The organism is Verrucomicrobiaceae bacterium (genome assembly GCA_016713035.1).
GTDB lineage: Bacteria > Verrucomicrobiota > Verrucomicrobiia > Verrucomicrobiales > Verrucomicrobiaceae > Prosthecobacter.
The window spans coordinates 57,672-113,823 of record JADJPW010000004.1 but is presented as its reverse complement, the minus strand read 5'-3'; the positions used below and the strand labels follow the sequence as shown (position 1 = coordinate 113,823).

Sequence of the window (56,152 nt, the reverse complement as noted above, 5' to 3'; positions counted from 1 at the left end):
TCGATACCCGCCTCATGGACTTTCAGACCACCCAATGGACCCGCGTCATCCGCTCGGCCAATAGCAGCACTCCAGAAGGAGCGGCTGCTTTGGAAAAGCTCTGTCGCGACTATTGGCCACCGCTTTTCGAGTATGTGCGCAGCTTCGGCGTCCCCCATGCCGACGCAGAAGACCTGACACAGTCCTTCTTCACCAAACTCCTCACCAGCGGGCTGCAAGCCCAGGCCGACCGTGAGCGCGGTCGTTTTCGCACCTTTTTACTCACCGCCATCAAGCGATTCATGATGAACGAGCACCGTCGTGACACTCGGCAGAAGCGCGGCGGCCCGGACAAAGAAGTACTCACTCTCGATGCCATCCCTGAGCCCCCAGGTGCCGATGATAGCCCTGATCGTGCCTTTGATCGCAAATGGGCGCACACCCTCCTCGCACATGTCATGGATCACCTGCGACAAGAGTGTGAAAGCTCCGGCCATGGCACCCGCTTTGCCGTGCTCTCACCCATGATTTTCGGTTCCTCCCGCGGCGACGGGGCCGAGGAAGCCGACGCGGAAAAACTCGGCCTCAGTGTTGCCTCCACGCGTGTCGCCCTCAGTCGCTTGCGCCAACGCTACCGCGACCTCCTCCGCGCTGAAGTCGCCCGCCTCGTCGATTCCCCCGATGAAGTGGACGACGAACTCGCCCACCTCATGCTGGCGCTTTCCTAGCGGCCCTCTTCACCTCGCAACGCACCGAGGGAGATCAAGGCTATCGAGACATGGCAGATCGCATGTTGGAACGAGCGTATGGAAAAACGCAGCTGACCTCTCATGAGCAAAGTCACGGCCCAGCGTTCACTTCCACACGGTAAAAACGCCGATTCGCGGCACTGGATGAGTCGGTCCATGACTTGTTCGTGCCGTCGCCGGTAATCACGGCGGAACCGGCTGACCAAGTAGTCAGGTCGGTGCTCCAATACACGCGATAGACCCTCTCAGGCAGCGTGGGGAAGGTGACAATGACCGAGTTGCCATTGTGCGTTTTGGTCCAGCCAAAGCGATCGCTGGCGGCAGGATTGAGGCCGTAGAGATACTCCTCTACGGCGTCATTGCCATCTTTGTCGATGTCCAACGTGGCATCCGCCGCGTTGTGGCGATCCATGCCGTTGGCGATTTCAAAAACGTCCGGCACGCCGTCGCCCTCGCTGTCGGCGGCACCTTGTTTTACGATGGTGAAGGTGTCGGTGATCTCGTTGTCACTTTCGATGTAGGTGGCATTGAGTGTGTTGCCATTGATGTCGATGTTGAAGCTGCCGAGGGTGTTGTAGCTCACATACATGGCGGGATGATCTAGTGGGCCGCCATCCGCGCTTCCTGCGCTGCCAGTGAGTGCATAAACGGCCCCAAAGTGATCACGCGGTCCAGTGAGCGGCTTGATGTAGGCACCGTCGCCAGCGGGGCGACCATTGCCGGGCTGTCGCTTGTGCGCAGCGGTGAAGGTGGTGCTCAGACCATAGTGCTGATCGAGCAAAAAGCTGCGCTCGTAGCTGTGACTGTGGCCCGTGAGCACGAGATCGACGCCCCCAGCCTCCAGGATCGGAGCGAAGCGTGAACGCATCTGCACGAGCTGTGACTCCACATCGCTGTCGTGGCTGCCCTTGGAGTAGGGCGGATGGTGGAAAATGGCGATGATCCACGCCGCGGTCACAGCGGCTAGATCATTGCGCAACCAAGCCGCCATCGCGCCATCGCTACCAGTGGACTCGATCGTGGCTCTGCTGCTCGTCTGTGAGTCGAGATTGATGAAGTGGATGTTGCCATAATCGAAGCTGAAGTAGCGCTCTGTACCGCTCGTCACGCCACCGCATTCACCCGAAGTGGGAAAGGTGAACATGTCCAGGTACGGGAAGTTCGCCGTGCTGCTGGTGCTGCCGTTGTTCGCATCATGATTGCCCATGCATGACCACAGCGGCATTTTGCGCAGCATCGTCGGATACATGCCAAAAACGGCGGCCTGATACTCGCTGTCGGTGCCGCTGTTGTAGGCATTGTCACCGAGCATGAGGCATAGATCAGGCGTGCGTGTGCCAGTCCAGGTGTAGTAGGCATCACGCACAGCGGTCTGGTCAGCATTCGCACGGCCTGCATCACCCAGCACCCAGATGCGGGTGTCCGTAGCCGTGCTCGGTGCGGGCGAGGTGCGGAAAGTGTGCTCTGCATCTCCGCCCGCCAGCGTATCCAGCGCGGAGCCGACACTATAATAATACCGTGTGTAAGCCGAGAGGCCGGTGAGCTGCACCACATGCTCCGTCGTCGCCGTGGACTCATCCACGCTCTGCGTCAGGCTATCGCTCGCTGTGCCATAGCGCACACGCCCGATCACGGCCTGGCTACTGCGCCAGCGGATGACGATGCTGTTTTGATTCCCCTGGTTCAAATACGGTCCGCGTGTCAGTGTGCCGCTACCGGGCTCCGCATTCACTATCAAAGCGACTGCGCTGGAGATTACCAGGTTCGCATCATTGTCGGTGGCACGTGCAGTAAGGCTGTAGCTACCTGCCGCTGCTCCATTCCATACAAACTCAAACGGAGCACTCGTTGCCTCGCCCAGCTTGGCGCTGCTGCCGTTAAAAAATTCCACCTTTGTGATGCTGCCGTCGTCTGTGGCACTCGCAGCGAGTGGGATGGCCTCACCGACGATAACAACGCTTCCCGCAGCCGGTGAGCTGAGCGCAACGGCTGGCGGCGCTCCCGGCACCACGCCCAGGGTCACATTGTCGAGACCGTAGATTTGATCCGGCGAGGTATCGCCATTGTCATCCACCCAGCGCAGGCGCAGTTGCGAGCCGACAGCCCAAGGAGCTGCCAGCTCGATCACCGTGACCGGCGTCGTCGTCACACCCGTCGTCGCAGGTACACTGACAGCATCAGGATTCAGCGCGGCGGCATTCGTCCACGTCGCACCATTGTCCACACTGTAAAACAGCCAGTAGCCGGCTAGTTGATTGAGCGCAGCGGTGAAGCGTCGTGTGTCATAACCGATGCGGATGGCTTGAATCGCAGCCGCTGTGTTGTTTGTCAGAGCAAGTTGCAGCGCTAGACCCTGACCACCCGTCGGTGAGGTGCCCAGCGCACGATCCGCCGTCGAGGTCGGGAGGGCGTAGTTCCAGCCTGCGGTGTTGCTGCTAGTGGCAAAAGTCGTGCTCGCCGTCAGCGTATGATTCACCGTGCCACCGCCAACACCCGTGGCCGGGATGCTCGTCGTCCATGTCGTGCTGCCGCCGCCGTGAGCACCGTAAAAGCCCCAACCGGTAGGCGCAGAGGTGCCGCTGGTGCCCATGCTGTCAAAATCTTGAATGTAGTCCGCCCCGGTGAAGCTGACCTGCGCCGCGAGCTGTAGCGCGGTGATAAAAAAGAATAACAGGGCGATTTTCACGGCGTGTGCTGTTGCAGTGCCTCCAGTGCTTGATGCGCTTGCAGTGTGAGTTTTGACATGGCGTGTGAACCGCGTGCCTGTGGCGGCATGGCTGCGATGCGTTGAGTGATTTGTTTCCAAACTGTGACTGAATCAGCCTCACGGCCATTTTGAGCGAGCAACACAGCCTTCCGCGCCAGCAACGGCTCAGGCACCGCCGCGGAGGAGATGAGCGATTCGAGCCGCCGCAGAGCAGAGGCCAGTTTTTCCAACCGCATGGCCCGCTCGACGATCACTGGCAATTGCGGCGCACGATCGAGCATGGCCAGTGCATCGTCCTCCCGGCCCGCGAGGCAGAGAAACTCGGCGCTTTCGAGAAAATCATCCGGTTCAGGCCGTGGCGTGAGTTGCAGAGCTCTTTCTGCATCCACCGCTGCTTCTTCAAAATGCTGCAAGGCAGCCTGTGTTTGTGCGCGGAGCCGCAGAGCGCCTGCATGCTGCTCCAGTGGCCTCAAAACGACCAGCGCATACTCGAAACGCTTCCCCTGCACCAGCGCCCGCGCACGCAGCAGCTCCAAATTCTCCGCTCCGAGCCGCTCTGCACGCTCGAGATCGACCAAGCAGGCCTGCCAGTCCCGCATTTCCAGCCTCAATGCCGCTCGGCGGACCCACAGTGCCGCATCCTGCGGCTGCGCGGCGATAGCAGCACTCACACGGGTGAGAGTTTTAGCCTCTGCCTCATGCGCAGCCGTCCGCACGACCAGGAGGCCGAGGCAAAGGATGAGGAGGTGCGATTTCATGCCCGGTAGCTTAACTGATTTTTGCGTCGCTGAATAGCTTTCTGTCAGCTGAGCGTTTGGAATGCCGCATGAAAATCGCTCTCGTCTTCCTTCTAGCCCCTGTGGTGCTCCTCGCTGCCGAAACGCCGCCCAAGAAGCCGAAGCCTGCGTTTCAATACGAATCCGGCGACATCAAGGTGAGCATCCCCACCGCCGACGAGCCTCGCGTGAAGCAATTCGATGCGGAGTCGATCAAGGCGGCGGTGAAGTATCTCGAAGACGGTGCGGTGTGCTGGGTGCGTGAAAAAAGCTGCGTGAACTGCCACACCACGGGACCTTACCTGAGCGAGCGACCGGCTTTGATCCCGCAGCTCGGCAAACCGAGCGAGGAGATCGTGGCGGACTTCATCGAGTTCGTGCCGAAGGAGATCAAAGAGGTGAAGGAGACGGCCACGAAGAGCGGCTACAAGCACATGCCAGGCGCTTTTTCGGCCGTGTGGCGCTCGCTGGGCCTCGCGGAGTGGGACAAGCATGTCACGCGCAAAACCTCCGAGCACACCGAGCGGTCGATTCGCGACATGTTTGAGCGTCAAGCGGCCAGCGGAGCCTTCGTGAGTCATGGCGAGGTCGAAATCCCGCACATCACCACGGACTTCGAACTCTCGCTGCAAGCCGTGCGCACCATCACGGCTGCTCCGGGATGGCTTGCGGGCCTCAAGGACGAAAAACTGGTCGCGAAGGTCGAAAAGCTCAAAAAATGGCTGCGCAGCTCGGAGCCGAAAAATGACTGGGATCGCGTTTTGAGCCTACAACTCGCCTTTTACCTGCCGGAGCTCGTTTCCGCTGAAAAACGCGAGGCGGCGCTGAAGCTGCTTTCCTCCAAACAACACGCCGATGGCGGCTGGAGCACGCGTGACTTTTCCGCGCTGAACGACTGGCACTTTGAAGTGAGCGAAACCGTCCAAAAGCTCATCACCGGCCTCCCCGATGCAGCGAAGCCGGAGAGCGATGCCTACATGACCGCCTTCGCCGTCGTGCTCATGCGCCAGAGCGATGTCCCGGCGAAGGATGAACGCGTTCAGAAGGCCGTGGCTTGGTTGAAGAAGGAGCAGCGTGTCTCGGGCCGCTGGTGGATGCACTCGCTGTATCGCGGGAACTACCACTACATCACCTACATCGCGACGTGTCAGGCGCTGAAGGCGCTGGCGCTGTGTGATGAGTTGAAGGCAGGGTGAACTTCCATTACAGACACGCTTCCTCCATGAAACCCATCGTTCAGATCAGCCTCGACCTCACCAACATCGACGAAGCCCTCGAAACCGCTGCGCTAGCCATGCGAGCTGGTGTGGACTGGCTGGAAGCCGGAACGCCGCTCATTTTGGCCGAAGGTCTGCATGGTGTCCGCGCCCTGCGGAAGGCTTTTCCGACCACCCCCATCGTCGCCGACCTCAAAACCATGGATGGCGGCTATCTGGAGGCCGAAATGATGGCCAAAGCCGGTGCCACGCATGTCGTCGTCATGGCCCGAGCGCATGCGGAGACCGTGAAATGCGTCGTGAAGGCAGGGAAGGACTTCGGCTGCAAGGTGATGGGCGATAACATGATCTGCGAAGACATGGTCGCCGGTGCCAAATGGCTCGAAGACCTCGGCTGCGACTACATCATCCATCACATCGGCTACGACGAGCGTCGCGGCATCGCCGCCGCCGGCCACCGCATGCCCAGCCCGCTCGACAAGCTCCGCGAAGTCGTCCAGGCCGTGAAAGTGCCCGTGCAAGCCGTCGGCGGCCTCAGTCTCGAACAAGCCATCCAGTGCCCGAAGTATGGCGCACCTCTCGTCGTGCTCGGTGCCCCGCTCACGATTGATGCCGATGCTTTCAAAACCGCCGATGGCAACCTCGAAGCCTCGCTGCGCATGATCTGCGAGGCGGTTCATGCTCAGGATGTGGCGGCTTTTTGAGCCGAACTTCGTGTTTGGCAGACCTTTGAACCTATGACACTCTTTCCCATGACGACCGTTTACCACACCACCGCCGACGAGTTAGACGAGAGCTTCATAGCCAGTCTGAAAACTGTTTTTAAAAGCCGCCCCATCGAAATATCCGTCACTGAGACGGATGAAACGGCCTATCTGCTCCGTCATCCAGCGAATCGCGAGCGCCTTCTCCGTGCTGTGGCAGACATTGATGCCGGAAAAAACATCGTCACACCTGATCAGGCACAGTTTCGATGAGAACCGTCAGCTTTCATGCCGATGCTTGGCAAGACTTCACAGAGATGGCTCTGCATGAGCCGAAACTCTTTGAGCGGCTCGTTCGGCTCGTGAATGAATCCGCCCGCAACCCCTTCACCGGCATCGGCAAGCCTGAACCCCTGCGCCACGAACTAAAAGGTTGGTGGAGCCGCCGCATCAATGACGAACATCGCTTGGTTTATCGAGTGACCGATGAATCCATCGTCATCGCCTCATGCCACTCTCACTACGAATAATCTTCCCACCATGAAATCTGCCGCCGTCGTCAACTTCGCGCCTGAAAAAGGCTCCGTCGAAATCCGTGAGATCGAAAAGCCAACCATCGGTGCCGAGGACGTGCTTCTCGAAGTCGCCAATGTGGGCGTTTGCGGCTCCGATCTGCATCAGTGGACCTCCGATCACTCCTGGCCGGTGAATTATCCTGTCGTGCTCGGCCATGAGTTCGGCGGACACATCATTGAGGTCGGCAAGGATGTGGAAGGCTGGAAAGAAGGCGACCGCGTCGTCTCCGAGACCGCCGCGATCATTTCCAAGGATAACCCGATGACGCGTCGCGGCCTCTACAACCTCGACAGCACGCGCAAAGGCTTCGGCTACGGCGTGAACGGCGCGATGACGAAGTATGTGCGCGTGCCCAGCCGCATCCTGCACCATGTGCCGGATCATGTGCCGTTTGAGCAGGCCTGCCTCACGGAGCCCTGCTGCGTCGCCTACAACGCCGTCGTCAAAAACGCCCGCATCGAGCCCGGTGACCGCGTAGTCGTGCTCGGGCCGGGAACCATCGGCATCCTTTGCGCGGCGATGGCCAAACAATGTGGCGCTCAAGTCGCCATCGTCGGCCTCCAGCAGGATGCGCATCGCCTCGAACTAGCCCGCAAGCACTATGGCTGCGAAGTCATCATCGGCGACGCCAAGCCCTGGGCCATGGAACGTGACGGCCTCGGCTGCGACGGCGTCATCGATGCCGCTGGAGCGAGTGTCACGCTGAAGATCGCCCTCGACATCGTCCGTCCTGCCGGATGGATTTCCAAAGTCGGCTGGGGACCGCAACCACTCGGCTTCAACATGGACCCGCTCGTGCAGAAAAATATCACGCTGCAAGGCAGCTTCAGCCACAACTGGCCGATCTGGGAGCGCGTCATCGCCCTCATGAGCAGCGGTCAGTTTGATGTGAAACCCATCATCGGCGGCGTCTGGCCCGTCACCGAATGGCACGAAGCCTTCGAAAAGATGCACAAAGGCGAAGTCGTGAAGAGCGTGCTGCGGCCCGTGTGAGTTCGGTGAAGGTTTGTGCCTTCCGGGGCGTTCACATCGTCCCATGAAATCACTGCTCGCCTTTACACTGCTCGCCACTACCGCCTTCGCCGCCGATTACCCACGCGTCATTTTCTCCGACGACTTCAGTGCCGAGGGCTTCGGCAAGGCCTGGGGACACTACAAAAGCTCCAGCGTCGTCAAAGACGGCGTGCTCGTCGGCATCACGGCACCGACCTCCGACCACAGCGCGGTCGATAACATCAAGTTCACCGGAGAAAAGGACCTCCAGGTGAAGGTGAAGTTCCGCTTCGTCAGCGACAAGGCGAAGAGCTTCAACGTGTGGTTCGACGACAAGAACTACAAAGGCTCCCACGCCGGCCACATCTGCCAGGCATCCATTTCACCGACCGGGGTGAATCTGTCGGATGCAAAGACGGGAGGCTTCAACCTCGAAGGCGGCCTCTACGACCGCAAAAAGGCCAATCAACTCACGGACGACGAAAAGAAGATGCTCGCCACGAAGCAGACGCGTGTGCCTGCGAAGATCAGCCTCAGCGAGTGGCACACCCTCGTCGTCACCACCAGCGGCGACACGATCAGCGTCAGCATCGACGGCAAAGAAGTCGGCAGCTTCGCCTCCGCAGGCATCGCTCATGATACGAAATCGCTCGTCAGCCTCACGACGAATGCCGTGGACGTCGAATACGACGACTTCAGCATCAGCGGTGTGGCGAAGTGACATCATGCTGCCTGACCTGCTCATCGTCAGCACGTGGATCGTGCAGTTTTTCGTCTTGCGGGACGATGATGGGCTGTATCTCATCGACACTGGCTTCATCGGTGGCTGCGCGGCTTTGAAGGCGGCGCTGGAAGAGCGCGGGTGGTCACATCTGCCGATTCGCGGCATCTTGCTCACGCATGGGCACCTCGATCACACGCTCAATGCTCCCGCGCTTGCCAAAGAGCATGGCGCTTGGATCGCTGGACCCGCCGCAGATCTCGAACACTTCGAAAACCGAGCCGTTTATGCCGGTTGGGGCCGCGTGGCTGGCGTTTTGGAGAAAATCGGTCGCCAAGTGCTTTTGATGCCCGCTTTTCGTCCGCAGCGTCTTTTGCGCGATGGCGACGAAATCGCGGTTTGGGGCGGTTTGCGTGTCATTTCGCTCCCTGGGCACACGCATGGCCATTGCGGCTTTTACTCGGAAAAGCATCGTTTGCTCTTCAGCGGCGATTTGTTCGCCACGTTTGGCTTTGGGCCGCAAATCGCGCCTTTTTACCTCAATCAAGACAGCGCAGAAGCCCATCGCAGCATTTGTCGTGCGTTGGAGTTGCCGCTGGAAGGCGTTCTGCCGAGCCATGCGGATGAGGCGCCGCCGCAGAGGCAGTTGGAGTATTTGAGAAGGCTGGTGATGACAATGCGCCCGCTCTGATTAGAGATGGGCAGCATGCGCCTCAAAAACAAAGTTATTCTCGTCACAGGAAGTTGCACTGGCATCGGAAAAGCCATCGCGAAGCGATGTGTCGCGGAGGGGGCGCGGGTGCTCATTCATGGACTGGAGCGTGATCTGGGCGAGCAGACGGTGGCGGAGCTGGGGGCGGAGAATGCCACGCTCTTTATCCAGGACCTGGCCGAGGCTGATGCGCCGAAAAATTTGGTGCAGCATATCGTAGCGGCTTTTGGGCAGCTCGATGCCGTGGTGAATAACGCGGCGCAGGTGGGGCTGGGGAATATTCATGACACGGATGCCGCATGGTTCCGCCGCATGCTGGAGATCAACTGCGTGGTGCCCTATCTGATCACTCAGGCCGCACTACCGCATCTGCGGCAGATGCGTGGTAGTGTGATCAATATCGGCAGCGTGAACGCCTGGAGCGGCGAGCCGAATTTGATGCCTTACAGCGTTTCCAAAGGGGCGCTCATGACGCTGACGCGGAATCTGGGCGATACTCTGATGCGTGAGGATGGTGTGCGGGTGAATCAAATCAATCCTGGCTGGGTGCTGACGGAGAATGAGGCGCGGCGTAAGCGTGAGCACGGCCTGAAAGAGGACTGGTATGCGGATCTGCCGAAAGTGTATGCACCCGCTGGACGCATCCTGTGGCCGGAGGAGATCGCTGCGTGTGCGGCGTGGCTGCTGGCGGATGAATGCGGGCCGATCAGCGGCCAAGTCTTTGATTTGGAGCAGCATCCCTTCATCGGGCGGAACCCGCCCAAGGACAGCAGCACCATTCCGACGAAGTAAGCGCTGTGGCATCCCTGAAGTGAGAGGTGGGAGTGCTCTGCACGACTCTTCGCGGATAAAAGAAAGCCGGGGCCGCGCTCTCGCACCTGCCCCGGCTCCGCATTGTTGTTGGTTGCGGTAATTTATTCGATCTTGCCAGCGAAGCCTGCGTCGTTGAGCGCGGCAGTGAGATCGGCTTTGGAGAAGTCACCTTCGACGGTGAAGGAAGTGGCTTTGGATGCGATGTCGTATTTGCTGACACCTGCGACGGCTTTCACGGCCTTCGTCGCGGCATCGGCGCATTTTTGGCAGCAGAGATGCACACCCGTGACGGTGGCTTTGGCCACTTTCGATTCTGCTTTGGCTGGAGCGGCAGATTTCGCACTGGAGGATTCGTCCCCTTCGACTTTGCCGTAGTAGCCAGCTTCGATGATGGCTTCGACGGCCTTCTTTGCGGCAGATTTTTGTTTGGCGACGATGGTGACGGTTTTGCCTTCCGCCGTGATCGTCACGTCTTTGAGGCCTGCGCCAGCTTTGACGATGCCGTTGGTGCAGCTTTTGCAGCAATTGTGAACGCCCGTCATGGTGACGGTGGTTTCAGCAGCGGCGCTGAGAGTGAGAAGTGCAGAGGTGATGAAGAGTAGGGTGTGTTTCATAGGCGGTTTTGGAAACGTGCAGACATGCTGACATCTTAGCAGATATAGCGCTCAACATCGCGCATGCCTAGATAAGATATTGGATTTCGCACGTTAGGGCTTCCACGACACTTCTCCGCATCCGGCGGGGCCACTTCACATCCCTCAAGAGGTTCTCTCATGAAAGCACTTCACACGCACACAAGGCTATTCGCATTCACGCAGGGATTGGTTAAGTCAATGAGTCTGCTGATAGCGGCTTGCTGGACCGTATCTGCACAGGTGCCAGCAGTTGTCCCCGCTCCGACTGCGGCGCCAGCTCCAGCTACTCCATCGCCACCTACATCTGCGAAGCCGCGGAAGGAAGAGCCCTTCGTGCCTGCACCAGTCATTTCGACTGCGGATCTCGAATACGCTACCAGTGTGGCATTGGCTGCAGGAGTGAAAAAACTCAAAGAACTGGCCACAGCGGACCCACAGGGCTGGATCATCCCGCCCATCCAGCGTGTACGCATCACTGGTTATAAAGAAGTGCCGCGCAAATACCGCCGCATTGAAGTGGATCGGCCCATTTATGAATACACCGACCTCGTCGTCATGGTGCCGAATCCCTCCCCCGGCGAGCCCCCACTGCGCCAGGTCCGCAAGGTGCCCACTCGCCAAACCGGCACCTATAAGGAAACCATCATCCGATGGGACCCGAATGGCCCCGAGGAGATGATCGACAAACAACCCATCTGGGAACACGTCGGTGACACCTCCTGGCAGTGCAATCTCATCGGTGACTCCGCCATGGCCCTCACCGCTTTGCGCAACGCTGGCCTGCCTGAAAACGATCTCGTGGTATATAAAATGAGCGAGAACCTGCTCAACTACCTCGACACCTACGGCGCACCCGACCACACATGGAATCTCGCGCAGCTCGCCATCGCCCTCTCGCGCACTCCGGGTGCCGTCGCAGAAGAATGGACGCTCAAGCTCGCCTCTCGCCTGCTCGACGGCCAGATCACCGACGGCCCCGCACGCGGCCTCTGGGGCCCCATGAGCATCCATCCGCAAATCATCGCCGTCGTTATTCGCGACTACCTCGCTGGCGAAGCCGAGGTGGAAAAACTCAAAGAAAAACTCAAGGAGCGGCCCACCAAAGCCAATCAAATTCTCCTTTCCGCCGCTGAAGGCGGGCGCAACCGCCTCAAAGAGTATGCCGAATCGTGGTCCCGCAACGCGCTCCGCTTTGCCACCACTGAGTGGCCACTCGTGTGGGACGATCAATTGAGTGAGAAAGTCCAGTTCGGTGGCGCTACCGAGTTTTTCTACAACCAACGCGCCGCCGACATCGAAAGCACCTGGGCCGCTCTCCAGGCACTCTCCGAATGCGCCGCCGCAGGCCGCCTGCCCAAAGAATCCCACCGTCCTGAAATTTCCAAGTCCTACAGCTCCATCACCAAGATCGGCGAAGTCGCTAAACCGCAGGCCGAGGTGCAGTCCGCCCTCAATGCCAAGACCGTCCCGCCAGAAAACGCCATGGCCGTGCTCGCCCGTGCTGCCAATGCCCTGGTCACTCTCCTCGGCGATCGCACCGCCTGGACCGAGTGCAATATCCACCAGCCCGTGCACGACTTTGATGCCTTCGATAAATACCTCTCTGTCCCCGTTCTCGAAGACAGCTTCCCACCGCTCGACTCGCCCGTTACCGCTGTCAGCGCCGCACAGGGTGTCGCCGCCCTCGACAGCATCGGTCGCGTCGTCGGCATTGAAAAAATGGGCCGCTTCCTCCCGGCTTATGAAAAAGGCAATCATGGCCGCTCCCAGCTCCTCTTTGAGCACATTCCCGCCGTCTGGCGCAGACAAAACCAAAAGCCCAATGCCGCCGTCGCAGCCAAACCCGAGCTCTTTGACCTGCTGCTCACGCTTTCACGTCCGCTACGCATGCCCGCCACTGATGCTGCGGGTGAAAACGACATCGCAGACATGCGCACCCGTCTCCTCATCCTGGCCGCCGATGAAGACGGCAGTTGGGGAGCCCGCTTCAAGCGCAGATACCTCTCCAGCAGCATGCGTGAGCGCTGGCGCGTGCTGGAGCCCATCCCCGGCCGTGTCTGGCGGGACTGGCGCAACAATCAGCCCATCGACATCAATAAAGCGCACATCTCCTACTGGAGCGTCAACGGCAGTGAATACACCCTCAGCCCCGGCACGCCCTACGCCACCGCCATCGCCGTCAATTACCTCGCCTCTCGCCTCAAAGACCCCGCTGGCATGATTGGTCGCCTTCTGGATGACTCCAAGCTCGCTGATCAGCGCAAAGCCCTCGACACGCTACTCTTGCCGCCTCCACCGCCGCCCAAGCCCAAAGCACCGCCCCCCGCGCCCGTCCCTGCTGTCGCCAAAGCTCCCGAGGCCCCCAAAAAGCCCGCCATGGTCGTCCCCAAGCTCCAAGACAAACCCAAGGACACGACGCCGAAGAAGGACGAGACTTTCTGATCGCGTCGTTGCCAAAGGACAATCCAACTTTGAATTTTCATCCACAGAGTGCGCAGATTTAGGCCCATCCATCTGTGTAATCTGCGCAACCTGTGGATTCGTTCTAAAGTCACTCCTTGGTCCCCGCATCCGTCCGACGCTCCGGTGCTGAAATGAGGCTGGTTCCATCGAGGCAGATGACTTCTTGATTGCCAGCGCGGTCGGTTAGCGTTTAGCCTCACCCTCTATTTTCCTACCATGAGCAAAAAAGCCGCCTCCAAGCCAGCCAAAGCTGCCAAATCGTCCAACAAGAGCCTCCTCGTCGAAAACCGCGTTTTTAAGCCGGACGCCGCTTTTGTGAAAAAAGCCCGCATCAGCTCCATGGCGCAGTACAAGAAGATGCACGCCGAATCGCTGAAGAATCCGGCCAAGTTCTTCGGCAATGAAGCGAAGGAACTCACCTGGACGAAGCCCTTCACCAAGGTGCTCGATTGGAAGTGCCCGAACGCGAAATGGTTCACCGGCGGCAAGCTCAACGTCAGCGAAAACTGCCTCGACCGCCATTTGAACGGGCCTCGCAAGACCAAGGCCGCGCTGATCTGGGAAGGCGAACCCGGCGAGAAGCGTGTCTATACCTACCAGCAGCTCCATCGTGAAGTGTGCCGCTTTGCCAACGTGCTGAAGCGTCACAAGGTCAAGAAAGGCGACCGCGTCATCATCTACATGCCGATGATCCCAGAGGCCGCCATCGCCATGCTGGCTTGCACTCGCATCGGTGCTGTTCACAGCGTCATCTTCGGCGGTTTCAGCGCCGAATCGATCAAAGACCGCGTGCTCGACAGCGGTGCCGCGATCATCATCACCGCCGATGGTGGCTATCGCCGCGGTGCGGTGGTGCCTTTGAAGAAAAACGTCGATGACGCCCTCAAGGGCAAAGACACGCCGGTGAAGACCGTGGTGGTGTATCGTCGCACCGGCCAGGACGTGCATATCGAGGAAGGTCGCGACGTCTGGTGGCATCGCGAGCTCGAATACGTGGATGCGAAGTGCCCGCCCGTGGCGCTCGATTCCGAGGCGGATCTGTTCATTCTCTACACCAGCGGCAGCACCGGCAAGCCCAAGGGCATCCTGCACAGCACCGCAGGCTACCTCCTGCACGCGCAGATGACCTGCAAATACGTCTTCGACCTCCGCGACGACGATGTGTACTGGTGTACCGCCGACATCGGCTGGGTCACTGGCCACAGCTACATCGTCTATGGCCCGCTGGCTCTCGGAGCCACCTGTCTCATGTATGAAGGCGCTCCGAACTGGCCGGAGAACGACCGCTTCTGGAAGATCATCGAAGAATACGCCGTCACCGTCTTCTACACCGCGCCGACTGCCATCCGCGCCTTCATGAAGTGGGGCGACGAATGGCTCAAGAAGCACGATTTGAGCAGCCTCCGCCTACTTGGCACCGTCGGCGAGCCGATCAATCCAGAAGCCTGGATGTGGTATCACAACAAAGTCGGCGGCGGCAAATGCCCCATCGTCGATACCTGGTGGCAGACTGAAACCGGCGGCCACATGATCACGCCCATCCCTGGAGCCATCCCCACGAAGCCCGGCACCGCCACGCTGCCCTTCTTCGGAGTCGATGTCGGCATCGTCGATGACCTCGGCAACGAAGTCGGCGCGAATGAGCAGGGCAAGCTCGTCATCAAGAAGCCCTGGCCGTCCATGCTGCGTGGCATCTGGGGCGACAAGAAGCGCTACCAAGAAACCTACTGGAGCGACTTCAAAGGCTGGTACTTCGCTGGCGACGGAGCACGCCGCGACAAAGACGGCTACATTTGGATCATCGGCCGCATCGACGACGTGCTGAACGTCGCCGGACATCGCCTCGGCACCGCCGAAGTCGAAAGCGCCCTCGTTTCGCATCCTTCTGTCGCCGAAGCCGCCGTCGTCGGTCGTCCCGATGAGCTGAAAGGCCAAGGCGTCGTCTGCTTCGTCACCGTCAAAGAAGGCATCAAAACCAGCCGCGACCTCGGCGAAGAACTCAAGAAGCACGTCCGCAAAGTCATCGGCCCCGTTGCCACGCCCGACGAAGTCCGCTTCGCCGCCGCGCTGCCGAAAACTCGCTCCGGCAAGATCATGCGCCGCCTCCTGAAGCAGATCGCCGCTGGTGAGATCATCAAAGGCGACACCACGACCCTCGAAGATATCAACGTCATCGCCGCGCTCTCTGCCAGCAGCGAGGACTAAGCGCCTCTCTCAAACCGGTCTGATCTTCGTGGTCAGACCGGTTTTTTCTTTCCAACCCAACCACCAACCATGACCGCCCCACTCGCCGAGCTGATCGGCACCGCGCTGCTCATCCTTTTGGGTGATGGCGTGGTCGCCAATGTCGTCCTGAAACAGACCAAAGGCCACGCTGCGGGCTGGATCGTCATCACGGCGGGTTGGGCCTTCGCGGTGACGGTCGCGGTATATGCCACGAATGCCATCAGCGGGGCGCACTTGAATCCTGCCGTAACGATCGGGCTCGCCAGCATCGGCAAATTCGATTGGGCACTCGTTCCCGCCTATGTCGGCGCTCAAATCGCCGGGGCCTTTGTCGGCGCGGTGCTCGTGTGGCTGGCTTATCTGCCGCATTGGCGGGTCACCGATGCTCCGGGCGACAAGCTGGCCGTTTTCAGCACTGGCCCGGCGATTCGTCACAGCATCTCGAATCTCATCTGCGAGATCATCGGCACTGCGGTGCTCGTGCTGGGTGTGCTGAGCGTCGCATCGCCTGCGAATCTGCTTCCAGGCACCGGTTTCGACAAAGGCTTCGCGCCCGCGCTCGTCGGTGTGATCGTGTGGGCCATCGGCCTGAGCCTCGGCGGCCCCACCGGCTACGCTATCAATCCCGCTCGCGACTTCGGCCCGCGCCTCGCGCACGCGATTTTGCCCATTCACGGCAAAGGCGGCAGCGATTGGGGCTACGCGTGGATTCCGGTGCTCGGTCCCATCATCGGCGGTGTGATCGGAGCACAGATTTATGGCCTCTGGCCTGCTGCGAGCTGAAAGTGCTCTAGCAAGACTGCTGCTCCTCACGCGTAGGTTTCGCCCGTGAAGGCTCCTCTGCCAGAAATGCGCGTTTCGCGGCGAAACATCCTGCAAGCAGGCGGCATGGGCATGCTGGGCTTTGGGCTCAGTCAGCTTCGTGCGCTCGGTTCTCCGCAAATCGGCCTCGGAAAGGCCAAATCGGTCATTTTGATCTTCAATGGTGGTGCACCGAGCCACATCGACCTTTGGGACCCGAAACCCGATGCGCCTTCGGAGATTCGCGGCGAGTTCAAAACGATCAAAACCAGCGTCCCCGGCACGCACATCACCGAATTGCTGCCGCAGATGGCGAAGCGCATGCACAAGCTCGCGCTCATCCGCAGCGTGCATCACGGTCACAGTAGTCATAATGGCGGCATGCACTGGGCCACCGTCGGCAGGCCGTATCGCGTGGATAGCACGCTCATCACACCGAGCCCCACCGACCTTCCCGGCGTCGGCACGCTGTGCGGCTGGTTGGCGCAGCGGGATGGCTTTTCCAAAGGCGTGCCGCCCTATGTCATCACGCCCTTCCCGCACTGCGACAGCAAGGTGTATCTCACGCCCGGCCAGTTCGGCGGCTGTTTGGGCAATCGCTTTGATCCCTTCGTGCTCGATGACGATCCGAACGCGAAAACCTTCCGCGTGCGAAACATGGCGCTCGACTCCAGCCTCACGCCCACGCGTTTTCAGGAGCGCCTCGCGCTGCTGAATCACATGAGCGCCGCCGCGCGGCCCATCACCTCGCCGCAGACGGCTCAAATCGACATCTTCAACGAGCAGGCGACCAGCATGCTGCAAACCGGCAAAGCCGCCGAGGCCTTTGACCTCTCGAAAGAGCCCGAAAAAGTCCGCGAACGCTACGGTCGCCATAGCTGGGGCCAGTCGCACCTGCTCGCACGTCGCTTGATCGAATCCGGCACACGCTTTGTCACCACCGTGAACGGCCCGTCGATCACTTGGGACACGCACAAAGACAACTTCAACGGCCTCAAGAACCGTCTCGTGCCGCCGATGGAGCAGGCTTACGCCGCGCTGCTCGATGACCTCGAAGAACGCGGCCTGCTCGAAAGCACGCTCGTCGTCTGGATGGGCGAGTTTGGCCGCACACCAAAGATCAACAACGATGCCGGCCGCGATCACTGGCCCGGCTGCTACAGCGTCCTCCTCGCCGGCGGCGGCGTGCGCGGCGGCCAGGTCATCGGCAGCAGCGATGCCACTGGTGCCTATCCCAATGAACGCCCCATCTCCCCCTCCGACATCCACGCCAGCATCTACGCAGCCCTCGGCTACGACTACCGCGAGATCGAATACCGCTCCGCCGATGGCCGCCCCGTGCCGCTCACGGACGGCGTGATGATTCCTGAGTTGTTTTGAGGTTTAGTGACGTTTGGAAGTCATGCGCCATCTCCTTCTCGCGTTCTTTTTCATCACCACGCTTCATGCTGAACCGCTCAGAGTCGTCCTCGCGGGCGATTCGACGGTGGCGAGTGTGCCGAATCCGCCGAAGGATCGGCCTGACCTTGCGGGGTGGGGGCAGATGCTGGGGGAGTTTTTGCCTAAGGCGACGGTGGTGAATCATGCGCGGTCGGGGACGAGTACGAAGAGTTTTCGCGAGATCGGGCTGTGGGATCGGGTGCTGAAGGAGAAGGCGGATTGGGTGCTGATCCAGTTCGGGCACAATGACCAAAAGAGTGACCCGAAACGCGGCACGGATGCGGCGACGAGTTACCGCGAGAATTTGAAGGCCTTCATCCGCGAGGTGCGCGAGGGCGGGGGAAAGCCGGTGCTCGTGACTTCGGTGGCGCGGCGGGTGTTTGTGGATGGGAAACTGACGACGTCGCTCACGCCGTATGTGGAGGCGGCGAAGGAGGTGGGCGCGGAAATGAAGGCGCCGGTCATCGACCTGCATCGGGCGAGCTTTGCGCTGTTTCAGCAGCTCGGGGAGAAGTTCTGTCTGCTCTATGGGCCGGGAGAGAAGGACAAATCGCATTTTTCACGCGAGGGAGCCCGCATGATGGCACGACTCGTGGCCGAAGGCCTGGAGCGCGAGGTGGCGGAGCTGCGCGGGCATCTTCAACTCATCCCGCCACTGCCTGCGGGGCTGCCTTTTGAGGTGAAGCGTGTCGTCGTATCGAAGGGCTATGATGGAAAGACCTGCTGGGTGCATCCACGCGCCGGCGCGATCCCCGGCAAGACACCGAGTGTGGTGCTGACGATGCAAAAACTGCTCCTCACGGGCAGCGATGTGTTTTTCGCACTCAATGAGACGCGCAGTGATGATCTCGGTGCAGCGTGGAGCCCGATCACGGAGCACGCGGAGACGCTGGGACGGCGCAATGAGGCGGATGGTGTGGTGGTGGCTGCTTGTGACTTCACGCCGAAGTTTCATGCAAAAAGCGGCAAATTGCTCGGTATCGGCCATACAGTGCGCTACAAGGGGGATCACGTCATGGCGGTGCGGCCGCGTGAGACGGCGTGGTCTGTCTATGATGCCGAAAAGCACACCTGGACGCCCTGGACGACGCTGGACATGCCGAAGGAGGCAAAATTCATCAATGCAGGCGCTGGTAGCGTGCAGCGCTTTGATTTGGAGAATGGCGACATCTTGCTGCCGATCTATTTCAAGGCGGAGAAGGACAAATACTACCGCACCACCGTCCTGCGTTGCTCCTTTGACGGTGAGACGCTGAAATACTGCGAACACGGCACGGAGCTGGCGCTGGAGAGTGGCCGTGGCGTGTATGAGCCGTCGATCACACGCTGTGCGGGCAAGTTTTACCTCACGCTGCGCAATGATACGGCGGGCTATGTCGCGGTGAGTGATGATGGGCTGCATTTTGGCCCCATTCAGCCGTGGAAGTTCGATGACGGTAGTGAGCTGGGGAACTACAACACGCAGCAGCACTGGGTGACGCATCGCGACCGACTGTACCTCGTCTATAACCGCAAAGGTGCGCACAACGACCACGTCATCCGCCACCGCGCACCGCTTTTCATGGCAGAGGTGGATCAAAAGACGCTCGCGGTGAAACGAGCCTCGGAATGCGTCCTCGTGCCTGAGCGCGGTGCGAGGCTGGGGAATTTCGCCATCACTGAGGTGAGCGAAAACGAGACCTGGGTCACGGTGGCAGAGTGGATGCAGACTTACTCGCCCAACATCATCATCCCGACCGATAATGCCTTTGGAGCCGATAACACGGTCTGGGCGGCGCGGATTCTGTGGAAGGAGTGAAGAATCATGATCCCTGTGACTCCTTACTAGCATGAGGGCCGTGAATGTGCCAGATTCGGGGCTCAACAGCCACCCATGATACCAGACGCCGCCTCATCGAGCTCGGTCCCGAATCGCTCCGCGCCTCCCACAGTAGAGGACATCACCCGCATGATGCCGCTGGGTCGCTACTCCGTGCAGGCACGCGTGGGTATGGGTGGGATGGGCACCGTGTTCCGTGGCACGCAGTTGAGCCTGGGGCGGCCAGTGGCCATCAAGGTGCTGCGAGTGACTGATGGCTATGATTATGCCTTTGAGGACCGCTTTCGCCGTGAGGCGCGGGCGATGGCGCAGCTCACGCATCCACACATCGTCGCCATTTATGACTATGGGCACCTGGGGAGCGAGTTTTTGTACTTCGTGATGGAGTTCATCGACGGGACGGACTTGGCCGAGATCATGCGGCTTGGTCGGATGACGCCACAACTGGCGCTACAGCTCCTACCGCAGATCGCGCTGGCGCTGGAATACGCGCACTCCAAGGGCATCGTCCACCGCGACATCAAGCCGGCCAATATCATGCTCACACGGCAGGGGGAGGCGAAGGTGACGGACTTCGGACTCGCGAAAAGCACGCTGGTAGCGCAGTCGATGGTGACAGAGACGCACATGGTGATGGGCACTCCGGAGTATGCTGCGCCGGAGCAATACGAGGCGCATCGTGAGGTGGATCATCGAGCGGACATCTATGCTTTTGGCGTCATGGCGTATCAGATGCTCACAGGCATGCTGCCGCGTGGCTCCTGGATGCCGCCTTCGCAGATCAATGCCCTTTTGGACCCGCGTCTGGATGCCATCGTGGTGCGGGCGATGATGCCGGACCGTGCGCTGCGCTACCAGAGCATCACGGATCTGCGCCGTGATCTGGAAATCACGCTGTCGCAGCCTGCTGCGGCCCCTGTGCAGATAACCTCTGCGCCGTCCATGTCTGCCAGCCCCACGACGCGTCCTCGCACGGGTGCGGTCACGCAGATGAGTGGCTCCGCTGGTGCACGGATTCTGCTTTTGGAGGATGATCTGCTCGTCCGTGATCTGCTGCGCCGCACGCTGGAGTCTGCACGATTTGAGGTGCATGAGACGGGCGATGGGAAGGACACGCTGCGTCTTTACCAAGACGCGGTGGCCAGAGGTAGGCCCTATGACTTGGTGATCCTCGATTTGACGATCCCTGGTGGCATGTGTGGCCAGGAGACGATGAAGCCCTGCGCCAGATCGACCCACAGCTCCTCGCCATCGTCTCTAGCGGCTACCGCGATGATCCGGTGATGCAGGACTGTGCGGCCTATGGCTTCTCCGCAGCGCTGCCAAAGCCCTATCAGCGTGAAGCACTCATCCAACTGGTGAATAGCGTCCTCGCGGTCGGCAGGCAAAAAGTAGCTGCCTAGCGTGAACTAAGCGGCTCCGGCTGCTTGGGCGTTTTTTTCCGCGTGGAGTCGCTGGGCCTGGCCGACCCAGTCCTCGCGTGTGATGCGGTCTTTGAAGGCCAGGCGGGTGGAGAATTCTTTAATGAGTGGCTCGTCCCACGCGGCGATTTGAGCGTAGGTGTAGATGCCGAACTCGTGCAGCCGAGCCTCCAGCACTTTGGCGATGCCTTTCATGGCCGTGAGCTCATCACGCTCGGTGACGGGTGGTGGTGTTTTGAAGACGAGGCCGAGTTTTTCATCGAGTTCTGGCTTTACGGTAGGTGGCGGTGCTGGTGGCACCTCGGGAAGATGCCTTCGATACCGAGATCTACGGCTCCGAGGCCGCTGCCGCCGACATCTGAGGGCACAGATGGAGCGGTGGGCTCGCTAGGCGGCTGCTTTTTCGATGCGGGTGGCGTGGGGGAGATGATCGCGGCGAGTGCTGAGGGTGCGTGTGCGGGCTGTGGCGGCTCTGGAGTGGAGAGGACCTCGGGGATGAGGATGTTTTTCGCCCGCGAAGAACCACGGCGCGTAGGGCCCGCATTCTCGGGGCTGGTGGCTGGCAGCACGGGTGGTGGCGCTACCTCTGCTGCTTCGGCTGGCACGGATAGGCTGGGTGGTGACGGCAAAGTCGGCAGCACCTCTGTGACCATGTGCCCACCACCCGGACGCACGGACTGCTCACCGAGCTTGCGTTTCAGCGTAGCGATCTCTTCGAGCTGGGCATCTATCTCTGCCGCTTGGAGGCGGGACTGCTGCTTGTACCGGCCCCACGTCACATGGCCAAAGGCGAGCCCGATCAAAAGAACACCGTGCCCATGATCAGCACAAAGGCTGCGCTGTGCATGAGCATGTAGAGCAGCGTGTCTGTGGAGAGAGTCTGGAGATCGAGATTCATGAAGTGGGGGCGGATTCTCAGTGTCTCGGTTTATTTGATGAGGATCTCGACGCTGCGCGGCGGTGCAGCAGCAGAGTCTGGTGGTACAGGGTCGCAGGCGATGGCCGTGATGTCGCTGGAGGGCACGCCCTCCTCCTCCAGAAAGGAGAGCACGGCCTCTGCACGGGACTTGGCTAATCGCGCCTCTTTTTCTGCATCCGCAGCAGCAGGATCAGGATGCCCAGCGATGACGAGAGCGAGTGCGGGGCCAGCATTGAGCAAAGCGGGAGCCAGCGCCGAGAGGCGAGATTGCTCCGCAGCTGGGATGCGAGTGCCAGATTCAAAAACCACGGTGCTCTCACGCAGTAGGCCGCGCAGTTGTGCCAGGGTCGCAGCGGGGAGCTGGGTCTGCGTCTTGTAACCGGGGAAATGATACTCGGAAGGTAGCAGCGTGAGGCGCGAGTCCACCACCGCACCACCCGTCACGGGCCGCAAAAAGAGCCAGCCACTCACTCTCAAGCCGCCGTGTGGCCACGCCCGTGATGCGCGGGCTATGCTGATCATGCATCTCAAAGAGACGCGGCGCTGGAGCGGCGAAAAGCTCGCCGCGAAGGCCGCTAGCGGCTCTTTTTCGCAAAAGAGGCCGGACGCACATGCGGGCTGGCTTTGGGCCCACCTGGATCGACGACATGGGCCGCGCCCGCTCCAGAGATAGCCGCGACGAGGGCCTCGCCCGATTCCGCCCGCTGGCAACATGCCACTGAGCACGATCATGTCCTCTGTGGCTTCGATTTTCAGCTCCGCTGGCACATGCAGGGAATCGAGAATCGGCGCGAGAAAGGCATCCGTGGCATCGAGTGGTGGCTGATAATCCTCTGGCCAGCGCACCTCCGGCGCATGGCGTAGCTCCGAGGTGTCGATCTGCAAATCAGGGCGCAAATCTGCCAGCAGCGCAGACAGCGCAGCCACATCCTTCTGCTCCGGTAGCCATCCACTCACGCGCAAAGTCTTCTCACCCAGCTCGTGCCGCACACTGGCAAAAACGTGGATGCGGTCCGCCTGGGGCTTTAGCCGCAGCACGCCGATCTGGCGGATCGCCTCCAGCGCCCGCTCATGAGCGGGAGGATCAGCCGCCTCACCCGCGAGGTCGATGTCCAGGCAATGCAGCGTCACGACTGGATCACGCACACCCGCAGCGAGCAGCCGCGCCTTTGCCTCTGCCACCAGCCCTGGGAGCTCATGCCTGCAAAGAGCCATGTATGAACCCCTGCCGCGACAGGCAGAAGGATCAGCATGAGAAAAAAAAGACTCAGACGCATGGCACGGAACAGGGTCGGAGGTGGTGCTTGACACACCGGGGCGGAACCGATGATCGGCGGCCCTTTCCGGCGCGGCTTTGATTTAAAAATACGCGGCGCATTGGGCAACAACTAACTACTTCACCTTCCTTTACCACCCATGTCCGTCGTCATCGCAGGCTCCGTCGCACTCGACAATGTCAAAACTCCGCAGGATGAGCAAAAAACCTGCTCGGCGGTTCCGCCAGCTACGCAGCACTCGCCGCGAGCATCTTTAGCCGCCCCGTGCACCTCGTCGGCATCATCGGTCATGATTTCCCACAGGCGCACCTCGACATGCTCGCCAGCCATGGCGTGGAGCTCGGCGGGCTGGAGCGCAGCAGTGGAGCCTCCTTCACCTGGACCGGTGAATACCACGAGGACATGAACAACCGCACCACGCACAACGTCGCCGTGAACGTGCTGGAAAACTGGAGTGTGAAGCTCCCCGCCGCCGCCCAGCAGGCCAAGATCGCCATCGCCGCGAACATGCACCCAGAAAACCAGATGCAGATGATCGACCAATGCGGAGCGGTCGATTTCATCGCTGCGGACACGATGGATCTATGGATCAGCATCGCCAATGAACGCCTGCATGACGTGCTGAAGCGCATCGACCTACTCGTCATCAATGACGGCGAGGCCAAAGAATTCGCAGGCACCACCAACCTCGTCGAAGCCGGTCGTAAGCTCCGCGCCAAAGGCCCGAAATTCGTCATCGTGAAGCGCGGTGAGCATGGCAGATACCTTTTCGGCGAAAATGCCGCGCACTTCTTCTCCTGCAGCGCCTATCCGCTGCCCAGCGTCTTTGACCCCACTGGCGCAGGTGACAGCTTCCTCGGTGGTCTCTGCGGCTGGCTCTCCGCCCACGGCAAAACGAAGCCCACCTTCGACGACCTACGCCAAGCCGTCGTCCACGGCAGCGTGGTGGCCAGCTACACCTGCGAAGCCTTCAGCACGCACAAACTGCAAACCGTCACCGCACTCGATGTCGCCCAGCGCATCGCGGAGCTGAAGGCGTACACGCAGTTTGCGTGAGGTGAATTACTCGTCACGGCACTTCAGAAAAAGCAGAACGCCGCCCCGACCGTGAAAAAAGCAGGGCGGCGTCTGAAATGCCCGGCTAGCGTTCGAGGGAGAGCGCCTCCGGGCAAATTTTGTGTAATTGGTGCGATCGCTAGGCTGCGGCGAGTTCAGGGTGGGATATAAACCTTTGCGCTTTCGTTCTTTGGCGAGCTCGGCAAACGAGGCGTCACGGCTGCGTGGCGCGGGCCTGCAGGGTGACGAAGCCCTGGGGGAGAGTCGTCTGCACACGCCAGGTGGCGGAGGTGATGTCGCCGCTGAGGCGGGTGGCGCTCAGGGTAGTGCGGTTGCCGAATTTTGGCGTGATGTTGAGCTGCACGACGCCTTCGATGGGGAAGTTGGTCGTTTCGATGAGGATGTTGACCTGATTGCTGTTCTGGATGGCGACATCGGCTCCCGCAACGAGCGGCGCACGCGGATCGGCCGGGGCATTCACGGCATCCACGCTGACGACTTTGGCGATGGGGGCATTCGCAGCAGGCCAGATGACCGGGGATTGGCGGGTGGGACGCCGATGGTTTCGGGGAAGGTTTGGAGTAGGGCGCAAGGCTGCTGGTTTCGATGCGAATGCGGCCATTGTTCCCATTGTTAGTGATAGCTCGGATTGCTCCTGCACCAGCGATATTTGATGCGATGAGCTTCACTGCTCCACCGCTCCCCGTGACACCTCCATACACGCTTTCACCGCCCCTTGCGTCAATCGTGCCGTTTATGGATATGCTACCTGATGCGGCGACCAATACTGCTCCACCACCACCGCTAGCCGACACACCAGCGCCATGAGGACTGCCGCCTCCGCCAGAGCCACCAAGTAAAGGGAGAATCTGTGGAGTGCCATATGCTCCAACATATGATCCTCTATTTTGACCTGCTTGGCCGGCTCCAGGGCCGTAACCTGCCCCAAAGCCTGCGGGTCCTGCTACACCGCCGCGGAACCCACCTGGTCCAGGTTCAGCAGGAGTCAGTTTTGGACTACGTCTTCTGTTCCATCTTTACCCTTGAGGCTTAATTCCCCCGCAATCGTCACATTCCCCTGCACCAGCCAAACGACCGGTGCATACGTCGGATGATTTTTGAACGTGACTTTGACACCCGCCGGAATGTTCACGGAGCTGTATTTGAAGACGACGGCCCATTTCTCGGCGTCATAGACGCCGTTGCCGCTGCCGGGAGTGTTCCAGAGGGCGGTGGTGGCGAGGCCGAGGTCGATTTCGACGTTGGCGGCTGGGGCGAAGGCTCCGTCAGAGCCGTCGCTGGGGATGGTGAGCTGCGCGTGGGCGGCGAGGATGCCGCCCAAGAAGGCAGCTAGGAGGATGGATATGGTTTTGTGTTTCATGGGATGAGATGGATTCCAGAATCAGAAATGGCTTAGGTTCGGTGAAGTTGAGGACGCTGACTTCGCGGCTGATGGCCTCGTAGGTGGCGCTGGGGCTGCCGAAGTTGAAGACGCTCCATTCGCGGCTCTCCCGCTGGAGGAGATCGCTGACGGGGACGGCCTGGCCGTTGTAGAGGCTGATGCCGCGTGAGATGGCCTCGACGGCGGCGGAGGAGCTGCCGAAGTTGAAGACGCTCCACTCGCGGCTTTCGCGCTGCATGAGATCGCTCACGGGGACGGCTTGGCCGTTGTAGAGGAGATTTCGCGGCTATTTGCCTCCACTGTGGCGCTGGGGCTGCCAAAGTTGAAGACGGACTGCTCGCGGGTGATGGTCTCAAACGGGGTGCCACTGCCGAAATTGAACACGCTGACCTCGCGGCCTTCCCGCTGAAGGATTTTGTAGCTAAGGATGCCAAAGAGATTCAGATAGACCTGATAATTCGTGAGTCCGCCGCCACCGGGGCGAGGTGGGAGCCGTCGCTGGGGTCTAGCGGATCGAGCACGCTGGAGTGCGTGAGCTCGTAGATGTCGTCGATGCCGTCACCATCCGTGTCCTGCGGGAGAATTTGCTGTAAGGGACGGCGCGGAAGAAGCCCTTGGTGACGCCGGGTGCGAGGTCGAGTACGGAGTCGATGCCGAGGCTCATGTCTGCTGGTGCCCAGTTTGCGAGGTCATGCGAGTGCTCAAGGAGGTAATAGACCCCTGGATTGTCCGCGAACTCGACGGTGACGACGCCGTTTTGCACCTGGAGGCCGGAGATGGTGTTCAGGTCGGCGGCGCGGACTGAATCCAGCAGGAACAGGCACATGATGCAGAGGAGCTGAATGATTCGTGGCAACATGGTGGAGGGGACAAAGGTGGGCGGTGGGAGGGACCGAGGATGAAGTGCCAGCCTGCGGCCAATGCGTGCCACAGGCTGGAAAGATGGTGTTTTTTAGCGGAAGAAACCGCCAATGCCGCTCACGGTGCCGACGGCGTCGCGCACACCATGCAGGGGCCGTAGGTAGCTGTTGATGCCCTCCTGCTGCATGCGGCCTTGGTGACTGGATTCATCGCCTTCATTGGCACGCTGGCGGCCAAACTGCCTGTATTCCGCCTCGGTGATGAGCTTGTGGGACTGACTGCGGTCGCTTTTGACGCGTGCTCCATAGTCACCGAAACCGCCGCCCATGCCGGGAGCGCAACTGGTGAGTGAAATGGCCGATAAAACGAGGAGGAGAGCATGGATCGGGTGTTTCATGGTCTGATGTGTTTTTGCTGGTGTTATGCGTTGGGGTTAGGGTTCGCTTTTTTTAGCGGGGATGACTTAGCGGCTGATCCAGACGGAATTACTGGTGTTGCTGATGCTGCGCGGGTTGTTGCGGGTGGCCTTTTCGATGGCGGCTGCCTGCCCCATGCGTTCGCGCTGGCGGAAGGCATAGCTCTCGTCTTCGACGGCGTTAATGTTGGCCCGTGCGATGGCCTGTTCCTGCGGACTGGGCGGCAGGTAGGGCTGGTTGGTGTAGATCGGCGGGGGCATGACGCAGGAACTGAGGGCGGCAGTGATGAGGAGGAGGGCGTGGTGCATATGTTTTTCATGGTTCGGGAACTAAGCGGTGGGCGGGTGAGCGGGCTGGAGAGTTCCGCATTCCGTGTTCATCCATCGTCAATCTGACTGGGCTCATGTGCGCTCGTGCCCAAGTGGCGGAGTCATTGAGTGCTGCCGCTGGTTATAGAATCCCGCATTATCCGCGAACTCGACGGTGACGACGCCGTTTTGCACCTGGAGGCCGGAGATGGCGTTCAGGTCGGCGGCGCGGCTACTCGCCGTGCCAAGGTAAAAAGCGGCAAGGAGCCAAAAAGGGAGGATGGAGCGCAGAAAGCCATTCTGCCTGGGTATTCCCGAAAAGACTGCCCCGGTGACAGTGATGTGGAAATATTTTTCTGTCAGGGCCTCTCTGGCTTTACCGCTGCCGCTGCTTCAGCAGCCACCGCAGGTTTTCGATCAGGGCAGGGCTGTAGGGGTAGGTGGATCGAAAAGGGTGCTGGCGGCAGATGCATCGTTCCAGGCGCGGAGGTAGGCGTAGAGGTGCTCGATCTCGCCACGTGGGTTCATGGTCATTTCGGTGACGAGCTGGTCCACGATCTGGCGGACACGGGTGGTGTGCTCGGGCGTGGCCGGGGAAGGCGGTGCTGAGGAAATGATGCTCGAAAAGCATGCGGTAAAAGCGCAGGACGAGCTCACGCGGTGGATCGAGGCATAAAGTGTAGTCCTGGGCGAATTTTCGGCCTTCTTCGCTTTGCAGCACGGCGTTGAAGGTGCTGATCCAGGCGGGATCGGTGAGGAAGGTGCGGTGAATGGTGATTTGGACTGCGGGACGGTCTTCTTTGCCGAGATGGCGGCTGGCGAAGGTGGTGAGTACGTCGCCCAATGTTTCACGGTTCCAGCCCTGAGTGAGGCTGTGGAGCAGGATGCTGTCGATGAGATGTAGCGGGTGCCTCATGGTGACGGTGGCGGCGATGGAGCGGGCCTTTTTCCATGCGTTCTGCGCTCGCTCTTCGGCACCCTGCAGCCGATAGAGCATGCCTTCGAGTAGCCAGAGGCTAGTGTGGAGGCGGTTGTCTAGTTTTTCGGGCGTGACTTCGCGGGCGGCACGGATGGAGGTGACGGCAGCATGGAGATCCGACTGGCGTGCGGCTCTGCGGGCCTGCTCCATGTGCCAGGGTGCTCGCCCGTCGGTGGAGGTCTGCCATTTTTCGAGGGCAGCGGTCAGTTGGGGATCGTTTTCGGAAGGGCTGAAGCGACACCATTGGTCCAGGCAGTTAGTGATGGCGATGAGGCTTTCTGGGAGCAGGGAGTAGCTGTCTCAGGTGCTGAGACCTTTCTGAAAGAGGGCTTTGGCCTCCGCATCCTGCTGGGCAAAGTGGAGGGCCATGCCGAGGCGGTTGGCGAGATCGAGCGGCGGGGTTTGTAGTTTCTCAAAAGCCCGGTGAATGGTGCTGACCTGTAAGGGGTCGATCCTGGGCTGCACAATACCCAGGCCGATATGCACCAGGAGGTGCGAGATTTCACGGGAATGGGGACCCACCACGGACTGCAAGGTGGCGGGCGGCGGGTGGTTCGGCAGCAGGGCGGCATAGCGGGCGGTGGCCTGCCAATCCCGGGAGAGGAGGCTGTGAAAGGTGAGCTGGAGGAGACTGCGGTCTCGCCAGGTGGAAGGGGTGAGGGGATGGTTTTCTCCCACTGTATTACGGCGGCACTGCGCTCCCCCTCTAGCCAAAGACACTGGGCGATCTTGCTATTTGCCTCTGGGCCGACATGGGGATCTCCGAGGAGGTTTTCATTACCAGATGGCGAGCGGCGGCCCACTGGCTTCCAGTGGACTGACGGCATCCGCATGCCGATTGCGTAAGGTGAGGCGCTGTAGCCCGATGTCCGAGGGCCAGGAGATGCGGGCATGGTTGTTTGGCTGGGAGGAGCCGAGGGCAAAGGGGGAGTCCAGCCGTAGGTGCCACCGGTCATTGAGCGTGGACTCTGCCCATTCACGCTCCACTCGCAGGGGCATGCGGAAGGGCTGGTCGAGCAGATGCGCATCGGGAATGAGGATGCCGTGCTGGAATGAATCATGGAGCTTGTAATAAAGGACGTAGCTCTGTGGGTCGGCCGATTGGAGTCCCATATCGGCCAGGATGGTCTTGGGTGTGTGACTCACTTTGTAGAGCAGCAGGACGAGGTAGGCGTTTTGACGAGCAAAATCCAAAGCGATGTGGTGGAAGCTTTTCCCCTCTGCGACAAAAATGCAGTCGATCTCCATCGGCACGGTGGCTGCATCGGTGATTATGATAGAGGGAGGGTTGCTTTTAGCCTCAGTATGGGAGGCGTGGAGTAGGCCATCGACCTCGCTGATGTGGGAGCGGGGAAGAAGGCCGTGCATGTCGCTAAAAGGAGGTCGTAGCTCGGCAATCGTCTGCCAGCGGCCGCGGCGGGCGGTGATGAGGCTTTGGAGATGCTCTGCCTGCTCTGGGAGGCGTGGACCAGCCACTCGGCGGTGTTGCGCAGCCAGATGAAGTCCGCTTCGAGCAGGTGGGGCTGCTGGAGGCGAGCCTCGATGTCATGCACGACGTCCTGCTGGTGGTGCTGGCGGAGCGTGGTGGCCAGCGTGGCGTCATGCTGGGCCAGAGCGGCGAGGGTGGCCTCTGCATCGCTTAGGCTGCTTTTGCTCCAATGCTCATACTGCATCGCGGTGGTGAGCTGAGTCTCCAGGTCGAAGCGCTGCCTCTGGGCGGCCTGGCGCTGCCCATTCCATAACGCGATGCCTCCGAGAACGAGGCATGCGGCCAGCGCGGCGGTGAGGGCTGGCTTCCTGCGGGCGTGCCGGACGATGCGCGTCGCCAGTGACAGTGGGCGGGCTTTGACCGGCTCTCCGGCCAAGAACCTGTCGAGATCATCCGCGAGCGCGGTGCCATCGGTATAGCGGTCTAGCGGTTGATGGGAGAGGGCTTTGAGGAGGATGCATTCCAGATCACGCGGTACGGCGGGATTCAGCGCGGAGGGCGGAGCGGGGCGGACTTCGTCATTATGGCGCTGGATGATGACGGTGAACTCTCCGGGATGTGGATGCACCTGCGTGAGTAATTCATACAGCGTGGCTCCGAGTGCATAGACATCCGTGGACGGGGTGATGGGGCCGCGTCTTTTGTCAAACTGCTCTGGGGCCATGTAGGGCGCAGTGCCGAGCGCTTCATTCGTCAAAGTCAGCGTGAGGGTATCCTCCACCTTGGCGATGGAGAAATCGACTATGACGGGCTGCTGGCTCGTGGCATGGACGAGGATGTTCGCGGGCTTTAAGTCCCGGTGGACGATGCCGAGTCCGTGGAACCACCCGGCAGCTCGGGCGATCTGGGCCATGAGACATCTCGATCCGTGAGGTTGAGCTGATGCGTGGAGCACCATTTTTTCAGATTCAGGCCTGGGATGAACTCCATGACGAGGCAGGCGTGCTCCTCGGTGATTTTGAAGTCGAGGATCGGCACGACATGCTCATGAGCACCAGCTTCGCGCAGTTTGGTCAGCGTCTCGCCTTCGATCTCTAGGCGGGCGAGTGTTTGCTCATCGCCCGTGCGGGCGGGATCGATCATTTTCAGGGCGACGATGCGTCCCGTGGCGATCTCCCTAGCACGCCAGACCTGGCCCATGGCCCCGGTGCCGATCTTTTCCAATACCTCAAAGCGCAGATCCCAGCCAAAGACTGGAGTAGGGCTGAGTGTGCGGCGGCTGACGACATGCAGGAGAATACGGGCAGATGTAAGCTTAAAACGCTCCGTTCTGTTAGGAAAACTGTCACAATCATCTGCCTTTTCGCAGTACAAGGGGGAAGATACTCTCCCATGCAGTTTAGCCCACGTCACTTTCCCACCACCTCACATACCTTCTGGTGAACTTGAAAGACACAGACCCGCGTGTGCGAGAGGTGTCGCTGGCACCTTTTGCACGATCTACTACCCCGCAATGTATGGTTTTGCACGCTCCTTGGGTCTAAAGGAACCGGATGCGCAGGATCGCGTGCAGGACTTCTTTGCCGAGGTGGTGAAGGACGACATGCTGCGAAAATTTGACTCCAATCGTGGTGCTCATCTCAGCCACTGGCTGATGAAATGCTTCCGCAACATCGACAGCAATCATCGGCGAGCACACAGTGCGGTGAAACGCGGAGGTGGTGGGATTTTTGTCGAGTTCGATCCTGAGCATGCAGCGCATAGCTTTCGGGCGGCACACATAGCCCATCTAGCTCCAGAGCCTACTTTCGATCTGATGTTAGCGCGTGAAATCTGGCGGGCCGCGCAAAAAGCCCTGCAAAATAAATATGACGGGAAAGGGCATGAGGATCTGGTGGCAGACTTGCTCCCACTAGTGCTCACGGATCGCTGGCCGCCGCGCCCCGCCCCCAGCCAGGAGGAGCTAGCGGCTCGTCACCAGACTTCATCCATGCGGCTCAAGGCCTTTTTTAATCGCACCCTGAAGACCCAGGCAAGAAAGCATTTTGATCACGAAGCCGCTCTCGACTGCCCGGGCATCACGGAATCGGACATCCAGCACCTCTGGAACCTCCTATGCAAGTATGGTGAGGAATAACGCCCCCACCTCATTTACGAATTAACTCAGGAGGGCCACCCCGGGGCGTTGTTCCGATGTTTTTAGCGGTCCGAATGCTTGTAAATGAGCATTTGGTCCTCCTGGCGAAACTCGAGATAGGGTTTGGCGGCTTCGGCCTCTTCTGGAGTGCTGTCCACGACAAAGCGATTGTTTTTGAATGGCCCACCACCGTTAACCCCAGTGAGCATGAGCTCGACGGCACGATCCACGGTCTTCACGTCTTCGAGTTCGCTGGCTCCGCTCGCTACCGCGGCGTTGAAAACTGAGCACAGCGGTTGGGCGCTGCGCCTGCTTTTCGCCACAGCCGCAGCGGCACGACTTTCTTCCATGTCTTGCTGTGTGGGGGCGCTTCGCGGATGTCGCTGGTCGTTTGCGGAGTGAAGCGGAGGGTTTTGATGAGCGCATCAAATTTAAGGTAAGGCCTAACAGCCGCAGTCTCCGCTGGTGTGGTCTTGAAGTAGAATCGTCTGCCTGCAAACACGCCAGCTCCCTCCACGCCGGCATTCAGGAGCTGGATCACATCTTCCAAAGTGTGCGCATCCGCGAAGTTCGATGTGCTTCCGGCTGTGGCCGTTTCATAAGTGGCTGCCAAGTCGATGGCCTTGCGGCTCAGCCTGAGTGGCAGAGATTTCGGAAGGGGGACTCTGCCGCACTTCACGGCTCACGTTCATCACATTGGGACGCGTTTCGTTGCCGGACATGGAGGGGCGGCTGGCACCGGAGGAGAAGCTTAGGGTTTTGGTGAACGAGTCAAATTTGAGGTAAGTTTTGGCGGCCTCGGACTCTCCTGGTTTGGCTCTGGTGTAGATGCGTTTGCCTTCAAATGCTCCGGCTCCGACCAATCCGTCGGTGGTCAGACGTTCGACCACCTGATCGAGAGTCTGAAGCTGATCGATATCCTTCGAGCCTATCGCTACGGCGGCGTCAAAGACGGCGACCAGCCTTCTTGCGACCTGCTGGGCTTCGTGGGCTGTGACTGCGACGGTGCTTTGGGGTGCCTGGGAAGTCTGATTGGCCCTGAGTTTAAGATTGTACTCGCTCTGGCTCATGCCGTCTGGAGTGAGGGTCAGGGTATGCTGGATCAAATCCATGGTGAGGTGGCGTCTGGCGGCCGCAGCTTGTTCTGGCGTGGTCTTTGCGACGAAGACTTTGCCTGCGAATGCTCCGCTACCATTCACCCCTTTATTCAGACGCTGGATGGCTTCTTCCACGGTCTTCACGCTGTCGAGCTCGGTGTTACCTGTCGCCTTCACGGTGGCGAAGACGGCGGATAAGCTCCGTGCTGTGCGCAGTGGATCGGTATCTGAAGCCGCGAATTGGATGGGAGCCTTGGGGTTCGGCCAGGGCGTCGTTTCGGGATTCACCAGCATGGCTAGCTCTTTGAGGCCTTCCATCGGCACGTCGGAGCCTTCCACTTTCACGGACTTTGGGGCATAGCGGAGGGTTTTGGTCTGCGCATCGTATTGGAGATGCTTGCAGGCCTCTGTGGCCAGTTCTAGCGTGGATTTTGAGATGAAGCGTTGGTCCTTGAATGCGCCACTGCCGTTCACCCCTTTATTCAGCCGCTGGATGGCCTCTTCGGCTGTTTTCACATCATCGAGCTCGGTGGTGCCAGTGGTCTTGGCAGCTTCAAAGACCGAGGCGGCTTGCTGTGCTGTGCGCCAGGCACTCGCGAGCACGATCTCGGCGTTGATTACGCGGACAAGTTTTCCAAAGCGGGTGTCTCCATGAGTTCTGCCTTGGTGGTGTATTGCAGTGTCCACTTCATGGTGTGGTACAGTTCGTCATTCAAAACCAGATCGGGATGCTTGTCGGCGTGGTCCACTAGCAGCGCAAAAGCGCCACTGCTGGTCTGGTTCTGCATGGATTTGCGCATCTTTATTGGCAGGGCGTTGAAAGCCTGTGCGGCCTGACAAACGTGCTCGACTCGTTGCACCGCGATTTTTCGGATGTAATCGCTGCTCCGAGACGGCATGGGCTGAGCGGCGGGAGCGACTTCTCGTGCGATTTCTGCCCTCTGGGCGCTTACAGGCTGGGTGGGGGCTCCCAGTTGAATGTCTTGCCCGTTTCGCTTCATCACGGCTTTGCTGGGGCTGGCCGCCATCACTAGATTTTGGAGCGGAAGCTTCTCTGTTACTCCAAAATCCTCCTCTTTGGCTTGGGAGGCCAGCTCACTGGCCAGCTTCAGAAAGGTGTCTTTGTCTGATGCTCCTGCTGGGACCGAGAACGAATCTTGGTTGAAGCGATCTTTGAGTTCCGTCTCTCCGCCTGCCACGAACATGTCCACCGAGATCGTCTTATCACTCAAACTGAAAATGGCAGCCACCCAGATCGGTCCTTGATTCCATATCGCTAGCAAATCACGCCCTCTCGCAGACTTACGGACTTCCTTGGGGGTTTGGAACTTTTCAGCCAGCCAGTTCACATACAGCATCGTTGACTTCGACCCGATGCTACAGGCCGTCTCGTAGTCGATCCTCACGACACGGCCATCTTTCGTGGCGATATTCTGGTGTGAAAAGACCCACTCCTCGCCGAAATAGTCCGCGCTGAACCACCTGCTTTTGGCTTCAGGCGGCAGGCGGTGGAGCAGGGGATTTCTCTCCAGGCCTCCTCGATCGTTTCGCCGATTTTCGTCCGAGGGCACGGGCAGGCAGGAACTTCTGCAAAAAGCATCATCGACAGACGGATTGGACGGCACGGCGGCACCCCAGACCTGCTCCAGCGGAGCGCTCAAGCTTTTCCGGTGGCCGTGGAAGGCTAGCCAGACGATGCCGCAATCCGCCGGCTCCTTCATAGATGCCGTCCAGGGGCTTTGCTTCACCGCGGCGACCACGATGCCCGTGCTCGTTTGAATCACAGGATCACCCACGCGGATGGCAGTGTAGGACTCCGCTTCCTCCAAGGTGAGCATCGCGCCGTCACTGATGGCATGGCCGGGCATGATCGGCCCACCAGGATGCAGATTGGTCAGCACGGCCTGCTTCGGGCCTTCGGCGGTGAGGAACGTCATCTCATCCTTGTAAAGGATCAGGGTAGCGGCAGACGCTCACGCACCAGCGGCACGGCCCCTGGTGGCAGCTCCGCTTCCCACACCCACATCATGCTATGCGGCATCCGGTGGGCTCCGCAACAGTGGCCCCAGCTTCACCAACTGGCCCTTATACCGGATTTCGCTCGGTCCGCGATCGTACTGCTTTTCGAAACCCAGCGCCAGAGCCGTCTTGTCGCCCAGTTTGATGAAAAAGGCATGGGTTCCCTCCTTGTGAGTGTCATTGTCGTTATGAAAGACGTCGATGTCGTTTCCGATGACATCAGCAAAGGACACATTCGCCGGCAGCGGCAGGGCGGAATGTTGCGACCTTTCGATGTGTAGCTCCCGCACCCTCGGGGTCCACCGGTGGCCCCTCCGCCCAGAGGGATAGAGAACCCACCGCTAGAAATGCGAACAGCCCCCACAGACTGGAGAGAGGGGGCCTTTTAGAGAGGGGACTCTTAAAGCGAGTAGGGGAGACAGGACGGAGCATATTACATTATAATTACTATAATTTAAATGCGCAACAATTTCGCCCTACTCGCCTCACATCCACTTTTGCTACATCGGCATCCTCATCTGTGCGTGTAGGGAGGTTTTGGCGGGCCTGAAATTCCTGATTTTAGATTCCTGATTCCTGATTCAAGGTGGCGGCCCATTACGAATACAGGAATCAACGACCATGTGGACCCCCATCAAAACCTTCACGGACATTAAGCTGGAAAAAACCAGCGACGGCATCGCCAAGATCACGATCAATCGCCCAGAGGTGCGGAATGCGTTCCGGCCGCTGACGGTGCGGGAGTTGCTGGAGGCTTTTGACATCGTGCATGAGGATCGGGACGTGGGGGTCATTATCCTCTGCGGCGAGGGGCCGTTGGCGTTTTGCAGCGGCGGGGATCAGAAGGTGCGTGGGGAAGCTGGCTACGTGGGTGATGATGGCGTGCCGCGTCTGAACATCCTGGATGTGCAGCGGAAGATCCGCACCGCCGAAGCCAGTGGTGGCGATGGTGGCGGGCTATGCCATCGGCGGCGGGCATGTGCTGCATGTGGTGTGCGATCTGTCCATCGCGGCGGATAACGCGAAATTTGGCCAAACAGGGCCGAAAGTGGGCAGTTTTGACGGTGGGCTGGGCAGCAGCTATCTCGCCCGCATTGTGGGCCAGAAGAAGGCCCGCGAAATCTGGTACCTCTGCCGCCAATACGATGCGCAGCAGGCGCTGGACATGGGCCTGGTCAATAAAGTCGTCCCCTTGGCCGAACTGGAGAGCGAAACGCTGCAATGGTGCCGCGAAATGCTCCAGCACAGCCCCATGGCGCTGCGCTGCCTGAAAGCCTGCCTGAATGCAGACTGCGACGGTCAGATGGGCCTGCTCGATCTGGCCGGAAATGCCACGCTCCTCTACTACATGAGCGAGGAGGCTCAGGAGGGAAAAAAGGCCTTCGTGGAGAAGCGGAAGCCGGATTTCTCTCAATTTCCGAGGTATCCCTGATGTGGCTACCTGGGCAAAGAGAATCATTAAGTGACACTTTGAGTAATATACTCAAAAAGTAACATGAGGGCTACGAAGAGCTAGCCCGCCGCCACGTGTAAAGCTGGCGCTGAGGCGCAGATGCCGTTCCAGCCCGAAACCATCGGTTGTGCCGGGAGACCGCGCTGTCCGGCTTTACCGCAGAGCTCACGCGACAGGCGGAAAAAAGACGGCGTGACACTCGTCGAAGGCCCGTTACTGAGTTGGTAAGCTCGTCTTTTTATTCCATGACTCGTCACCGCATTTCTCCGAACGGCCCTGAATTCTCCCGCCTCATCTATGGCACTTGGCGCATCCTCGATGACGCAGATGCCGCCAACAAGACTCCCCAGGCACTGCTGAGCCGCTTCAAAGCCTGTGCGGACATGGGAATCACCACACTGGACACGGCGGAGATTTACGGCCTGTACCATGTCGAGGAGGCGATCGGCGGTGCTTTGAAGCTCGACGGCGCTTTTCGCGACCAGATCGAGATCGTCACGAAGTGCGGGATCTATGTGCCCTGCGATTTTCACCCCGAGCGCAAAACGGCGCACTACAACCTCACCGCTGCACGCATCGTGAAGAGTTGTGAGAAATCCCTGCGCCTCATGGGCATCGACCATATCGACCTGCTGCTCGTCCACCGCCCGGATTGGCTCACCAGCGCGGATGAGACTGCCGCAGGGCTGAATCAACTGCTGAAAGCCGGTAAAATCCGCTCCGCAGGTGTCTCGAACTACAATGTACATCAATTCGAGCTGCTGAACGCACGCATGGACCAGCCGCTGGTGACGAATCAGGTCGAATTCAGCCTCCTGCACATGGACCCCATCTACGACGGCGTTTTTGATCAGTGCCAGCGCCAGCGCATCCTGCCGATGGCCTGGTCCCCGCTCGCTAAAGGCGATCTCATGAAGCACGAAGGCCTCCTGGCGAAAGCTGCCGAGCTCAGCGCCAAGTATGGCGGTGCCACGCTCGATCAGCTCGCCTACGCCTGGATCATGGCGCATCCCGCCTGCCCGCTGCCCATCATCGGCACGAACAAGCTGGAGCGCATCCAGGCCTGCGTGAAAGCCGCCGGAATCCAACTCGAGCGTGAAGACTGGTACTCCCTCTGGGTCGCGGCAAAGGGGCACGGAGTGCCGTGAATAGAGAGTGCTCGTTACCAGTTCATGCACCAACACGGAATCTCCGCGAATGGTTCCACCGCCGCGTTGAACTTCAACCGCGCAATCACCTTCGGCCTGAGCGCTGTGTGGCGCTTCTGATTACGGTGCTATCTGGGGTTGGCTTTTCTCCGCTGTCGGTTGAGCGCGGATGAGGTGGAAGGCGTATTTCTGGAAGACGTTTTTCACGGGGAGAGGGCCCCAGTAGCGGGAATCAGAGCTGTTGCCGGAATTGTCGCCCATGACGAAGAGGTGCTCTTCTGGAACCTGGACGGTCTTTCCATTTTGAAGCAGCGCCATCGGTAGGTAGTGAATGTCAGCGCTGTCAAAATAGTCGGTCACGGGTTTGCCATTGATGTGAAGGGCTTCGCCACGGAATTCGAGCGTGTCACCAGGTTGGCCGACGACTCGCTTGATGTAAATCATAGGCTGCGTCTGAGTCTGAGGCATGAAGGCGGAGGCAATCCCTGCGGTGGTGAAAACAACAACGTCGCCCCTATGCGGCAATCCTCGGCGAATGGAAAGGCCTCTGCGACGACACGATCGCCTTTCTGGATGAATGGGGCCATGCCATTCTGTGGCACATGATAGATGCCGATCATGCCGGATAATCGCAGCGTGATGACACCCGCGATGGCGACTCCGCTGATGGCGCAGAAGCCCATGGCGACGATGAATAGCCAGCGTTTCACCCTTCCCAACTCCTTCCGTCCCAGGCGATGACGCGGTCGAGGAGGCTCACGATGGCGTCGGTGAAGGTTTGGAAGAGGATCTCGCCTTTTTCGGCGGTGGCGAGGCGTGGATCACCGACGTGGCCGGGCTCGCTGCGGTCGGGCATGGACCAGCCGCGTGTGGCGGGCTCGAAGGGGTTGCCAGAGGGCACTCTGCGTCTGGGCGGGATCGCTGACGAGCTCTGGGCGCAGTCGCAGGACCATGCTGGTCTCCCATTCGCATGCGTGGCCCATGACACGCTGCTGGATGCTGGGATCACGCAGCCAGGGCTCTGCGCCGAGATGCCAGTAGGTGGCGAAGAGGAGAAGCAGGCCTTTCCGCTGACGGTGGCGCTGCCGTGTCTCGAACACTGATTGTTTTCCAGGCACATCGTTGCCACCGTGGCCATTGATGAAGATGAGGCGGCGAAAGCCGTGTGTGATGAGGTTTTCCAGCAGGCCATTGAGCAGATCGAGATAGACGCGTGGCTCGGCGGAGAGGGTGCCGGGGAAGTCCATGTGGTGGTGGGAATTCCCCAACCACATGAGCGGGGCGATGAGCACACGCGGGCCCATGCGCTGCTCCACGCGGCGCATGAGCTCCTGGGTGAGCATGCTGTCGGTAAAGACCGGCATGTGCCGCCCATGCTGCTCCAAGGCGGCGAGTGGGAGGAGCACGGGGGTGTCGCGATCGAGGGCGTCGATCTCGTTCCACTTACAATCGGCGAGCTGCATGGCGCGGTGGAGAGTTTCGGTAGCTGTTACTTCAGCTCAGTGATGACAAAGGAGTGATCGACTGGGCGTAGCATGCGGCGCACGTTGGCGTCCTGCTTGGCGTGCTCGGAGGCGAGCTTTTGCTTCAGTTTTCCAGCGCGGCGGCCACTTTTGGCTCTGCGGCGGCTTCTGCGGCGATGATACGCATGTGGGTGACGATGCTCTTGATGAGCAGGGTCTCAAAGGCCTGTTTTTGGCCGATAGCGGCGACGAGGTCGGCGAAGGGGCGGTCGAAGGGTGTTTTCGCAAACGCGGCGGTGAGGTTCACACCGGCTTCGAGCTGCTCGTGGGTGAATTCCTTGGTTTCGGTGCCCCAGGCGACTTTGGCCTTCGCTGCGGTCATGTGGGTGACTTTGAGCGTGAGGCGGTTCAGCTCTTCATTGAAGGCGGTGAAGGGGAGGATGCTGCGGGTGCCGTTGGCATCAGTTTTGTCGCCATCGAAGCAGAAGGGCCACTTGGTGCTGGCGAGTGTGACGGCGCCGCCAGTGCCTTTTTTGACTTCGTGACCAGCGGTGGCGGTGGTGGGGCCTTGCAGGTCGATGGTGATGGTGCCGATCTCGCCATCGAGGCCGAGGGCCTTCAAAAAGCCTGCGCCATGAGGAGCTGGCCGGAGGCCGCAGGGTGGAATCCATCTCCTCCAAAGGGGCCGTAGCCTTTGCCGAGGGCGGCTTTGGATTTCACCAGTGCCGCGATCATGGTGTCGTGCACGTTGGCAAAGGCTGCTGGTTCTCGGTGGCGAGTTTTTCGGCGATGCTGCGCAGTTGCGCGAGGTTTTCATTGTATACTCCGCCCTGGATGGTGGGGCGATTGAAGTAATCTGGATCGACCGCTCCGGGCGAGCCGACGGCGATGTGTTGACGCCGACCTTTTCAGGCCAGCGATGACGGCACGCATGTTTTTTCATACTCGGCACCGATCTCGGGCACGTAGGCTTTGTAGCTGCCGTCGTTCATGCCGTAGCAGGTGGTGGCGACATTGGGCTTAAAGACGGCGAGGTCATTCTCCAGCCGCGCGGCGAATCCACCGGCCCGCTCGCCGCCCCAGCCGAATTGGAAGACGTGGATGTCACTGCGCCCGGTGCAGGCGAGGAGGTATGCCTCAATGAATTTGGAGTAGAGCTTCTGCTCCGTGATGCTGTCGCCGATGATGGCGACGCGGGCTTTGGAGGGAGGGCGGTGGCAGCGCGGAGGGTAGCTGCGGTGACGACGAGGAGGCTGAGGAGCGTGGGGATGCGCATGGCGGGGCTTTTATCGCTGAATCTGGCGCAATCTGGCAAGATTTGTTTCGCCGCGAGTGCGCTGCCGTCATGTGTCACGCTGCTTTAGGCGTCGGAGCATCTCGCGGATGTCCCCCGCGCCTTTGATGGAGACGTAGAGAGTGACGGTGCTATACCAGAGCAGGCAGGCGAGTGTGAGGATGAACCAAAAAGTGGTCATATGGCTTTGGCGGAGGGTTTGAGCAATGAACCGGCGATCATGCCGAGAGCTGCCGCGATGAAGGCGGCGATGCCTGCGGCATCTTTGCCGATGCTGGCGGCGAAGGCTGCTGTGGAGGGCATTTTCTCCAGGGTGAGATGTGCCACAGGTACGGCGGCACCGAGTAGAATGCCGCAGATGGCCCCCCAGTCATTCGCCCGCCGCCAGTAACAGCAGGCGATGAGCAAGACGGACATGCTACTGAGGTAAATGGAGCCTGTGAGCAGCAAGTACGACCAGACATTCCCCTCAATGTGATAAAACAGGCCAAAGATGAGCAGATAGAGGCCGATGAGGGCGACGATGCAGCGATTCCACCGGATGGCGCGGTCATCTGGCCATGGGCCACGGCGAAAGGGAGCGAGGATGTCATGGTAAATGACGCTGCCCCAACTGAGCATGTAGCTGGAGTTCGTGCTCATGTCGGCCGCGAGCATGGCGGCGATGAGTAGCCCCATGAGTCCTACGGGCAAAAAGGTGCTGAGAAAGCGCGGCATGGCTAGCAGGGAGGCATCTGCCATTTTTCCTGTGCTCCTGCGGCAGCGCTGCGGTCTCCTCGGTGCTGAGGGCGGCCAGTGGTGCTCCGACGGCGGAGGACTGGATTTTTTCTGCCACAGCGGCGGGGATAGCCGCGCGGTCTGCTGGAGAGAGCTCCTGGAGCGGTGCCCAGCCCGCTGCTGAGAGAGCGGCGATGCCCCAGATACCCGGCAGCAGAAAGCGGCATACGAAAAAGAAGCTGGTGCGGGTGTAGATGCGCTGACTGGTCTCACTATCCCGCGCAGAGAGGATGCGCACGATCACAGCCTGCCAAGTGAGTGCAGCAGCGGCATTGGCGATGAATTGATTCGCGAGAAAGGTCCAGCCCAGTGCCGGATTGGCCAAGGGACTGAAGCCGCCTGCTCCGTGGTGCCGCCGCACGGTGTCCACCAGGGTGTCCCAGCCGATGTTTTTCAAAATGAGCGCACTCACGATGAGTAGCCCGGCGCTCATGACGATGAATGCAGATAATCAGTGACTAGCACACTGAGCATGCCGCCGAGCACGGTGTAGATCACCACCATGAGCAGCAGCGCTGCCATGATGAGCGTGAGATGCACCAGATCGAAGCCCGCCACGGTACAGAGGAATTTCCCGCCGATCTGGAGGAACACGCCCATGTTTAGTAGCCCGCCTAGCACGATGACGATGCCGCTGAGCCAGCGCACCTTGCGGCCAAAGCGGCTCTCAAACATCTCTGGCAGTGTCATGGCTCCTGCTTGGCGCAGGGGCTTGATGCAGAATCCGCTCCAGCCGATGAGCAACATCGCCAATGCAGAGCACAGACCCGGCACCGCACCGCTGAAGCCCTGTGTGTAGCCTGCCTGCGCCGTGTACATGCAGGTGATGATGCCGAATTCTGTCGCGGCGAGTGAGGCGATCCCCAGGTGCAGATTCATCTCACGTCCGGCGACGAGGTAGTCCTCCAGTTTCCCGACGTAGCGCCGCATGGCGATGCCTGCGGCCATCGTGATGAGTGATACAGCCCCACGATGCTGCCGTCATAAAGCCAGTGAAAGTGCGTCATGATAAAGAAGGAAAACAGGCCCCAAGGGCTGCTTTATGCCGCCAAGGCCGAAAAAGGACAAGATTTCTAGAATGGGGCATCATTGGGCATTTTCGGCCTGCTGGAGTTCCGGGCTCATTTTGGGCTTAAAAAGCCATTGAAACAGCAGAGTCGGCCTCTACTGTCCACGCCCTCTCAATCCTACCCCCTTCCTTTGATGGCTGACGCAGCGAACAAATACTCCCAGAACGTGTCCGGCGCTTACTATGTGGACGATCAGTGCATCGACTGCGACCTCTGCCGTGAAACTGCTCCCGCGAACTTCAAACGCGATGACGACGGCGGTCATTCCCTACCTGTTTAAACAGCCAGAGAATGATGAAGAGACGAAACTCTGCGAGGAAGCCCTCACTGGCTGTCCTGTGGAGGCTATCGGTCGTGACGGCGAAGGCTGATCCGCCGGCTGTTTTTGATCGCTCCCCTCTCAGTGTGTGCCTCCATCAAGGCATGCCCGGGCGGCGGCTGAGTTTACTTGGTCTGACTGAGCACCAGCCAGCGTGGCTCGATCACCTCTTTGATCAGCAAGCATTGATCTGACTGTGCATTTTCTGGGTAGGCGACACGCATCGTGTAGCCAGATAGTGCGCTACCAGCGGCGGTGCCAGCGAGCTGCGCAGAGAGCCAGCGCCCCAGCTCCGACTCACGCTCGGCGAAGCCGTAGAGTGTGTCCACACCGTTCGGGCCGATCATTTTGACGCAGAGGTAGCGATTACTGTCTGTGAACTCGTAGTTGTAATACTCAAGAGTCGCACAAAGGCGCGGATCATCACAGGCTCGATCGGGCGGCTTCGCTTCAGCTCGGCGAAGCTCTGTTCGCAGCGGCCGATGACGCTTTCCCAGTCAATAAGGAAGCTGCCTTTGTCTCCACGGCGCATGGCGATTTCGAGCAAGCCTGTGGTGCGCGTGCTCTTGTAGCTGAAGTAGAGAATCTCGTGTCCTTCAATGAGCAGGCGCTTTTTATCCAATAGCTCCCCGTGATCTGGGTCTAGCTCGTGATCGATTTCGTAATACTGGCGCATGTAGGGCTCTATCCGCCCGGCTTCGAAGACCAGTGGCAGGCGATCCTTCACATCCTTGGCTACCCAAAACTTCTCTAGCGCCTGCTCGGCCTCTTTAAAGTCAGGTGCGTCCATCTGCGGTGTCAGTTCTTTGGCGAGGGCTAGCCTGTGGCTGCTGGATTTAGTCTCTGAATTGGCGACGTGTGGCGTCGTCTCGTTCAGACCTACGGGAGAAGTCTGCTCCATGTCATCGCTGAGGATGCCCGCATCAGCATCAAGGCCAAGTTTTTCCATCGCCCGAATTTTCGCTTCTTGTTGCTGTGCTCGCTCCAGGATCATCGTGCGGCGTTTGACCTCGTTGCCAAACCACTGCCAGCCAGCGACCAGACAGAGGATCAAACACACGCAGAGTGTCGCAGCCACGCCGATGAAGGCACGGTGGGGAGCTACAGAGCCGGTGGTCATGATGTTGACAGGCGGAATTGATTCTGGGAATCGCAGGGAAGAGGGCGAGAACATGGCTTGGAATCTGCTCATTCTCAAGCAATTAGACTCTTTTCATGCTTCGAGTGCGTGATGTGTTTTACCAGAAGCAAAAACGGCCCGCGTTCGTGATAAACGCGGGCCGTGCTGGCAGAGAACTGATTCGGCTTATTTGTCGAAGAAGGACTGCTCTTCGGTATCCGCGACTTTGAGGTAACGGTAGTCCACCTCGAGCTGGAGAGTGCAGAGGCACTGGCGGTAGATGTCATCTGCGGCGTCACCGGCTGCGTAGTTCGGGCGGCCACGCTTGAAGGAGCCGTCTGGCTGCGCTGCGGAGAGGATCTGGGGAAGGAATTGCTGATTATAGAACTTCCACTCTTCACCACCGACCTGGAAGAAGGCCTGGGTGTAGTAGTACCAGCAGTAGAGGTTGCAGTTCTTGTTCCAATCGAGGGGCTCTGCGGCGAGGAACTCATGGAGGAACTTGACAGCCTTCTTGGTGGAGGAGGATTTGTTCTTAGCCATGGTTTCGTTGGCAAGGATGCCGACGCCTGTGAGGGACCACTGATTGTAGTGGGCGTCGCGGTTGGCACCGCCGAAGCCGCCGTCTTTGGTTTGCATGCCTTCCATGTATTCCAGCATCTTTTTGATACAGCCTTCGAGGCCGTCGATCTTGAGTTTGGTGTTTTTGGCGGCTTTGATGGCCTGGAACTGCCAGCCTACGACGGAGAGGTCATTCGCGCCTTTGTTATAGACGATTTCTTTGCCACCGTAGCCCCAGCCGCCTTTGGCGGACTGGTTTTCGATGATGATTTTGACGCCTTTTTCAAAGGCCTCACGCATGCCGGGGAGGGGCTTGGCTCCGAGACGGGCCAGGGTGTACATCTCGCCGAGTGCGTAGGTGGCGATGCCGTGCTCATAGGTGCCTGCGCCGCCTTTGCCGCCCTGCCAGCCTTCAGTGATGAGGCCGTGGGGATTCTTTTTGCTGAGCTCGATGAGGTAGTTGATGCCTTTGAGGACGGTGTCGCCGTAGAAGGGGCTTTCGGGAGTCTCGCAGCGACCGAGGAAGCAGAGGAGGGAGAGGCCGGTCATCGCGGCTTTGTTTCCACGGCCCCAGGAGCCATCGGCGTTCTGTTTGTTTTTGAGCCATTCGAGGAGGCACTCCCGACAGCTTCGCACTCAGGATTGCCGCCGGTTTGGCGGAGTTTTCGAGACGCTCGGCTGGTGCGCAGCGGCTGCGCATGGAGGAGAGGGAGTGCGGAGAAGCCGGAGGCTCCGCCGATGCCCATTCCTTTGCCGAAGCCACCGCCCATACCGCCGCCGCCGAAGCCGCCGCTGCTCATGGCACCGCCACCGACGGAGCTCATGGCATCCGGGATGTCGAGAGAGTCAGGTGGGGCCTCTGGGAGGGAAATCTCGGCATTCACGCTAGTGGTGACGATTTTCTTCATCGGCGTGGTTTTGCTGATGGAGGAGCGTTTTTCTGCTGGACCTTGTGCTGGAGGTCCTGGCTGGCCTGCTGGCCCTGCTGGGTGCCGCCACCGGGGAGGAAATCGACCTGTTTTTCGACCATTTGATGGGCGACGACGATCAGGCCCATGGCGATAAGGATACCGGCATGGACAAGGATGGAGAAGCCGAGGGAGCCCGCTCCGATTTTTTTCCAAGTGCGCATGAAGGCACTCTGTGGCTTGGATTCAAAGTGGTGGACGGCTTCTGGATGGAAAAGCTCCTCGGCAGGGATGGCGTGGACTTCCTCATGACCATGGGCGGAGTCATCGGCGATAGCGACGGCTGCGACGACGGGTGCTGGAGCCTGCACTGCGGTTGCGACTGGGGCAGCGGGTGCCTTTGGCGCGGGTGCGGCGGGTGCTGCAGGTGCCTTTGGCGTGGGTGCGGAGGGTGATTTCGGAGCTGGAGCCGCAGGTTTGCCAGTAGGGGCGGATGCTGGGGCGGCAGGGGCAGGCGTCGCAGGAGCGGCTGATGGCGCGGGAGGCGGCATGACGGCCGGCATCGGCATGGTGCTCGGAGGTGGCATCATGCCAGGGTGCATCGGATAGCCCTGGGGATAACCGGGCATCTGCGGGGGGTAGCCGTAGCCTGGTGGCATACCGGGCATCTGCGGCGGATAGCCCTGGGGTGGCATGGGATAGCCCTGCGGCGGCATGGGATAGCCCTGGGGGTAGCCCTGCTGTGGCATGGGATAGCCTTGGGGATAACCCTGGGGGTAGCCTTGCATTTGCGGTGGGTAGCCCTGCGGCGGCATGTATCCCGGTGGCATCATGGGCTGGGTCGCTCCAGGATGCTGCGGATAGCCGGGAGTATCTGCTCCTGGCTGCTGCGGTGGCTGCTGATTGGGGTCCGGATTACTCATAAAAGGATAGTCGTGCTGATGCGGGTTGCAGGGAACACTCGCGGGGTTGGGCGTTTCTTGGGGTAAAAGAGAAACTTTTTTCAGTCCGGTGTTCAGGAATAATTAGAATCCAGCGTCGCTGCCGACGGTGAAGGTGACATTTGCGACCTTGGCGATGGCGAGGGAGTTCAGCACGTCGATGACGCGCTCGTATTTGGCCTGCTCCTCAGCCTCGATGGTGACGATGACTTTGGCGTTGCGGTTGTCAGCCTCCTGTTTCAGGCGCTTGAGCGTCGCGGTCATGTTGGGGAGCTTGTCGAGCTCGGGCGGGACGGGGCGGGCAGGGGGAGGATTGTCGAATTCCTCTTCGTTCATGAGGACGATGCCGGATTCCTCGATGTTGATGATGATTTCATCAGGCATCTCCGTGGGGGCATCGGCGCTGGCGGGGGCTACGCCTGGGAGCTGGCTTTTGAGCTCCATTTCTTTCTTCTGGGAGCCAGCCATGACCATGAAGAAGAGCATGATGACGAAGACGACGTCGATCATGGGGGCGATCTGGAAGCCGAGAGCACCACTATCGTGCTCGATCTGGCGGTGTTTTCCGGGGGCGGACATGGATTTTTACTGGTTGAGGGCTGAAAAGGAAATGTCGTCGATGCCGGCCTGGGCGACCATGGCCATGACGCGTTGGATTTCGACGGCGGGGAGGGCTTTATCACCGCGGATGATGACGCGGTAGGTGGGGACTTTTTCTTTGTAGCCGCGCAGGATGTCAGAGAGGGAGTCGAGCTCTGCAAAGGGCTTGTCCTGATACATGATGACCGACTGCTGGCGTTTGTTATCCCAGCGGACGTTGACGATGGCCTCGTTCGTCATGTCCTTCTCCTTCTTTTTAGCCGCGCCAGCGATGGGCGGAGTGATCTCCTTGTCGATCTTGGCCACCTGAGAGGAGGTGATCGACATGAAGAAGATGAGTAGTACGAGGAGAACGTCAATCATCGGAGCGATTTGAAACTCCGGTTCGCCTGATTCCATGCTGCCGCCGCCGCCGCCCATATTGGTATAAAAGTTAGTGGTTTAAAAGTGAGAGATAAATGGGGAGCGGTGGTTCTGAGGCCACCGCCCCGGTCGTTGAATACTAAAAAGATCAAACTCAGGCTGCCGCAGGTGTCGCGGGGTGTTCACCACCACCTGCGACCCAGTTTGGCACAGCGGCGTAGAATTCTTCCTCGCCGACGTGGGCACCTTTCAGGTGATCATAAGGCATTTTGCGGAAGAGGGCGGAGACGACTTCTTGGAGCACGCCCATGCCGCCCTGGAGGCGGTTACGCAGGAAGTAGAACACGAGGAAGGCAGGAACGGCGATGACCAGACCCGTGGCAGTAGCGACGAGCACCTCACCGATGTGGCCAGAGAGAGCACCCACGTCGGAGGCACCAGATTTGCCCAACTCGGCGAACGCGCCTTTCATACCAGCCACCGTACCGATCAGACCGATCATGGGAGTGCAGACCCCGATAACGGAGAGGTAGTTGATGCGGGTCTGGATGGTGGCGTTGACTTTATTGATCTCGCTGAACATCGCGGCGTCCACGGCATCGTGGCCGTCACCGGCGAAGCTGAGGCAGACGCGAGAGACGTCACTAAAGGGGGGAGGCATTGCTCTTGGCGAACTGGTAGGCTCCGACGTAGTCACCACCACGGAAGAGGTCCTGCATTTGGGCGACTTGGGCTGGAGGAGCCACTTTCTTGGCACCGGTGCGGCCCCAGAGATCCACAGTGAGCCAGACCATGACGATCGAGCAGATGAGCAGCGGGTACATGACCCAACCACCCTGGACGAAGAGCGTGATGAGGGAGTCTCCTTCTGGATGTGCCTCAGCGGCGGCTGCGGCAGCCTCCTGGGCGGAGGCGAGACCGGTCATGGCTGTGAGGGCCAGAAGTGGGAGGTAGCGGACGAGGCTGTGACGGTGGGGGCTGGTCATGGTATTAGCAGGGTGGAGGGGGTGCATCATGGGGTATTGGTTGGAAAATGTGGAGCTATTTTTTCGCTTCGGTGCTGGATTTCGCGGCATCTGCTGCTGGGGCGGGGGCCTCGGCGGGCTTTGCGGCGTCTGCGGGGGCTTGTTCAGCGGCAGGTTTTGCGCCTTCAGCAGGCTTTTCGCCCTCTTTGGCATCGCCTTCTTTCTTGGCGGGTTCTTGATCTTCATTTTTCATGCCAGCGATGGAGGCTTTCTCCTTGGTGGCACGCTCGGCGATCTGGGAGCCGGGGTAGCTTTCGATCAGGCGGCTGAAAAAGGATGTAGCGTCTTCGTAGCGCTTCATTTTGACCAGCATGGTGGCGGCCTGGAGCTCTGCCTCCGGCACACGCTGCACCTGGGAGCCGTAAAAGACGGGGATGCGCAGGTAGGCGAGCAGGGCTTTTTCCCACTCTTTCTTCTTCACATGCACATCGGCGATGATGTTCCAGATGGAGGCTCCGATGGCGCTGTCATCGGTCTCTTTGAGGATGCTCTCTGCCTCGCTGACGATGGTGATGTAGTCGCTGGTGGTCTGGCGGTCGATATCGAGCTGGATGATGCGCAGACGCATCTTTTGGGCATCGGTGAGCTTCAGCAAGCGTGCAGAGGGCATGAGCTTGATCACATCATCGAATTTTCCGCCGCTGTTGAGGGCCTCGATGTAGGCGAAAAAGATGTCCACATACCAGTTTCCTTCGACTTCCTTGAAGTGCTCAAAGAAGGCCTTGCCCTTCGCTAACACAGCGATGGCTTCTTCCACTTTGCCTTTGGCGAGGAGATCGGACGAATCGGTCAATTCTGCCGGGTAGGGCCACTCCAGGGATTCGATATTGGCCCGCATGATCTCGGAGGTGGCCGTGGCCTCGCCGATCTTGATGGTGCGGGTGATTTTCCCCTCTGGAGTGATGGAGAACTCATTGGCGAAGACTTTACTGCCATCCTTCAGCACGATGGCCTGCGCAGAGGCAGAGCCTGCCGCGAGGAGGCTGAGGACGGAGACTGTGAAAATGGCGAGGAGGCGCTTCATCGGTCAAAAAAGGGGCAAAAGTGGCTTTAGGGTCGTTGAGGCGGTTTAGAGCGTGGAGAGGAGTTTATCGATCTCTTTCATTTCGGGCAGTTCCTGGAGGTCTTTGCGGTTTTTGGCCTCCTGGAGGGTATTTCGGGCCTCCTCCTTCTTGTTGAGGGCGATGAAGGACTTTGCGGAGCCGACGTAGGCGAGGAGCATTTCCGTTTTCCAGCGCTGATGGGCTAAAAAGACACGCTGATAGTAGGCGATGGCGGCCTCGTGCTTATTCTGTCCAGCTTCGATGTCGCCGAGCATGCGCAGGGCATTGGCAGTGGGCTCACCGCGCCATTCCTTTGTCTGGGCGATCTGTTCGTAGAGCTTCTTCGCTTCGTCATACTTTTTGAGCTTAAAGCTGGCCTTCGCGATGCCCTGCGTGGCCTGGAGGATGTAGGCACTGCCTTGGTATTCGCTGGCGGCTTTGAAGAGTTCCAGCGCCTTGTCGTTGTTGCCTTTTTCGTATTCGATTTCTGCGAGGCCGACAGGGGCACCATCAGAGTATTCGGTGTCTTTGAAGAGGTCACGCAGGCGGACGTAGCAGGCCGTAGCCTTGTCGAAGTCGCCCTTCTGGCGTGCATTGTCACCCACGGTAGCCAGTAGCATCGGGCTGAGGTCGATGGGGTTGGCCACTTCGACGAGGATGTTGAAAAACTTACTCACCTTGTCCGCGAGCTTCATTTCCTTCGCTAGCCAGGTCTTGGCAAAGAGGATGCGCATCTGCGAGGTGCCGTTGTTGAGCTCTTTGGCGGGTGTGAGGAGGTCTTCGAGCTTCTTTTCCACTTCCTCGAAGGGCTGCTCATACTGCGGCACGCGGGGGCCGGCTGCTGCTGCGGGGGCTGGCGCGGGCTCGGCGGGCTTCGCGGCGGCATCGGTGGCAGCGGCGGGCTCTGCTGCCGGGGCGGCACGGCGGCGCTTCGGGGTGACGACTTTCACGAGCTGCTGGATGAGGCCCTCGACCTGCTGATTGGCAGGGTTGGAGATGCGCTGCTTCACATGCTCGGAGAGCAGTTTTTCGGCCTCTTGGGGCTTCTGGTCCTTGATGTGTGAGCGGCTGATCCACAGGATCGCCTTGAGGGATTGGTCCTCGTTATTCTTGTGGGTGTTGTAGTACTTTTGCCACATGTCCGCGAGTTTCTTCCACTCATTTGATCCGACGTAGAGGTCGGTCACTTGGTCCATGGCGTAATTGAGCACGTCATCGGTCTTGGCCTTGTCCACAGCGAGTCCGAACTGCTCCATCGCCTTCTCCCAGTCATTCTTCTGGTTGTAGATGTCACCCATCAGCGCATGCACCTGGCCGATGTTTTGATCATTCGGGTGCTCTTGAGCGATTTTGATCAGGGCCTCCAGCGCATTGTCTTTTTTGCCTTCCTGGAAGGTGATGAATGCCAAGCGATACTTCGCATCGCAGATGTAGGTGCCTTTGGGGTTGGCCTCGATGTAGTTTTCGAGGGCCTTCATGACGTTCTTGTAATCGTTCTGGTAGAAGTAGCTCAGAGCGATGCGGTACAGAGCCTCATCTTTATAGACGCTGTCTTTATTCTCTGCGATGAGGGACTCCAGCAGGGCGCGGCCCTGGTCAAAGCGCTGCAATTCGAAGAGCACGATGCCATTGAGGAAGCGCAGACGCTCTTTGTCTGCTTTCGGGAAGTTCGCCGCTTTGTTGAAGGCGGTATTCGCTTCTTCGAGCTGGCCATTCTGGTAGGCGAGCATGCCGTACATCTCGGAGATAGCACCGATCTGATCGCTATCAGGGAAGGTGTCGATGAACTTTACGCACAGCTCACGGGCCTCTTTGATGCGCTTGAGGTTCGCATTGACCATGATGAGGCCGTACATGCATTTATCACGCTGGGGGAATTCTTTGTAGTCATCCACGATGGTGTTGAAGGCCAGGATGGACTGCCAGAGGCGGCTCGGGTCACCGGGCTGGCCCTCAGCAGGAGGCTGGCCCATCTCAAAGTAGCTACGGCCCAGGCGGTAGTAGAGGGAGGCATCGTAATCCGAGCGCTTCTCGATCTCGGCGAGGATGTCTTGGTTGGCCTTGAGCTTGGTCTCCAATTCCACCTTCTGATCACCTGCTTTGGTGACTTTTAGACGAGCTTCGATTTTCGCGAGCTGCTCCTTCTGAATGCGGCTGATCTCACTCTTGCGGCGAACGAGCTGGTAGGCGGCCAGCGCTTCCTTGAATGCCTTTTTCTCCATCATCTCATCCCCGAGCTGGAGGTAGATGTTGTTCATCTGGGCGATATTGTCGCCGCCGGAGGCAAAGTTGCGCACCTTGTCCATCAGAGCGCTGGCCTCTTCGAGCTTCCCGGTGCTCACATAGAGCTGGGAGGCCATCATGGCAGCCTGGATCGACTCAGGGCTACGTACACCATCTGCCACCACTGCGCTGAGGATCTGCAGCGCCTCGTCCAGCTTGTTCTCCGTCTTGTAATAATCAGCGATGACCAGACCTGCCTCCGCCTTTTTCTCGGGGGACTTGCTGACGACTTCTTTCAGCGTCTCCACGCCTTTATCGCCCTGCTTGCTCTTGATGTAGCTGCGGCCCAGGGCCATGCGCACGTCGATGATGCTCGCACCCTCGGGGAACTCCTTCAGATAAGTCTCCAGAGCCTCGATCGCCTTCGCGTAGTCATTGAGATTGAAGTAGCAGGCACCTTTGGCGTAGAGGATGCCCTCAAAGGGCTTGTTGTTCAGATTCTTCTCCGCCTGAGCGATTTTGGAGAGAGCCTCCTGGTACTTGGCTTCGGTGAAGAGTTTCACCGCTTCGTTCATCAGTGCTTCGGTCTCATCCGCTTTATTCAGTGCCGCAGGGGCGGCAGGCGGGGCACCTGGTGCCGCTGGTGGTGCTCCAGGCGCGGCCGGTGGCGGAGTAGGGGCCTGGCCGACGGCACTGAGGCTCGTGACGGCGAGAAACGCGAGGCTGAGGCGTGTCTTCATGCGATGAGTAGGAGATTAATAGGGGGGGAAGGAACTTTAACCGACTGCTAATGAGCGTGCGGGAACGCCCATTTCTGTGAATCGGGAGGCCGAGACTAGCAGTGAGGTCTTTTTTGTCACTAAAAATGCTGAAGCGGATCGAAGACGCGGCAAGCCATGTTCATCTAGGCAATTTAAGAGGCGGACTTCGCTCGGCACACGTTACAAATTTCCTCCCCATCCGCCATCACGCGGAATTCCAGTGCGGCATCATCCAGCTCGGTTTTTTGGCAAACTCGGCATTGATGGAAAGAGCTGCCCTCAGGAGCCTGCGCCGCCTGGTGCTGCGCACGCCGGTCCGCCACCTTCTTGTGGCGTAGGCGGCCCTTGATAAAATCTGGCCCGAAGGCGACCAGGAAGTTCAGCGTCCCTGGGATCACCAGCAGCAGGTAAAAAGGATTCTCCACCACCTGAAAGAGCGTGAATCCTGCACTGACCAGAGCGATCCACTTCACCTTCACCGGAAGGATGAAAAACAGCAGCAGTTCCTCATTCGGATACAGCACGGCAAAGGCAAAAAGGATCGTCTGCGCCAGCAGCGCCCCTCCCGGAGTCACCCCCAAGGCCAATCCGCAGACGGCGCTCGAAAGGAACCACCCCAGAATGTAAGCCGTCACCCGAAAAGCCCCCCATGCCTGCTCGATCCCCCGCCCAAAGAAGATCATCACCTGGGCTCCGATGAAGCCCCAGAACAGCATCCCGAACACCGATTTGAACACAAAAACACATCCAACACCAGCGCATGCGTCAGCAGCCGCCACACCTGCCCTCCGAGCACGCCATCGCGGTTAAAGCGCAGCCAGTCGATGTAGCTCTCTGCCGACTCACGCGGCAGCAGCACCAGCAGCGCCAGCACCCCGAGCTGAAACACTGCCAGCACCTGGATCAGGCCTGGAATGGCAAAACGTCCAAATTTGGACTCAAGAGTGTCGATAAGCGGCATGGATAGGCGAGCGGGCCGCCGATCATGGGCGCTGCCCGGATCAAAGCGAGCGCATTTTAGCCACCAGAACAGCAATTTACGGGTCAGGGATTTTGGAAAAGAAGTCGGCAGGCAGCAGGTAGCCGAGCAAGGCGGCGAGATCGGGCAGGGCAAGGTCGCGGCGCTTTGGCAGTCGGCAATCAATGCGACTGGAGGGGTAAGACTTTGCGCGTACTCGAAGTGTGAGCGGAAACTGAGGCCGAAAGCAGGTGGGTTCTGCAATAATTATTGTGACATTAAGCCTGGCTACTTATTCCGGGCAGCTCAATCAGTCAATATTCGTGAGCGTTTAGTGATGAGAAACATCGCCGATGAAACACTTAGAGTCTATCCGGCAAAAGGTTCGACAGGTTGTAACGAGGTGAGGCGTCTGGCCATGATGCCGATGAAGGCGAGGTAAACAAAGGCTTCGTGATGGCGCGGGTTCTTCTCGTGATCCCGTGTGAGTCGGCGTTGCTTCACCAGCCAGCCAAAGCTGCGCTCGATGACCCAGCGGCGCGGCAGCACCACGAAGCCCTTCTGGTCTTCGAGCTTCTTGATGATCCCCAAGGCAAAACTCGCTCCGTGACCGAAGAGTTGTCCCATGCTCTGCACGAAGGTCTCAGCTTCCCGGCATAGCCACCATCGGCAAAGATCATCAGCAGGCTCAGGAAGCCATGGCAAAACATGCACAACAGCAGCTTTGCGCCGTCACGATCTTGCACGTCGGCGGGCGTGACCACCACGCCCAGCAGCAGGCCGTTGGTGTCGGTGAGCGCGTGGCGCTTGCGTCCCTTGATCTTCTTGCCCGCGTCGTAACCGCAGCTCACAGCCGGTAGCTGCCCGCCTTTGACGCTTTGGCTGTCGATGACAGCGGCGCTGGGCATGGCGTTTTTTTTAGCATCAGGCGTGTCTGGGTGCGCAGGGCGTCGTTGAGCTTGGGCCACAAGCCCTGCTCGGTCCATTTACTCAAGGCGTCGTGAGCGGTGCTGCGGGGCGCGAGGTTCTTGGGGATCATCGACCACTGAGAGCCCGTTTTGAGCACATAGCGGATGGTGTCCAGACAGATTCGGGCGGAGTCGGGAGCTCGCAGCCTGCCTCGACAACGCTTCGCGCCAGCCGGGTAGATGATAGGCTTGATGAGTTCCCATTCCGCATCGCTGAGATCAGAATCGTAACCGGCTGGTTGATAGGGCTTGGCTGGCATCGCCCAACTTCCACTTTCAGCTTTTACTGGCTACAACTTTTTGCCGGATAGGCTCTTAGCAGCAGATTAGCGCATGGAGAGGAAGAACTGATTCACAGTGGGCTATTTGATCTAATTGTAGATTACGATGGGACGAGTGCGTCTCACCAGGTGATCATTGATGCTATGGTTGGCTGGGGAGTTTCAAAGCGACACGATTGATAGACATTCGTCGAATCCACCCATCCGTCCCAGCAAGACAAAACAGCTCCGCCCCCCTCAGCAGGCCCAGTCTGAGGCCGTTGAGAACTTGGGCTTCGCAGGCTTGCTCAGAAGTGCCCGGTGGAGTTCATCCGCCTCGTGGAGCGCGGGGTGACTACGCTGATCGTCGGCATGACGTGAGCACCCCTCACGCCAGCGCCTCTTTGCAATACTGCACGCACTTCTTAACCTCGGCGACGGCGGTGGCGCCTTCGGGGATCTTGTATTCGAGCTCGATCTCGGCGGGGAAGGTCCACTTCTCCTTTTTCATGAGCTGGAGCACTTCCTTGATCGGTGTCTGGCCTTTGCCCCACTCCACGTTGCCGCCGTCGGCGGTGCGGTCTTTGAGGTGGAGGTTCGTGATGCGGCTGTGATACTTCTCCAGCACGGGGATCGGCGATTTGCCCTTCGTGCCGGCGACGTAGTGGCCGATGTCGAGGTTGAAGCCGATGTATTGGCCGAGCTCGAGGATGGAATCGAATTTGTCCATCTCCGGCAGGTTGTTCGTGTGGTTGTGGAAGCCGACCCAGATCTGGTGCTTGTCCGCAAACGGTGCGACACGCGCGGCGAGGATGGCATTGCGCTCGGTGGTCACGCCGGTGCAGCCCAGAGCCTTCGCCACGAGGAAGCTGAACTCGATCTCCTCATTCGACTGGCCGAAGCCCATCTTGTGGATGTGGATGTTCACCCCTGCGTCGTTGTAGATCTTTCGCAGCTCAGCACACTTCGCGAGTTGCTGCTCACGCTCCGCATCGGTGGCCTTGCCCTTGATGCCCGTGAAGTCCTGAATCGGCCCGCCCATGAGTTCGGTCTCGCTGAGGCCGTCTTCGAGCAGCGCCTTCAGCGTCTCATCCGCCGTTTTCGCCATGCTGCGATAGCTGTAGGTGATGCAGCCGATGCGTACGCCATTGAAGACCGAGTTCGGCTTCTCGGCCGCCAAAGCAAATCGAGGAAGCGAGAGGCCTGTGGCGGTAGCGATGGCGGTGCCGAGGAAGCTGCGGCGGGAAAACGTGTTGGATGTCATGGGTGGGCTGGATCTGAGGTGTGCAGCTTCTTCTGCCTGAATGACAGGGAAATCAAGAGCGTGGAGGAATGGGGGCTAGGACAAGACTCTCAATGTCCCTTCGTTTGATTCGTCCACCATGATCACCTCACGCCGTCACTTCATTCGATAGGTAGCCAGATTTATGGTTGGCGATTCTTGCTGGGGGGACTGCTGAGGAATGCCGATCCGCCTAGTGGACAGCAACACATCCTTGCCTTCAAAGAGTGGGGGAGCCTCCGCCTCCTGCACTCTCGCCGAGCAGGGGCTAGAGAAGAGGGAATATCTGCTGTGCGGCTGACGTTTGGTCTTTACCCATGATGTTCCGCTATCTGTTTCTGAGTCTCGCTTTTTCTGCACAAGCTGCTGATACCTACTTCCCGCCGCCGGATGCGGAGGGGGGCTGGCGTGAGGCGAGGTCAGAGCGAGAGGTCCGTGAGCTGGCTGGGATGGATCTAAGCCAGCTCCAGCCGGCCTACACGATGACGGAGCGCTCGACGGGGAATGGTGGTCTGGTCGTGGTGAGAAAGGGCTATCTATGCTTTGAACGCTACTTTGGCCGTGCTAGCCGGAATGCAAACCCGGACATGGCCTCGACGGGCAAGGGCTTTTGCAGCATCGCCTGCGGGATCATGCTGGAGGAGTTCAAAGAGAAGATCCCACAGGGGCTGGATACGAAGGTCTTCACGGAGCGGTATCTGCCCCAGGCTTTTCCGCTGAATGATCCACGCAAGGCGAAGATCACACTGGGGCAGCTACTGTGCATGACAGGCGGATACTGGGGCGAGGGACAAACGCCGACGGGCTATGTGAAGAGTGATCCGAAGCCGAAGGCTCTGAAACCGGTGCCTGGGCAGAATATCAAGGATCTGGATGCCTCATCGCTGAATGTGCCGCTGTGGTGTGATCCGGGTGCGGGCTACTCGTATTCGTCACCTTCCCCACACATCGCTAGCATCGTAC

Annotated in this window: 60 protein-coding genes and 5 pseudogenes (1 of these 65 running past the window's edge); 21 read left to right on the top strand and 44 right to left on the bottom strand. The window is 59.5% G+C overall.

Translation table 11 applies throughout. The features are described 5' to 3' along the window. Positions 1–14: 14 nt before the first annotated feature. Positions 15–707, top strand: coding sequence for a sigma-70 family RNA polymerase sigma factor (locus tag IPK32_14640; GenBank protein MBK8093180.1), 693 nt, complete (start codon positions 15–17; stop codon positions 705–707). Between the two features lie 112 nt (positions 708–819). Here IPK32_14640 and IPK32_14635 read toward each other — a convergent pair whose 3' ends face one another. Together IPK32_14635 and IPK32_14630 are read right to left on the bottom strand one after the other, a co-directional pair. Beyond that, positions 820–3,414 carry a metallophosphoesterase gene (locus IPK32_14635; GenBank protein ID MBK8093179.1) on the bottom strand — a complete coding sequence of 865 codons (2,595 nt, stop codon included), beginning with the start codon at positions 3,412–3,414 and terminating at the stop codon, positions 820–822. Continuing rightward, positions 3,411–4,193: a hypothetical protein gene (locus IPK32_14630; protein ID MBK8093178.1), complete on the bottom strand. Its 783-nt coding sequence runs from the start codon at positions 4,191–4,193 to the stop codon at positions 3,411–3,413. The genes IPK32_14635 and IPK32_14630 overlap by 4 nt, the downstream gene beginning before the upstream one ends. A 68-nt stretch (positions 4,194–4,261) precedes the next feature. Between IPK32_14630 and IPK32_14625 the strand changes: the two genes are divergently transcribed. Genes IPK32_14625 through IPK32_14590 form a run of 8 tightly spaced genes read left to right on the top strand, consistent with a single transcriptional unit; the run spans position 4,262 to position 9,926 of the window. After that, positions 4,262–5,407, top strand: a complete 1,146-nt coding sequence (locus IPK32_14625; protein ID MBK8093177.1) for a terpene cyclase/mutase family protein — start codon at positions 4,262–4,264, stop codon at positions 5,405–5,407. Between the two features lie 26 nt (positions 5,408–5,433). Beyond that, complete coding sequence (locus IPK32_14620) at positions 5,434–6,132, top strand: orotidine 5'-phosphate decarboxylase (GenBank protein ID MBK8093176.1); 699 nt, start codon at positions 5,434–5,436, stop codon at positions 6,130–6,132. A 48-nt stretch (positions 6,133–6,180) separates the two neighbouring features. Beyond that, positions 6,181–6,405: a hypothetical protein gene (locus IPK32_14615; GenBank protein MBK8093175.1), complete on the top strand. Its 225-nt coding sequence runs from the start codon at positions 6,181–6,183 to the stop codon at positions 6,403–6,405. Next, positions 6,402–6,662, top strand: a complete 261-nt coding sequence (locus IPK32_14610) for a Txe/YoeB family addiction module toxin (protein MBK8093174.1) — start codon at positions 6,402–6,404, stop codon at positions 6,660–6,662. Before IPK32_14615 ends, IPK32_14610 begins: the two co-directional genes overlap by 4 nt. A 10-nt stretch (positions 6,663–6,672) precedes the next feature. Beyond that, positions 6,673–7,701 (top strand): zinc-binding dehydrogenase, encoded by a 1,029-nt coding sequence (locus IPK32_14605; GenBank protein ID MBK8093173.1) that lies wholly within the window; start codon positions 6,673–6,675, stop codon positions 7,699–7,701. Between the two features lie 43 nt (positions 7,702–7,744). Then, positions 7,745–8,422, top strand: coding sequence for a DUF1080 domain-containing protein (locus IPK32_14600; protein MBK8093172.1), 678 nt, complete (start codon positions 7,745–7,747; stop codon positions 8,420–8,422). 4 nt (positions 8,423–8,426) lie between these two features. Next, positions 8,427–9,113, top strand: a complete 687-nt coding sequence (locus tag IPK32_14595; protein MBK8093171.1) for an MBL fold metallo-hydrolase — start codon at positions 8,427–8,429, stop codon at positions 9,111–9,113. A gap of 15 nt (positions 9,114–9,128) precedes the next feature. Beyond that, entirely contained in the window at positions 9,129–9,926 is a 798-nt protein-coding gene (locus IPK32_14590) for an SDR family oxidoreductase (protein MBK8093170.1), read from the top strand. Between the two features lie 122 nt (positions 9,927–10,048). On the opposite strand, the gene IPK32_14585 is transcribed toward IPK32_14590, so the two are convergent. Further along, positions 10,049–10,561, bottom strand: a complete 513-nt coding sequence (locus tag IPK32_14585; protein ID MBK8093169.1) for a cation transporter — start codon at positions 10,559–10,561, stop codon at positions 10,049–10,051. Between the two features lie 354 nt (positions 10,562–10,915). Between IPK32_14585 and IPK32_14580 the strand changes: the two genes are divergently transcribed. From IPK32_14580 to IPK32_14555, 6 genes are all read left to right on the top strand, one after another. Further along, a complete protein-coding gene (locus IPK32_14580) occupies positions 10,916–13,024 on the top strand; it encodes a hypothetical protein (GenBank protein MBK8093168.1) in 2,109 nt (702 codons plus the stop codon). Between the two features lie 237 nt (positions 13,025–13,261). Continuing rightward, positions 13,262–15,250 carry an acetate--CoA ligase gene (gene acs, locus IPK32_14575; GenBank protein MBK8093167.1) on the top strand — a complete coding sequence of 663 codons (1,989 nt, stop codon included), beginning with the start codon at positions 13,262–13,264 and terminating at the stop codon, positions 15,248–15,250. Positions 15,251–15,319: 69 nt separating this feature from the next. Continuing rightward, positions 15,320–16,054, top strand: a complete 735-nt coding sequence (locus tag IPK32_14570) for an aquaporin family protein (GenBank protein ID MBK8093166.1) — start codon at positions 15,320–15,322, stop codon at positions 16,052–16,054. Between the two features lie 66 nt (positions 16,055–16,120). Next, a complete protein-coding gene (locus IPK32_14565) occupies positions 16,121–17,452 on the top strand; it encodes a DUF1501 domain-containing protein (protein ID MBK8093165.1) in 1,332 nt (443 codons plus the stop codon). A gap of 22 nt (positions 17,453–17,474) precedes the next feature. Continuing rightward, the gene (locus tag IPK32_14560; GenBank protein ID MBK8093164.1) at positions 17,475–19,310 is read left to right on the top strand and encodes a hypothetical protein; all 1,836 of its coding nucleotides are present in this window, start codon (positions 17,475–17,477) and stop codon (positions 19,308–19,310) included. 75 nt (positions 19,311–19,385) lie between these two features. After that, positions 19,386–20,615 (top strand): protein kinase, encoded by a 1,230-nt coding sequence (locus IPK32_14555; protein ID MBK8093163.1) that lies wholly within the window; start codon positions 19,386–19,388, stop codon positions 20,613–20,615. Between the two features lie 125 nt (positions 20,616–20,740). On the opposite strand, the gene IPK32_14550 is transcribed toward IPK32_14555, so the two are convergent. From IPK32_14550 to IPK32_14540, 3 genes are all read right to left on the bottom strand, one after another. Continuing rightward, a complete protein-coding gene (locus IPK32_14550; protein ID MBK8093162.1) occupies positions 20,741–21,052 on the bottom strand; it encodes a hypothetical protein in 312 nt (103 codons plus the stop codon). Continuing rightward, positions 21,025–21,555 (bottom strand): hypothetical protein, encoded by a 531-nt coding sequence (locus tag IPK32_14545; protein MBK8093161.1) that lies wholly within the window; start codon positions 21,553–21,555, stop codon positions 21,025–21,027. Before IPK32_14545 ends, IPK32_14550 begins: the two co-directional genes overlap by 28 nt. Before the next feature lie 125 nt (positions 21,556–21,680). Then, the gene (locus IPK32_14540) at positions 21,681–22,886 is read right to left on the bottom strand and encodes an OmpA family protein (protein MBK8093160.1); all 1,206 of its coding nucleotides are present in this window, start codon (positions 22,884–22,886) and stop codon (positions 21,681–21,683) included. A gap of 201 nt (positions 22,887–23,087) precedes the next feature. On the opposite strand from IPK32_14540, the pseudogene IPK32_14535 reads away from it, so the two are divergent. Beyond that, a pseudogene (locus IPK32_14535) lies at positions 23,088–24,004 on the top strand (carbohydrate kinase). A gap of 214 nt (positions 24,005–24,218) precedes the next feature. Here the strand turns inward: IPK32_14535 and IPK32_14530 are convergent. From IPK32_14530 to IPK32_14480, 11 genes are all read right to left on the bottom strand, one after another. After that, positions 24,219–24,596, bottom strand: coding sequence for a hypothetical protein (locus IPK32_14530; GenBank protein ID MBK8093159.1), 378 nt, complete (start codon positions 24,594–24,596; stop codon positions 24,219–24,221). Positions 24,597–25,010: 414 nt separating this feature from the next. Then, entirely contained in the window at positions 25,011–25,385 is a 375-nt protein-coding gene (locus IPK32_14525) for a hypothetical protein (protein MBK8093158.1), read from the bottom strand. Further along, complete coding sequence (locus IPK32_14520; protein MBK8093157.1) at positions 25,291–25,644, bottom strand: hypothetical protein; 354 nt, start codon at positions 25,642–25,644, stop codon at positions 25,291–25,293. Before IPK32_14520 ends, IPK32_14525 begins: the two co-directional genes overlap by 95 nt. 267 nt (positions 25,645–25,911) lie before the next feature. Continuing rightward, positions 25,912–26,265, bottom strand: a complete 354-nt coding sequence (locus IPK32_14515) for a hypothetical protein (GenBank protein ID MBK8093156.1) — start codon at positions 26,263–26,265, stop codon at positions 25,912–25,914. Positions 26,266–26,358: 93 nt separating this feature from the next. Beyond that, the gene (locus tag IPK32_14510; protein ID MBK8093155.1) at positions 26,359–26,664 is read right to left on the bottom strand and encodes a hypothetical protein; all 306 of its coding nucleotides are present in this window, start codon (positions 26,662–26,664) and stop codon (positions 26,359–26,361) included. Between the two features lie 66 nt (positions 26,665–26,730). Continuing rightward, on the bottom strand, positions 26,731–26,991 hold the full coding sequence (locus IPK32_14505) for a hypothetical protein (GenBank protein ID MBK8093154.1): 261 nt from the start codon (positions 26,989–26,991) through the stop codon (positions 26,731–26,733). 376 nt (positions 26,992–27,367) lie between these two features. After that, complete coding sequence (locus IPK32_14500; protein MBK8093153.1) at positions 27,368–28,120, bottom strand: hypothetical protein; 753 nt, start codon at positions 28,118–28,120, stop codon at positions 27,368–27,370. Between the two features lie 150 nt (positions 28,121–28,270). Continuing rightward, the gene (locus IPK32_14495) at positions 28,271–28,648 is read right to left on the bottom strand and encodes a hypothetical protein (protein ID MBK8093152.1); all 378 of its coding nucleotides are present in this window, start codon (positions 28,646–28,648) and stop codon (positions 28,271–28,273) included. Positions 28,649–28,747: 99 nt separating this feature from the next. Next, a complete protein-coding gene (locus IPK32_14490) occupies positions 28,748–29,218 on the bottom strand; it encodes a hypothetical protein (protein MBK8093151.1) in 471 nt (156 codons plus the stop codon). A gap of 23 nt (positions 29,219–29,241) precedes the next feature. Beyond that, positions 29,242–30,312: a serine/threonine protein kinase gene (locus tag IPK32_14485; protein ID MBK8093150.1), complete on the bottom strand. Its 1,071-nt coding sequence runs from the start codon at positions 30,310–30,312 to the stop codon at positions 29,242–29,244. After that, positions 30,249–30,773: a protein kinase gene (locus IPK32_14480; GenBank protein MBK8093149.1), complete on the bottom strand. Its 525-nt coding sequence runs from the start codon at positions 30,771–30,773 to the stop codon at positions 30,249–30,251. Before IPK32_14480 ends, IPK32_14485 begins: the two co-directional genes overlap by 64 nt. 160 nt (positions 30,774–30,933) lie before the next feature. Between IPK32_14480 and IPK32_14475 the strand changes: the two genes are divergently transcribed. Beyond that, complete coding sequence (locus IPK32_14475; GenBank protein ID MBK8093148.1) at positions 30,934–31,536, top strand: hypothetical protein; 603 nt, start codon at positions 30,934–30,936, stop codon at positions 31,534–31,536. A gap of 62 nt (positions 31,537–31,598) precedes the next feature. Here IPK32_14475 and IPK32_14470 read toward each other — a convergent pair whose 3' ends face one another. The 4 genes from IPK32_14470 to IPK32_14455 form a co-directional block, all read right to left on the bottom strand. Beyond that, positions 31,599–31,886, bottom strand: a complete 288-nt coding sequence (locus tag IPK32_14470; GenBank protein ID MBK8093147.1) for a hypothetical protein — start codon at positions 31,884–31,886, stop codon at positions 31,599–31,601. Positions 31,887–32,132: 246 nt separating this feature from the next. Beyond that, positions 32,133–33,236 (bottom strand): hypothetical protein, encoded by a 1,104-nt coding sequence (locus tag IPK32_14465; protein MBK8093146.1) that lies wholly within the window; start codon positions 33,234–33,236, stop codon positions 32,133–32,135. A gap of 14 nt (positions 33,237–33,250) precedes the next feature. Further along, on the bottom strand, positions 33,251–34,570 hold the full coding sequence (locus IPK32_14460) for a hypothetical protein (protein MBK8093145.1): 1,320 nt from the start codon (positions 34,568–34,570) through the stop codon (positions 33,251–33,253). Positions 34,571–34,663: 93 nt separating this feature from the next. Next, complete coding sequence (locus tag IPK32_14455; protein MBK8093144.1) at positions 34,664–34,885, bottom strand: hypothetical protein; 222 nt, start codon at positions 34,883–34,885, stop codon at positions 34,664–34,666. Between the two features lie 388 nt (positions 34,886–35,273). Between IPK32_14455 and menB the strand changes: the two are divergent. Continuing rightward, positions 35,274–36,084: pseudogene (gene menB / locus IPK32_14450) on the top strand (1,4-dihydroxy-2-naphthoyl-CoA synthase). Between the two features lie 266 nt (positions 36,085–36,350). Continuing rightward, positions 36,351–37,253, top strand: a complete 903-nt coding sequence (locus IPK32_14445) for an aldo/keto reductase (protein MBK8093143.1) — start codon at positions 36,351–36,353, stop codon at positions 37,251–37,253. A gap of 120 nt (positions 37,254–37,373) precedes the next feature. On the opposite strand, the gene lepB is transcribed toward IPK32_14445, so the two are convergent. From lepB to IPK32_14415, 6 genes and pseudogenes are all read right to left on the bottom strand, one after another. Then, positions 37,374–37,778: a signal peptidase I gene (lepB, locus tag IPK32_14440; protein ID MBK8093142.1), complete on the bottom strand. Its 405-nt coding sequence runs from the start codon at positions 37,776–37,778 to the stop codon at positions 37,374–37,376. Continuing rightward, the gene (locus tag IPK32_14435) at positions 37,694–37,963 is read right to left on the bottom strand and encodes a hypothetical protein (GenBank protein ID MBK8093141.1); all 270 of its coding nucleotides are present in this window, start codon (positions 37,961–37,963) and stop codon (positions 37,694–37,696) included. Before IPK32_14435 ends, lepB begins: the two co-directional genes overlap by 85 nt. After that, positions 37,960–38,716: pseudogene (locus tag IPK32_14430) on the bottom strand (creatininase family protein). Before IPK32_14430 ends, IPK32_14435 begins: the two are co-directional and overlap by 4 nt. Before the next feature lie 124 nt (positions 38,717–38,840). Then, positions 38,841–39,338, bottom strand: coding sequence for a hypothetical protein (locus tag IPK32_14425; protein ID MBK8093140.1), 498 nt, complete (start codon positions 39,336–39,338; stop codon positions 38,841–38,843). An 849-nt stretch (positions 39,339–40,187) separates the two neighbouring features. Next, positions 40,188–40,751, bottom strand: coding sequence for a hypothetical protein (locus IPK32_14420; GenBank protein ID MBK8093139.1), 564 nt, complete (start codon positions 40,749–40,751; stop codon positions 40,188–40,190). A gap of 157 nt (positions 40,752–40,908) precedes the next feature. Continuing rightward, a pseudogene (locus IPK32_14415) lies at positions 40,909–41,794 on the bottom strand (sodium:solute symporter family protein). 196 nt (positions 41,795–41,990) lie between these two features. Between IPK32_14415 and IPK32_14410 the strand changes: the two are divergent. Continuing rightward, positions 41,991–42,228, top strand: a pseudogene (locus tag IPK32_14410) (ferredoxin). 73 nt (positions 42,229–42,301) lie between these two features. Here IPK32_14410 and IPK32_14405 read toward each other — a convergent pair. From IPK32_14405 to IPK32_14325, 17 genes are all read right to left on the bottom strand, one after another. After that, positions 42,302–42,523 carry a hypothetical protein gene (locus IPK32_14405; GenBank protein MBK8093138.1) on the bottom strand — a complete coding sequence of 74 codons (222 nt, stop codon included), beginning with the start codon at positions 42,521–42,523 and terminating at the stop codon, positions 42,302–42,304. Continuing rightward, positions 42,520–43,296: a hypothetical protein gene (locus IPK32_14400; GenBank protein ID MBK8093137.1), complete on the bottom strand. Its 777-nt coding sequence runs from the start codon at positions 43,294–43,296 to the stop codon at positions 42,520–42,522. The genes IPK32_14405 and IPK32_14400 overlap by 4 nt, the downstream gene beginning before the upstream one ends. 186 nt (positions 43,297–43,482) lie before the next feature. Next, positions 43,483–44,493: a hypothetical protein gene (locus IPK32_14395; GenBank protein MBK8093136.1), complete on the bottom strand. Its 1,011-nt coding sequence runs from the start codon at positions 44,491–44,493 to the stop codon at positions 43,483–43,485. Then, on the bottom strand, positions 44,403–44,765 hold the full coding sequence (locus tag IPK32_14390; GenBank protein ID MBK8093135.1) for a hypothetical protein: 363 nt from the start codon (positions 44,763–44,765) through the stop codon (positions 44,403–44,405). Before IPK32_14390 ends, IPK32_14395 begins: the two co-directional genes overlap by 91 nt. Then, entirely contained in the window at positions 44,762–45,688 is a 927-nt protein-coding gene (locus IPK32_14385) for a hypothetical protein (GenBank protein ID MBK8093134.1), read from the bottom strand. The genes IPK32_14390 and IPK32_14385 overlap by 4 nt, the downstream gene beginning before the upstream one ends. 102 nt (positions 45,689–45,790) lie before the next feature. Next, a complete protein-coding gene (locus IPK32_14380) occupies positions 45,791–46,285 on the bottom strand; it encodes a biopolymer transporter ExbD (GenBank protein MBK8093133.1) in 495 nt (164 codons plus the stop codon). Positions 46,286–46,291: 6 nt separating this feature from the next. Beyond that, positions 46,292–46,669: a biopolymer transporter ExbD gene (locus IPK32_14375; protein ID MBK8093132.1), complete on the bottom strand. Its 378-nt coding sequence runs from the start codon at positions 46,667–46,669 to the stop codon at positions 46,292–46,294. A gap of 154 nt (positions 46,670–46,823) precedes the next feature. Next, entirely contained in the window at positions 46,824–47,330 is a 507-nt protein-coding gene (locus IPK32_14370) for a MotA/TolQ/ExbB proton channel family protein (GenBank protein MBK8093131.1), read from the bottom strand. Then, a complete protein-coding gene (locus tag IPK32_14365; protein MBK8093130.1) occupies positions 47,314–47,685 on the bottom strand; it encodes a hypothetical protein in 372 nt (123 codons plus the stop codon). Before IPK32_14365 ends, IPK32_14370 begins: the two co-directional genes overlap by 17 nt. A 25-nt stretch (positions 47,686–47,710) precedes the next feature. Beyond that, entirely contained in the window at positions 47,711–48,718 is a 1,008-nt protein-coding gene (locus IPK32_14360; GenBank protein ID MBK8093129.1) for a hypothetical protein, read from the bottom strand. Positions 48,719–48,763: 45 nt separating this feature from the next. After that, positions 48,764–51,700, bottom strand: a complete 2,937-nt coding sequence (locus IPK32_14355) for a tetratricopeptide repeat protein (protein ID MBK8093128.1) — start codon at positions 51,698–51,700, stop codon at positions 48,764–48,766. Between the two features lie 173 nt (positions 51,701–51,873). Continuing rightward, complete coding sequence (locus IPK32_14350; protein MBK8093127.1) at positions 51,874–52,437, bottom strand: hypothetical protein; 564 nt, start codon at positions 52,435–52,437, stop codon at positions 51,874–51,876. Beyond that, entirely contained in the window at positions 52,404–52,943 is a 540-nt protein-coding gene (locus IPK32_14345) for a hypothetical protein (protein ID MBK8093126.1), read from the bottom strand. Before IPK32_14345 ends, IPK32_14350 begins: the two co-directional genes overlap by 34 nt. Positions 52,944–53,048: 105 nt before the next feature. After that, positions 53,049–53,228, bottom strand: coding sequence for a transposase (locus IPK32_14340; protein ID MBK8093125.1), 180 nt, complete (start codon positions 53,226–53,228; stop codon positions 53,049–53,051). Then, positions 53,180–53,587 (bottom strand): transposase, encoded by a 408-nt coding sequence (locus IPK32_14335; GenBank protein ID MBK8093124.1) that lies wholly within the window; start codon positions 53,585–53,587, stop codon positions 53,180–53,182. Before IPK32_14335 ends, IPK32_14340 begins: the two co-directional genes overlap by 49 nt. Continuing rightward, on the bottom strand, positions 53,527–53,907 hold the full coding sequence (locus IPK32_14330; protein MBK8093123.1) for a transposase: 381 nt from the start codon (positions 53,905–53,907) through the stop codon (positions 53,527–53,529). The genes IPK32_14335 and IPK32_14330 overlap by 61 nt, the downstream gene beginning before the upstream one ends. Before the next feature lie 388 nt (positions 53,908–54,295). Next, positions 54,296–55,171 carry a sugar phosphate isomerase/epimerase gene (locus IPK32_14325; protein ID MBK8093122.1) on the bottom strand — a complete coding sequence of 292 codons (876 nt, stop codon included), beginning with the start codon at positions 55,169–55,171 and terminating at the stop codon, positions 54,296–54,298. A 335-nt stretch (positions 55,172–55,506) separates the two neighbouring features. On the opposite strand from IPK32_14325, the gene IPK32_14320 reads away from it, so the two are divergent. Next, a protein-coding gene (locus tag IPK32_14320) for a serine hydrolase (GenBank protein ID MBK8093121.1) crosses the window boundary here: on the top strand, positions 55,507–56,152 show its 5' portion. 578 nt of this gene lie beyond the right edge of the window; the window shows 646 of its 1,224 coding nt (coding positions 1–646); the start codon lies at positions 55,507–55,509; its stop codon lies off the right edge, out of view.

Bases quoted from the DNA above. Each gene is read 5' to 3' on its own strand.
- IPK32_14485 (MBK8093150.1), bottom strand. From the start codon at position 30,312: ATGGCCCAGATCGCCCGAGCTGCCGGGTGGTTCCACGGACTCGGCATC.
- IPK32_14620 (MBK8093176.1), top strand. From the start codon at position 5,434: ATGAAACCCATCGTTCAGATCAGCCTCGACCTCACCAACATCGACGAA.
- IPK32_14585 (MBK8093169.1), bottom strand. From the start codon at position 10,561: ATGAAACACACCCTACTCTTCATCACCTCTGCACTTCTCACTCTCAGC.
- IPK32_14560 (MBK8093164.1), top strand. From the start codon at position 17,475: ATGCGCCATCTCCTTCTCGCGTTCTTTTTCATCACCACGCTTCATGCT.
- IPK32_14510 (MBK8093155.1), bottom strand. From the start codon at position 26,664: ATGAAACACCCGATCCATGCTCTCCTCCTCGTTTTATCGGCCATTTCA.
- IPK32_14555 (MBK8093163.1), top strand. From the start codon at position 19,386: ATGATACCAGACGCCGCCTCATCGAGCTCGGTCCCGAATCGCTCCGCG.
- IPK32_14630 (MBK8093178.1), bottom strand. From the start codon at position 4,193: ATGAAATCGCACCTCCTCATCCTTTGCCTCGGCCTCCTGGTCGTGCGG.
- IPK32_14610 (MBK8093174.1), top strand. From the start codon at position 6,402: ATGAGAACCGTCAGCTTTCATGCCGATGCTTGGCAAGACTTCACAGAG.
- IPK32_14325 (MBK8093122.1), bottom strand. From the start codon at position 55,171: ATGACATCCAACACGTTTTCCCGCCGCAGCTTCCTCGGCACCGCCATC.
- IPK32_14615 (MBK8093175.1), top strand. From the start codon at position 6,181: ATGACGACCGTTTACCACACCACCGCCGACGAGTTAGACGAGAGCTTC.
- IPK32_14490 (MBK8093151.1), bottom strand. From the start codon at position 29,218: ATGGAGATCGACTGCATTTTTGTCGCAGAGGGGAAAAGCTTCCACCAC.
- IPK32_14420 (MBK8093139.1), bottom strand. From the start codon at position 40,751: ATGGCAGATGCCTCCCTGCTAGCCATGCCGCGCTTTCTCAGCACCTTT.
- IPK32_14375 (MBK8093132.1), bottom strand. From the start codon at position 46,669: ATGATTGACGTTCTCCTCGTACTACTCATCTTCTTCATGTCGATCACC.
- IPK32_14500 (MBK8093153.1), bottom strand. From the start codon at position 28,120: ATGGAGCAGGCCCGCAGAGCCGCACGCCAGTCGGATCTCCATGCTGCC.
- IPK32_14385 (MBK8093134.1), bottom strand. From the start codon at position 45,688: ATGAGTAATCCGGACCCCAATCAGCAGCCACCGCAGCAGCCAGGAGCA.
- IPK32_14515 (MBK8093156.1), bottom strand. From the start codon at position 26,265: ATGTTGCCACGAATCATTCAGCTCCTCTGCATCATGTGCCTGTTCCTG.
- IPK32_14405 (MBK8093138.1), bottom strand. From the start codon at position 42,523: ATGATCGGCCCGAACGGTGTGGACACACTCTACGGCTTCGCCGAGCGT.
- IPK32_14335 (MBK8093124.1), bottom strand. From the start codon at position 53,587: ATGCCCAGCGCCGCTGTCATCGACAGCCAAAGCGTCAAAGGCGGGCAG.
- IPK32_14400 (MBK8093137.1), bottom strand. From the start codon at position 43,296: ATGACCACCGGCTCTGTAGCTCCCCACCGTGCCTTCATCGGCGTGGCT.
- IPK32_14330 (MBK8093123.1), bottom strand. From the start codon at position 53,907: ATGCCAGCCAAGCCCTATCAACCAGCCGGTTACGATTCTGATCTCAGC.
- IPK32_14360 (MBK8093129.1), bottom strand. From the start codon at position 48,718: ATGAAGCGCCTCCTCGCCATTTTCACAGTCTCCGTCCTCAGCCTCCTC.
- IPK32_14505 (MBK8093154.1), bottom strand. From the start codon at position 26,991: ATGCACCACGCCCTCCTCCTCATCACTGCCGCCCTCAGTTCCTGCGTC.
- IPK32_14370 (MBK8093131.1), bottom strand. From the start codon at position 47,330: ATGCCTCCCCCCTTTAGTGACGTCTCTCGCGTCTGCCTCAGCTTCGCC.
- IPK32_14445 (MBK8093143.1), top strand. From the start codon at position 36,351: ATGACTCGTCACCGCATTTCTCCGAACGGCCCTGAATTCTCCCGCCTC.
- IPK32_14355 (MBK8093128.1), bottom strand. From the start codon at position 51,700: ATGAAGACACGCCTCAGCCTCGCGTTTCTCGCCGTCACGAGCCTCAGT.
- IPK32_14365 (MBK8093130.1), bottom strand. From the start codon at position 47,685: ATGATGCACCCCCTCCACCCTGCTAATACCATGACCAGCCCCCACCGT.
- IPK32_14570 (MBK8093166.1), top strand. From the start codon at position 15,320: ATGACCGCCCCACTCGCCGAGCTGATCGGCACCGCGCTGCTCATCCTT.
- IPK32_14520 (MBK8093157.1), bottom strand. From the start codon at position 25,644: ATGCAGCGCGAAAGCCGCGAGTGGAGCGTCTTCAACTTCGGCAGCTCC.
- IPK32_14350 (MBK8093127.1), bottom strand. From the start codon at position 52,437: ATGCTGTTCTGGGGCTTCATCGGAGCCCAGGTGATGATCTTCTTTGGG.
- IPK32_14470 (MBK8093147.1), bottom strand. From the start codon at position 31,886: ATGGAAGAAAGTCGTGCCGCTGCGGCTGTGGCGAAAAGCAGGCGCAGC.
- IPK32_14590 (MBK8093170.1), top strand. From the start codon at position 9,129: ATGCGCCTCAAAAACAAAGTTATTCTCGTCACAGGAAGTTGCACTGGC.
- IPK32_14595 (MBK8093171.1), top strand. From the start codon at position 8,427: ATGCTGCCTGACCTGCTCATCGTCAGCACGTGGATCGTGCAGTTTTTC.
- IPK32_14625 (MBK8093177.1), top strand. From the start codon at position 4,262: ATGAAAATCGCTCTCGTCTTCCTTCTAGCCCCTGTGGTGCTCCTCGCT.
- IPK32_14600 (MBK8093172.1), top strand. From the start codon at position 7,745: ATGAAATCACTGCTCGCCTTTACACTGCTCGCCACTACCGCCTTCGCC.
- IPK32_14565 (MBK8093165.1), top strand. From the start codon at position 16,121: ATGCGCGTTTCGCGGCGAAACATCCTGCAAGCAGGCGGCATGGGCATG.
- IPK32_14390 (MBK8093135.1), bottom strand. From the start codon at position 44,765: ATGAAGAAAATCGTCACCACTAGCGTGAATGCCGAGATTTCCCTCCCA.
- IPK32_14380 (MBK8093133.1), bottom strand. From the start codon at position 46,285: ATGTCCGCCCCCGGAAAACACCGCCAGATCGAGCACGATAGTGGTGCT.
- IPK32_14640 (MBK8093180.1), top strand. From the start codon at position 15: ATGGACTTTCAGACCACCCAATGGACCCGCGTCATCCGCTCGGCCAAT.
- IPK32_14460 (MBK8093145.1), bottom strand. From the start codon at position 34,570: ATGACGTTCCTCACCGCCGAAGGCCCGAAGCAGGCCGTGCTGACCAAT.
- IPK32_14525 (MBK8093158.1), bottom strand. From the start codon at position 25,385: ATGAAACACAAAACCATATCCATCCTCCTAGCTGCCTTCTTGGGCGGC.
- acs (MBK8093167.1), top strand. From the start codon at position 13,262: ATGAGCAAAAAAGCCGCCTCCAAGCCAGCCAAAGCTGCCAAATCGTCC.
- IPK32_14540 (MBK8093160.1), bottom strand. From the start codon at position 22,886: ATGGCTCTTTGCAGGCATGAGCTCCCAGGGCTGGTGGCAGAGGCAAAG.
- IPK32_14605 (MBK8093173.1), top strand. From the start codon at position 6,673: ATGAAATCTGCCGCCGTCGTCAACTTCGCGCCTGAAAAAGGCTCCGTC.